A 57,671-nucleotide genomic window follows, 5' to 3' on the forward strand; every position below is an offset into this window, starting at 1 on the left:
CTACCCCCGTGCTTTTTGTTGCACGGGACCCACGGGTGCAACCAGCACCCGGCTTTCCCTGCGCCCTCTGATATCGAAGAGGGTGGAAAGTGAAGCAAGCCTCGGGCGCAAAGCGCCGCGAGAATGCGAACGCATATCCCTCACGCTGTTTGAATCAAACGTAGGATGGGTAGAGCGCAGCGAAACCCATCATTCGCGCCGCTTGCTCCATCGCGATGGGTTTCGCTTCGCTCTACCCATCCGACAGGCTCCGCTGTTTGACATTTGAATCAGAACTTGCGGCGACGCCGTAGGGCGGGCAAAGCAGAGCGTGCCCACCATCACGAGCGGAGTACCTGACTGTGGGCACGGCGCTTACGCACCTTTGCCCACCCTACGGCCTCTCGCGCAAGCCATCACGACATCAGGCTTGCGATCCAGCCCTTCTTCTCGCCTGCTTCCGCCGGAGCCGCATCCGTCGTCCCGCCCGCTGCAGCGGCGAAGCGCGTGAAGAATTCGCCGGCGAGCTTCTTGGCCGTGGAATCGATGAGCCGCGAGCCGAGCTGCGCGAGCTTGCCGCCGATCTGCGCATCGACCTCGTAATGCAGCACCGTGACATCGACGCTTTCCGCCTCCAGCCGCACTGTCGCGCCGCCCTTGGCGAAGCCGGCGACGCCGCCGGAGCCTTCGCCCGAGATGCGATAACTGTTCGGCGGATCGAGATCGGACAGCGTCACCTTGCCGCCGAACGAAGCCTTCACCGGTCCGACCTTGATGACGACGGTCGCGGTCATCTCGGTTGGCGACGTCATCTCAAGGCGCTCGCAGCCGGGAATGCACTGCTTGAGCACCGCGGGATCGTTCAGCATCGCCCACACCCTTTCCTTCGATGCGGGGATACGCTGGCTGTCGTTCATCTGCATGAATAGGTCCTCAATGATATCAGGCGGAAACCGGCGAGCGCTGGCCGCGCCGCCGCTCGATCGTGATCTCGGCCAGGATTGACATCGCGATCTCCTCCGGCGTGATGGCGCCGAGGTCGAGGCCGGCCGGAGCCTTGACGCGGTCAACCAGCGAAGCGTCCACGCCCTCGCCGATCAGCTTGGCGCGCAGCGAAGCCATCTTGCGTCGGCTGCCGACGAAAGCGTGATAGCAGGCATCGATCGCGACCGCCGCGCGCAAGGCGGCTTCATCACCCTTTCCCTGCGTCGACACCACGATGAAGCGCTTCGCGTCATTCAGCTCGCCCAACTGGAAACCGTCGATCCGCTCGTCGGCATCGGGCAACGCGGCAACATCGGCGGCGGGCGCGGCGAGCGTGACGTGATAGCCGAGCGTGCGCGCCTGCGCAGCCAGCGACAGCGCCACCGGGCTCGCGCCAAGGATGATGAGCGAGGGATGCGGCAATACCGGCTCGACGAAAATATCCATCGTACCTTGGCTGGGGCACATGTTGCTGGCGAAGCGGATGCCGCCGCGGCTCTCGCCGGCCTTGACGCCGAGCTCGGCGAGCAGGTCCTGCGGCTGCACCGACACCATCCGCGGCACGCCATCGGCGAGCGCTTCGCGCGCCGCCTTCAGTACAGCGGCTCGCGCGCAACCGCCGCCGATCCACCCCGCAACGATGGTGCCGTCAGGCGCGATGATTGCCTTCGCGCCGGCCTTCGCCGCCGTCACCGAAACCGTGCGCACCACCGTTGCGAGCACGAAGGCCCGCTCGGCCGATTTCATCTGCGCGACCAAATCCATGACTTCGACATGAGCGGTCATCGGATAACTCCCGTAAAGCGTTTTCGAGCGAAGTGGACACCCGGTTCGCGTGAAGAAAACGCGTCAAAACAAAAATCTAGAGCTTCGCCAGATAGGGCTCGAGCGCGCGCAGGCTCTGCAGCGTGTTGGCGGGCGCATAGAGATCGACATGCGGCAGCGCCGCCTTGATGCCGAGCGCCTCCGGCGCATAACCCTCCCAGGCCATCATCGGATTGAGCCAGACGATGCGGCGGCAGCGCCGTGCAAGCGCCGCCATCTCGCGGCCGAGCAGCGCCGCATCGCCGGTCTCGTAGCCGTCGGACACGATCATCACGCAACTGCGCGAATGGATCACGCGCGCGGCGTACCAGCGGTTGAACGTCTGCAGGCTCTCGCCGATCTTTGTGCCGCCGCCCGCGCCCTGCGCCATGATCGAGAGCCGGTCGAGCGCGCGGCCGGCGTCCTTCTCCTTCATGGCGTCGGAGACGTAAGCGAGACGGGTATGAAACAGGAATGCCTCGGCCTCGCGGAATTCATCGAGCACGCCGTGGATGAAGCGCAGGAACACGCTGGTGTACATGCTCATCGAACCCGACGCATCCAAGAGCACGATCAGCCGCAGCGGCTTGTCCTTGCGCTGCCGCTTCACCAGGCTGATCGGCACGCCGCCATGATTGATATTGCGGTGGATGGTGCGGCGCAGATCGAGCCGATAGCCGCGCCGCCGCGCAAGATCCCGCCGCGTCAATCGCGTACGCATGACCTTGGCGAGTTGCGCTGCAGCCTCATGCGCCTGCGCAACCTGGTCGGGATCGGCGAGCTTGCGGAAATCGACCTCGGCGAGATTTTCCGCTCGCGAAGCGCCTTCCATCCGTCCCTCACCGCTGCGTCCTTCGGGCACATCGTCGGACGACGGCACCTGGTCAGTCGCGGATTGGCCACCGCCCGGCGCAGGTTGGCCCTCCTGCAGGCGCTTGAGCGATGGACTGTTCGCCGCCTGCCCCGATGCCATGGTCCGCGATCGCGAACGCGCCCGCTTGCCGAGCCAGAACGCATCGAACAGCCCGTCGAATTTCTCCCAATCCGACTTCCGCGCCGAGAACAGATGCTTGAACGCCGACCGCAACGATCCGGGCCGCGCCGCATAGCCTTCGGCCATCAGCGCCGCGGCATCGCGGCCCTCGGCAAGGCCGATGCGAAAGCCGTTGTCGCGCAGCGTGCGGAGAAAGGCTGCAAGCCGACCCGAGACCAGCCGCGAGACCTCGTCGATCTCCTCAAAGCCCGGATTGGTGCCACAGCAGCTCATCCGACCTTCCCTAGCAGGCGCTGTGTCACCTCAGGTGCGAAGCGGGCGCGATCCTCATGAGTCTTCAGCAGGCAGATCAACGTCTCATGCACCGTCTCCGGCGCATCGTTGAGATCGCGGATATCGAGGCCGACCAGCGCCGCCGCCCAGTCCAGCGTCTCGGCGACGCCGGGGACCTTGCGCAGATCCTCCTTGCGGATCGCCTGCACCATGCGCGCGATCTGCAGCGCCAGCGACGGGCTCGCGTTCTCGATCCGCGCCAGGATGATGCGCGTCTCGCGGTCGACATCGGGGTAGTCGACATAATGGTAGAGACAGCGTCGCCGCAACGCATCCGAAAGCTCGCGCGTGCCGTTGGACGTCAGCACGACATGCGGGATCGTGACGGCGGAGACGGTTCCGAGCTCGGGGATCGAGACCTGGAAGTCCGACAGCAGTTCGAGCAGGAACGCCTCGAACTCGTCATCGGCGCGGTCGATCTCGTCGATCAGCAGCACCGGCGCCTGCGCGCGGCGGATCGCGGCGAGCAGCGGCCGTTCGAGAAGATACTTCTCGGAGAAGATCCGGTCCTCGACCGCATCGGCATCCTCGCCTTGATGCGCCTGGATCGCCAAGAGCTGCCGCTGGTAGTTCCATTCGTAGAGCGCGGCCGACTGGTCGAGCCCCTCATAGCATTGCAGGCGGATCAGCTCGGTCGAATACGCCTGCGCCAGCGCTTTCGCGACCTCGGTCTTGCCGACGCCCGCCTCGCCCTCGAGCAGCAGCGGACGCCGCAGCAATCGCATCAGCGAGATCGCGGTCGCCAGCTCCGCATCGGCGACGTAACCCGATGCGGCCAGCGCTTGCGCGATCTCCTCACGTCCCTTCATCTAGGCAACCGCTCCGAGAGTCTTCGCCGCCTTCCAGTTGCGCCAGAAGTCGTGCGGCATCTGGATGTGGGTCGAGCCGAGGAACGAGAAGGCATCGTTAACGGCGTTGGAGAACGCCGGCACGCCGCCGACATTCGGGCTCTCGCCGACGCCCTTGGCGCCGATCGGATGATGCGGCGACGGCGTCACCGTGAAGTCGGTCTCCCAATGCGGCGTCTCCACCATGGTCGGCATGAAGAAGTCCATGAACGAGCCAGTCACGACGTTGCCAGTGTCGTCGTAGCGGATCTCCTGGCCCATCGCGATCGCGAAGGCTTCGGTGAGCCCGCCATGCACCTGGCCTTCGATGATCATCGGATTTATCCGCGTGCCGCAATCGTCGAGCGCATAGAAGCGCCGGACCTTGTAGACGCCGGTATCGACATCGATGTCCATCACGCAGAGATAAGCACCGAACGGATAGGTCATGTTGGGCGGATCGTAATAGCTCACCGCCTCCAGCCCCGGCTCCATGCCCGGCGGCACGGAATTGTAGGCGGCCCAGCAGATATCCTTCATCGACATGAACTTCTCCGGCAACCCCTTGACGCGGAAGCCGTCGATATCGAACTCGAGATCATCTTCATGGACTTCGAGCTTGTAGGCGGCGATCATCTGCGCCTTCGCCTTGATCTTGCGCGCCGCCATCGCGATCGCAGCGCCTGCGACTGGCGTCGAGCGCGAGCCGTAGGTGCCGAGCCCGTATGGCGCGGTGTCGGTGTTACCCTCCTCGACCTGGATGTTGTCGGCGGGAATACCGATCTCGGTGGCGATGATCTGAGCCCATGTGGTCTCGTGCCCTTGGCCTTGGCTCTTGGTCCCCATCCGCGCGATGCCCGCACCGGTCGGGTGCATGCGGATCTCGCAGGAGTCGAACATCGCGATGCCCAGGATGTCGCAATTCTTCGACGGGCCGGCGCCGACGATTTCGGTGAAGAAGGAGACGCCGAGTCCCATGATCTCGCGGGTCTCGCCGCGCTTGAAGGCCGCGCGCTTGTCCGCCTGCTCCTGGCGGAGTGCGGCGTAGTCGGTCGTCTCCATCATCTTGCGCATGGCGGTGTGATAGTCGCCGGAGTCGTACTCCCAGCCGAGCGCCGAGTGATAAGGAAACTGCTCCGGCTTGATGAAATTCTTCAGCCGCAGCTCAGCAGGGTCCATGCCGAGCTTCTGCGCCAGAATGTTCATCGCGCGCTCGATGCAATAGGCCGCCTCGGTGACGCGGAAGGAGCAGCGATAGGCGACGCCGCCCGGCGCCTTGTTGGTGTAGACGCCGTCGACCGTCAGATGCGCGGTCGGGAAGTCATAGGAGCCGGTGACAATGTTGAAGAAACCGGCGGGCCATTTCGACGGGTCGGCGCAGGCATCGAACGCGCCGTGATCGGCGAGCACATGGACGCGAAGGCCGGTGACCTTGCCCTCCTTCGTCGCCGCGATCTCGGTCGTCATGTGGTAGTCGCGCGCAAAGGATGTCGCGGTCAAATTCTCGATCCGGTCCTCGACCCATTTCACCGGCTTGCCGGTGACGATGGAAGCGACCGCCGCGCAGATATAGCCGGGGTAAGCACCGACCTTGTTGCCGAAGCCGCCGCCGATGTCAGGCGCGATCACGTGGATCTTCTGCTCCGGCAGCTTGGCGATCAGCGACACCACGGTGCGGATCACATGCGGGGCCTGGAAGGTGCCCCAGATCGTCAGCTCGCCCTTGACCTTGTCAAAGGAGCACACGCACTGACAGGTCTCGAGCGGCGACGGATGAGTACGGTGATAGGAGATCATCTCCTTGATCGTGACTTCGGCCTTGCGAAACGCCGCATCGGTCAGGTCCTTGTCGCCGACCGTCCACTCGAAGATGTGGTTGTGATGCTTGCGCGGCCCATGCGCGCCCGTGGTCTTGCCGGCGAGGTCCTCGCGCAGCACCGGCGCATTATGGTCCATCGCCTTGAACGGATCGACCAGCGGCGGGAGCGGCTCGTATTCGACCTCGACCTTGTTGATGCCATCGTCGGCGGCGTAGCGGTCGGTCGCGACCACGAAGGCCACCTCCTGGTTCTGGAACAGCACCTTGCCGTCGGCCAGCACCATCTGCACGTCGCCGGCGAGCGTCGGCATCCAGGCGAGGTTAACGGTCTTCAGCGTCTCGGCGGTGATCACCGCGAGCACGCCCGGTACCTTCAGGGCCTCTTCAGTCTTGATCGCCTTGACGCGCGCATGTGCGTGCGGCGAGCGGACGAAATCGCCATGCAGCATGCCCGGCAGCTTGACGTCGTCGACATAGTTGCCCTTGCCTTGCGTGAAGCGGATGTCCTCGACACGCTTGCGCTTGCAGCCCATGCCTTCGAGCGCGGCGGTGCGTTGTTCCCGCGTGGGAGTCATCTCGTTCATTCCGCGGCCTCCTTGAATTCGACATTGTTGAGCTTGGCGGCGGCATACTGGATCGCCCGAACGATGTTCTGGTACCCGGTGCAGCGGCAGAGATTGCCTGACATGCCCATGCGGATGTCCTGCTCGCTCGGCGACGGATTTTCCTGTAACAGCCGGTGCGCGCGCATGATCATGCCGGGCGTGCAGAAGCCGCATTGCAGGCCGTGCATCATGCGGAAACCTTCCTGCAGCGCCGAGAGCGAGCCGTCGGGGTTGGCCATGCCTTCGACGGTGGTGATCTCGGAGCCGTCGGCCTGCACGGCGAACACCGTGCAGCTCTTCACCGACATGCCGTCGAGATCGACGGTGCAGGCGCCGCAATGGGTGGTCTCGCAGCCGACATGGGTGCCGGTGAGCTGCAGATTCTCGCGAATGAAGTGCACGAGCAGCGTCCGCGGCTCGACCAGCCCTTCGACCTCCGCGCCGTTCACTTTCATGGTCACATGCGTCTTTGCCATCTGTTCTCTCCCTCTATGCCGCACGGCCAGCGGCGCGCTGCAGCGCGCGCATCACCATGATGCCGCCGACATGCTTGCGGTATTCGACCGGACCTCGGGCGTCGGCCGCCGGCGCCATGATCGCTTCCGCAGCGGACGCGGCTTGCTTCAGTGTGGCCGCATCGAGATTGCTGCCGATCGCAGCGTTGGCAGCGTCCGTCGCGAGCAGCGGCGTCTCGTGCAGATTGGTCAGCCCGATCGCGCAGGTCGCGACCTTGCCGCCTGCCATGGTCAGCACGACGGCTGCGGCAGCGGTGGCGTAATCGCCAACCTTGCGCTTCAGCTTCTCGTAGGCATAGCCGTGACCGGCCGGCGGCACCGGAATGGAGATCGATGTCAGGATTTCGCCGGGCTCGAGCGCGGTGAAATAGGCACCCTGATAGAATTCGCTCGCCGCGACCTTGCGCTCACCACCGGGTCCGCTCAGGCGGAAATTTGCGCCGAGCACGATCATCAACGCCGGCATGTCGTTCCCGGGATCGCCATTGGCGACATTGCCGCCGATGGTGCCGAGGTAGCGCACCTGGGGATCGGCGATCAGGGCTGCCGCCTCCTGCAGGATGGGCAGAGATTGGCGGATGTCCCCGGACGCCAGCAGCTCGTGCTGGGTGGTCATTGCCCCGATCACGATCGTGTCGCCGTCGCGGCGCATGCCTTTGAGATCAGCGACGCCGTGAAGATCAACCAGATGAGTGGGCGTGGCGAGCCGCAGCTTCATCATCGGCACCAGGCTGTGCCCGCCGGCCAGTGGCCGGGCGTCGTCGCCCAGATCGGCCAGCAATTTGACCGCGTCGGCCAGGGTTGCCGGCCGGTGATAGCTGAAAGGTCCCGGGATCATCGTTTCCTCCAATCGTCCTTTGGCGCCGGTCGGGCGCGTGGACGTTGGCGGGACGGTCTCTCCGGTTTTTCCCGACCGCAATCGTTCGGGCACGGAATGGGGTTTTTCGCACGAAATGCGGATGGCGGGACACGAATTGCGTCAACCACAGCGACCTATTGGCCGGAGCCGGGCCTAGGCATGGCGACGGCTGAGACCGAGTCGCGCCTTGACCTCGGCGATCTTGGCGCGGCTGACGGGGACGCGATGCGGCGAAGTGCCGTCGAGCTCGATGATCGCGCCATCGCCCTCCCTGCGGACGAAGGCCACATGCGGGATCGCGACGATGTGGCTGCGATGGACCCGCATGAACAGAGCGGGATCGAGCTGCGCCTCGGCCTCGGAGATCGACCACGGACACATCCGCTCCCGAGTCCCGTCATGCACCCGGGTATAATGCGCATCGGCCCGGACGCTGCGCACGTCAGCGATATCTATAAAGTGCGTGCCGTCGGCCCCCTCCACCGGCAGCCGCGGCGCGGGCGCCGAACGGGGCGGCCGGCCGACACCGCCGAGCGGCGCCGCGCTCAGCCGCGGTGCAACAGCGGCAGCCGCGACCGTTTCGGGCACGAGCGCATCGGCAGGCAACACGACCTCGCCGGCCATCGCCGGAACCAGATTCTGGCGGCGCGGATCCGGCACCAGCGACAGCAGGAAGCCAGCCGCGATCACGAAGCAGAGCACGGCAACGATGATCGAAAGGATTTGTTGCGACGCAGCAAGTCCGCCGCCGAGATGCTGATGCGTCCCCGCCGCAAGCGGTGCGAAATGCATCCCCGCCATCGCCGTATAATGCATGCCGGAGACGGCAACACCGAAGGCAATCGAGCTGACAACCAGTCGAAAGCCTTCCTGCTGCGCGAGGAAGGCGCGCAGGCCGCCATAGGCCGTCACCATCGCGACGATCACCGATAACAGGACGAATGCGTCGTCGTGCTCGATCATGAAACGACCGGACAGACCGTGGATGCCGACATAATGCATGCTGGCGATCCCGGCGCCGAGCAACACGGCCGACGAGGCCACGCGTCTGAGCGACGGCTCGCCGATGCTGACGAAGAACAGGGAGATGCCGACCACCAGCGCGCAGATCAGAAAGGAGATGATCGTGGGCAGGACCAGATAGACGGTGTCGGGCGGCAGCGGGGCCGCCAGCATGCCGACGAAATGCATGGTCCAGATGCCAACAGCCAGAAACGCGGCGGCGCCCGCGAGCAGGATGCGGTTGCTGCCTCCCGGCGTGCCGCGAATCCGCGCCGCCAGGCTGAAGCCCGTATATCCACCCAGGATCGCGATCGCCACCGACAGCGCGACGAGATAGGGATCGTGTCCTTCGAACATGATCGTCTCGGCCGCCCGTCTCCACGGGCTGGCCCCTCCCTAGCCTCCCTACATAACCGGACAGTTAGAGACAGTCTACCGCTGCAGCAACGCCCTGTTCCCTTCGCAGATGCGATGTTATCTCGAAAAGCCTATGGTCGCGCGTGCACGTTCAATTGCGAAAGACATCGTCACGAACGTTGTCATTTGGTAACCAAGTAACGGTTGGCCGCACACAAGGAGACGAACCCATGGAAAAGGTCGCGCCGTTCGGGGCCGCCATCCTCATCCTGCTTCTGACGATTCCGCCAAGCCATGCCGGTCCCTGCGAGGACTCGATCGCGCGCGTTCAAGCCCAGGCCGATGCCGCGATCGAGAAACGCGCCGGCGCCGGGGGTTGGCAGAAGGAGAGTCTCGACGCGACGCGCAACTACCAGCCGACGCCGCGATCGATCGCCGCCACCGAAGGCAAATATGGGCGGCGTCTCCAACGCGTGCTCAATGCGCTCAATCTTGCCCGTGCCGCCGATCGCGCAGGGGATGCCGCGCAATGCAACGCCCAACTCGACAAGGCCACACGTGCGCTCGCGGCGGCGCGATGAGCCGTCACAGGTGGCCGCACGGCGTGCGACTGCCGAATGAGCGTAGCCGGAGGCCTAGCCGTTAACGGAGCGCGCGCCACTGAGCCGGCGTGCTTCCCGCGATCCGCTTGAACACCGTGGTGAAATGAGCCTGGGTCTGGAATCCGACGCTCAGGGCAACCTCGACGATCGTCATCGTCGTGTGCCGAAGCAGTTCGTCGGCGCGGCGGATGCGCTGTCGCAGCAGATATTCGTGCGGCCGAAGGCCAGTCGCGATCCGGAATTGCGAAGCAAAATGCATCCGGCTCAATCCCGCAACGACCGCCAGATCCGAGAGCGTGATCTTCTTCGACAGATGGCTGTCGACATATTCGGCGACACGCTTCAGCCGCCACTTCTGCAATCCCCCGACCGGTCGCTCGGCAGGAACCGTCGTGACAGCTCGATCATTGACGAATGACCCGTTCTCGGCCTGCAACCCAAGCAACCTGATGGCCACGGCGAGCCGCAGCGCATCGGCGCGAATTCCGGCATGGCGGTCATAGGCCTGCCCTGTGTCCGCGAGCGCATCCGACAGGCATTTGATGACGGGATCCTTGAGCCGTTCGATCGCGGCCTTGTGCTGGAAGACATCGAGGCTGCTGGCGGCGTTCAGCAGCGCGTCGCGCTCAGCTGCATTCCCTTCCGCATGACCTTGCGCTGCGATCGCGAGCACGAGGTGCAGGCGTTCAAAGGCAAGCGCCATCCTGTCATCGACGACAGGACGGCCGGGCAGCAGCACCGCGGCCTGCGTCGACTTATTGAGACGTTCAGCTGCGGCTGTCTTGCGGTGATATGGTGTTTCATGGACAGTCGCGTGAACCGGCAGACCATCGTTGAAGTGAACGTTGTCATCTCGTCGAAGCTGAATCTGCGGCATGGTACCATCTCTCTGTCGCCATGGTGACCGTACGCCGGAAGGCCTGTACACGTTACCAATCGAGAGATCACTCTTCCTTGAGCGTCTCTCCTCGGAGCGGCCGCATTCCGACTTGTGCCTTGGAGAATATCTAGCACCGCCGCTCGCTCCATTCTACGGGCGTTTTCACGTACGTATATTGTGGGGCTAAGGCGATCATACCTTGGTATCTGCTGCGTGCGTTCGACGGGTAGGGCGTGCGTTCTTGAAATACCGTCGCGGAAGGCGGGAAGTAACTTTTCGGAGAGCTTAACCTCCGGAGAGCCGTCCTATGACAGGTCCGCTTCGGTCGAGGCGAAACCAGCTTTCGCGCACGTCCGGACGACGATCCCTAATCGCCGCACTCGCTGCTTGCATTTCGCTGTGGCTCGCCGTCGAATCGATTTCGCTCGAACCCGCGACCGCGCAGGCAGCGACGCCTGGCGTGCAGCCATTTCCGAACCTCGCCTCGCCGCTCGGTTCGGCAACGGGTTCCGCCATCCGGCCGGCAGGCATTCCGCTGGGCTCCACCGAACTTGCAACACCCGGCACGAGCCCGGTGCTGCCGCAATCCGGCGCCGCCATGAGTTTCGGAAACGAAAACTGTTTCACCGCCAGCAAACCGGGAGCGGTTTTCGATGGCGGCGGGCTGTCGGGACATTCCTCGGCCGGCTGCGGCGCGCACGGGACGACGAGCATCGTGCGTCCCATGACGTCGACATCGTCATCCGTGGGACCGATCGGAGTTCCCTTGGGCTCGACTGAACTGGGCAGTGCGGGTCTCAGTCCGGCGCTGTCGTTCCCGTCACCTGCGTCATCGCCAGTAGGCTCTTCGCCTCCGGCCGAAGCGCTACCTTGTCCGGCCGATGGCACGACAACAACGACGGCGGCACCAGGCGGCTGTTGAGACAAACACATTTACGAGGCATGCCGTGAAGCGAAAGATCGCGATCGCAGTGGCCGTTCTGCTCGTGGTGCTGGCGGGCGGCGGGTTCTGGCACTTCAAGCGCCCGCTGACGTCAGAGCAAGCCGCCGCAGTGCCGGAGCCGGCGCCGATCCCGGTGGTCGCGACGACCGTCGCCAGCAGCAATGTCCCGATCTATCTGACCGGCGTCGGCACGGTGATCGCCTACAATACAGACTTAGTGCGCAGCCAAATCCAGGGACAGATCACGCAAATCACCTTCGTCGAAGGACAAACCGTCAAGGCCGGCGATCTGTTGGCGCAAATCGATCCGCGGCCTTATCAGGCGGAGATCGAGCAACTGACCGCGAACCTCGCCCGCGACAACGCGCAGCTCGAGAACGCACAGGCCAATCTGTCGCGGTACACCCAGCTCGGTAACAAGGGCTATGCCACCCCGCAACTGATCCAGACCCAGCAGGCGCAGGTAGCGCAGTTGCAGAGCGCGGTGAAGGCGGATCAGGCCCAGATCGACGAGGCCAAGATCCAGCTCAGCTACACGCGCTTGACCTCGCCAATTCCCGGCGTGACCGGCGTGCGCCAGATCGACGTCGGCAACATCATTCACCCGACCGATCCGAACGGCCTCGTGGTCGTCACCCAGATCGAACCGATTTCACTGATCTTCACGCTGCCGGAAAGCTATCTGCCGCGAATCCAAGAGGAGATGGCCAAGGGTCCGCTGAAGGTGATCGCCTACAGTCAGGACAACAAGATCAAGCTGGATGAAGGCAAGCTGCTCCTCGTCGACAACGAGATCGTGCAGACGACCGGCAGCATCCAGCTCAAGGCCGAATTCCCGAATGCCGCGCATCGGCTCTGGCCCGGCCAGCTCGTCAACGTCAACCTGCTGCTTGAAACCCGCAAAGACGGGCTGACCATCGCCGCTTCCGCGGTCCAGCAAGGCCAGAACGGCTCCTATGTCTACGTGGTGACGCCGGATGGGACCGCGCAGTTGCGCTCCGTGAAGGTCGGCCAGATCAGCCAGGGGCAGGCACTGATCGATGACGGCCTCAAGGCCAATGAGACCGTCGTGGTCGATGGCCAATACAGATTGCAGCAGGGCAGCCGCGTCAAGGAATTGCACGGCAAGGCCGCAACCGAAGCCGATCTGCAAAGCTCGGTGCAAAAGGCCATTCCATGAACCTCTCGGCGCCTTTCATCGCCCGGCCGATCGCGACCGTCCTCTTGATGGCCGGGCTGTTGCTGTGTGGACTTGCCGCCTATCCGCTGTTGCCGGTCGGCGCACTGCCGAACGTCAACTACCCGACGATCCAGATCTCGGCGCAACTGCCCGGCGCCGATCCGCAGACGATCGCATCTTCTGTCGCGACGCCCCTCGAGCAGCAATTGAGCCAGATCCCCGGCGTCACCCAACTGACGTCATCGAGCGCGCTCGGCGTCGCCCAGGTTGTCGTCCAGTTCGAGCTCTCGCGCACTGTCGACAGCGCCGCCGTCGACGTGCTCTCGGCGATCAATGCCGCAAGCCCCTATCTGCCGCAGAATATTCCCTACCCACCAACGATCCGGAAAGTGAATCCGGCCGAGACGCCGATCATGCTGATCGCGCTGACCTCGGAATCGCTGCCGATGACCACGGTCGATGCCTATGCCGAGAACATCCTGCTGCCGAAGATCTCGCAGATTCCCGGCGTCGGCCTGGTCGGCATCGGCGGTCAGCAGAAGCCCGCCATCCGCATTCAGGTCAATCCGCAGGCGCTCGCCGCAAGGGGAATAAGCCTTGAGGATGTCCGCACCGTCATCGCCGGCGCCAATGTCGATCTGCCGAAGGGAACGCTCAACAGCCCGCGCGTGACCTACACGCTCAACACCAACGATCAGTTACTCAATCCCGCCGCCTATGACGAGTTGATCATCGCCTATCGCAACGGCTCTCCGGTGCGGATTCGGGATATCGGCAAGGCGATCGAGGCTCCGGAAAACGACCTGCTGGCCGGGTGGTATGACAAGCAGCCGGCGATCATCCTCGCGGTCCAGCGCGTGCCCGGCGCCAATGTCATCGAGACCGTGGACCGCATCAAGAAGCTATTGCCAACGCTTCAGGCATCCATTCCGCCCGCGATCAAGGTGACGATCGCGGCCGATCGCACCACCACCATCCGCGCCGCCGTCGCCGACGTCCAGTTCACGCTGATGCTGACGGTAGCTCTGGTGGTGATGGTGATCTTCCTGTTCCTGCGCAATCTCTGGGCAACCGTGATTCCCGCTGTCACCGTTCCGCTATCGCTGATCGGCACCTTCGCGGTCCTCTACGTGCTCGGCTACAGCCTCGACAATTTGTCGCTGATGGCGCTGTCGATCGCGGTCGGCTTCGTCGTCGACGATGCCGTCGTCGTCATTGAGAATATCGTGCGCCATCTCGAGAAGGGCCTTACCCCAATGCAGGCCGCGCTCAAGGGTTCGGCCGAAATCGGATTCACGATCGTCTCCATCACCCTGTCGCTGATCGCGGTGTTCATCCCGCTGTTCCTGATGGGCGGCTATGTCGGCAAGCTGTTCCAGGAGTTCGCGATCACGATCACCGCCGCACTGATACTGTCGCTCGTGATCTCGCTGACGCTGACACCGATGATGTGCTCGCGGCTCCTGAAGGACGACAGCCACAAGAAACATGGCAGGATCTACCTCGCCTTCGAGTGGGGTTTCGATTCCCTGCTCGCGCTTTATGCCCGCGGCCTGAAGGTCGTGCTGCGCCATCGGTTCGTTACGTTGATGGTGATGCTGAGTACGATCGGGCTGACGGGATTTCTCTACGTCGTCATTCCGAAAGGCTTCTTCCCGCAGGAAGACACCGGCCAGATCGTCGGCATCACCGAAGCCGCGCAGGATATCTCGTTCCCGGCGATGTCGGAGCGGCAGCAGGTGCTGGTCGACACGCTGCTGAAGGACCCCGCGATCGATTCGGTGGCGAGCTATATCGGGCCGGGCGGGCCGACCGCGACGCTCAATCAGGGCCGCATCTTCATCATGCTGAAGCCCAAGCCACAGCGCAAGGCGAGCGCGGACGAGATCATCAATCGGCTGAGGCCGCAGCTCGCGCACATCCAGGGCATCACCCTCTACATGCAGGCCGCGCAGGACATCACCATCGGCGCGCGGCTGTCGAAGACCCAATATCAGTACACGTTGACCGACGCGGATTCGAACGAGCTGACGCATTGGTCGGCCATCTTCCTCGAACGGATCAGGAGCCTGCCGTTCGTCACCGACGTCGCCAGCGATCAGGCCAACGCCGGTCCGATGCTGGACGTCACCGTCAATCGTGAAATAGCGTCGAGCTTCGGCATCCTTCCCTCCGCCATCGACAACACGCTGGATGACGCCTTCGGCCAGCGCATCGTCTCGACCATGTTCACCGCGCTGAACCAGTATCACGTCGTGATGGAGGTCTATCCGAGCTTCCAGTACGGGCCCGAGGCGCTGAAGGACATCTACGTGAATTCCGCGAGCGGCCAGCAGGTCCCGCTCAGCCAGCTCGTCAAGAGCGAGATCAAGCCGGCGCCGATCTTGATCAACCATCAGAGCATGTTCCCGTCGGTCACCATCTCGTTTAACCTGAAGCCCAGCGCGTCGCTGGGCGAGGCGGTGAGCGGCATTCAGAACATCGAAAAGGAAACCGGCAAGCCGGCCTCGCTCGCGACGTCGTTCCAGGGCAACGCGCAAGCCTTCCAGTCGTCGCTGTCGGGCACCCCGCTGTTGATCGGCGTGGCGCTGATCGTCATCTACATTATTCTGGGCGTGCTCTATGAGAGCTTCATCCATCCGATCACGATCCTATCGACGCTGCCTTCGGCGGGCATCGGTGCGCTATTGCTGCTGATGGCCGTGCGCATGGATCTCACCGTCATTGCCATTATCGGCATCATCCTCCTGATCGGCATCGTCAAGAAGAACGGCATCATGCTGGTCGACTTCGCGCTCGAGGTCGAGCGCAATGAGGGCTTGAGCCCGGAAGAGGCGATCTATCGGTCCTGCACCATGCGGTTCCGGCCGATCCTGATGACGACGATGGCGGCGCTGCTCGGCGGCGTGCCGCTGATGGTCGGAACCGGCACCGGGTCGGAGCTGCGCCAGCCGCTCGGCTACACCATCGTCGGCGGCCTGTTGCTGTCGCAGGTCCTGACCCTGTACACGACCCCGGTGGTCTATCTCTATCTCGACAGGCTGGGCCAATGGCTCGGCAGTATCGGCAAACGGCCCGCCAAGAAAGTGGTCGCGGCAGCCGCAGAATAAGGAAGTGGATATGGATGCACGTGAATTATTGAAGCTCGACATGACCGCGGAGACGATGATCATCGTGACGCCGGAACTTACGGTCGGACATTTCGTCCCAGGCATGCCGCGGGTCTATGCGACGCCGATGATGATCCTGCACATGGAGATCGCCGCAGGTGCCGCCATCTCAGCGGCGCTGCCGAAGGGATTTGTCAGCGTTGGCATGGAGGTGAACGTCCGCCATCTCGCGGCAACTCCGATCGGCCAGACCGTACGCGCGACCGCCCGCGTCACCGAGCTCGATTCCAGGCACATCCTGTTCGCCGTCGAAGCCTGGAACGAGGAGCGCAAGATCGGCGAAGGCACCCACCGCCGCGGCATCGTCAACGTCGCAGAATTCGAGAAGCGGTTCGGCGTGAATGAGAATGCGGCTGCGTGAGTCCTCTTTAGCGGAGCACGAGACCAGATCTCGGGACCTCCACCTCGCCCCCGCTTGCGGAGAGAGGTCGGAATTCAAGCGAAGCTTGAATTCCGGGTGAGGGGGAGCCTCCGCGAGTGCAACTCGCACCGTATCCGTGGAAGCAGCCCCTCACCCTACCCTCTCCCCGTAAGAACGGGGAGAGGGAGGAGAGAGCGTGCCCGCTTAGTTCTGCTCCCTCACCGAGCGCACGATCCGGATCGGAATCCCCTTGGACGACGGGGTGAAGCTGATGGGATCGTGCGCATAGAGCGGCACCAGCGGGTTGGTTTCGGGATAATAGGCGGCGCAGCAGCCGTTCGGGAAGGAATAGCCGACCACGCGGAAATTGTGCACGCTGCGCTCCATTCCGTCGGTCGAGAGCGTGACGAGATCGACCCGGTCGCCGTCCGCAAGGCCGCGCTTCTTCATTTCCGCCTCGTTCAGGAACACCACGTCGCGCTGACCGTACACGCCGCGATAGCGGTCCGACATCGAATAGAGCGTCGTGTTGTACTGATCATGGCTGCGGATGGTGCTCAGCCAGAGCATCTCCGGATCGCTTTCACAGCTATCTTCGCCCAATCCTTCGAACAGCAGGAAATTGGCTTTTCCCGACGGCGTCATCCAGATGCGCTCGCGCGCCGTCGAGGTGAGATGGAAACCGCCGGGCACGCGGATGCGGGCATTGTAGCCTTGGAAGATCGGGAACACGTCCTCGATTGCATCGCGAATGCGGTCGTAGTCGGCGACCAAGGCCTCCCAATCCACCACGCTGCGGTTGCCGAGGGTGGCGCGCGCGATTCCGGCGATGATCGCCGGCTCGCTCAGGAGATGCTCGGAGGCTGGCTTGTTGCGGCCGCCGGAGGCATGAACCATCGACATCGAATCCTCGACCGTGATCGATTGCGGTCCGGTCGCCTGGATATCGATCTCGGTGCGCCCGAGGCACGGCAGGATCAGCGCATCGCGCCCATGGATCAGATGACTGCGGTTGAGCTTGGTCGAGACATGGACCGTGAGATCCAGATTGCGCAACGCGGCCTGCGTCTGCTGCCAGTCCGGTATCGCCGCGGCGAAATTGCCGCCCATGGCGACGAACACCTTCACCTCGCCGCGCAGCATCGCCTCGAGCGCCGTCACCACGTTGTGGCCGTGCGCGGCTGGCGGCTTGAAGCCGAAGCGATGCTCCAGCCGATCGAGGAATTCCTTGGTCGGCACTTCGGTGATGCCGACGGTGCGATCGCCCTGCACATTCGAGTGGCCGCGCACCGGACAGAGGCCGGCGCCCTCGCGTCCGATGTGGCCGCGCAGGAGCGCGAGATTGGCAAGCTGCTGCACATTGCAGGCGCCGCGCTTGTGCTGGGTGATGCCCATGCCATAGACGATAATCGCGCGCTCGGCCTTCATATAGACGTGCGCGGCATGCTCGAGATCCTCGCGCGAGAGACCGGACTGCCGCTCGATATCAGGCCATTGCGCCGCCTTCAGATCCGCGATGAACGCCTCGATGCCGGCGGTATGGCCACGGATGAAATCCCAATCGAGGATCTCGGGCTTGTCGCTTGCGCGCGCAGCCTCATCTTCCTCGACCATCACCTTCATGATGCCCTTGAGCGCGGCAATGTCGCCGCCGACGCGTACCTGGTAGAGCGGCGAGCTGATCTTGGTGGCCGAGAAGGTCGCCATCTCGATCGGATTCTGCGGATATTGAAAGCGCTCCAGCGCCCGCTCGCGGAACGGATTGAAGGAAATGATCGCTGCACCCCGGCGCGATGCCTTCCACAGGCTCGTCATCATGCGCGGGCTGTTGGTGCCGGGGTTCTGGCCGAAGATGAAGATGCAATCTGCCTTGTCGAAGTCGTCGAGCAGCACGGTGCCCTTGCCCACCCCGAGCGACTGCGGCAGGCCGACGCTGGTCGCCTCATGGCACATGTTCGAACAATCAGGAAAATTGTTGGTGCCGTATTCGCGGGCGAAAAGCTGATAGAGGAACGCGGCTTCGTTCGACGTGCGACCCGAGGTGTAGAACTCCGCCATATTAGGGTCGGGCAGTGCGTTGAGGTGGCGGCCGATGATCGCGAAGGCATCGTCCCAGCTTGCCGGACGGTAATGATCGGACGTCCTGTCATAGACCATCGGATGGGTGAGCCGACCGACCATTTCGAGATCGTAATCGCTCCAGCCGGACAACTCGGTGACGGAGTGCTCGGCGAAGAACTCCGGCGTGCAGCGCTTCGCCGTCGCTTCCCACGCAACTGCCTTGGCGCCGTTCTCGCAGAACTCGAACGACGACGTATGCTTCGGATCAGGCCAGGCGCAGCCCGGACAGTCGAATCCTTCGGGCTGGTTCATCCGGCTCAGCGTCGTCGCGCCCTTGATCGGAACGCGCTGCTCGATCAGATGCTCGCTCAATGCCTTGAGCGCTCCCCATCCGCCGGCCGGCTGATGATAGGGACGGATGGATTTGCGAACGGTCATCGGCAAAGGCCTTTTTTAGAATGCCAGGGTCGGTTGAGTAAAGGAGAGCTGTCCAACCGATGTCTTTCCAAAACGAGGCGGGATTTGCACAATCGCACCGCTCGCCGCGTGAGAAGCTTGCACGTCGTGCTCACGCAACTGCGCGTCATCTGTCATCGCGGCAGTGCGTTCCAGAAAAAGCGTGTCATTACGGAAGCAAAACCAACGACGCCTGCCTAGGTCTTGATGAACGGACCGCTGATGAGCGGATCTGTGCCGGTTCGACCATCTCTTTCTGGAGTATCAGCTCATGTTCTCGCGACGAGATCTTCTGGCAGCGTCGGCTGTCGGAGCCGCAATGACCGCATCCGCGCATGCTGCAAGCTTCGGCAATCCGGACGAGCCGCCTCAGGGCGCCATCAACGCCAAGTCGCCCGGAAGTCTGACCGATCCCGGTCCGCAGAATCCAGCCATCGCAAAACAGTTTCCATCCGCATTCACTCCGCCCGCGACCGACGTTGGCGGCCTGCCCACGACCTGGGCATCCTTCAACAATGCACCGAGACGCATTCAGAACGGCGGCTGGGCGCGGCAGGTCACGGTCGACGATTTCGCGATCTCGAAGGAAATATCCGGCGTGAACATGCGCCTCGCCGCCGGCGGCATTCGCGAGCTGCATTGGCATCAGGCCGCCGAGTGGGCCATTATGACCTATGGCACCTGCCGCGTGACCGTTCTCGATGCAGAGGGGCGTCCTTATGTCGGCGACCTCAAGGCGGGCGACCTCTGGTATTTTCCGGCCGGCACGCCACACTCGCTGCAGGGCCTCGGACCCGACGGCTGCGAGTTCGTGATCTGCTTCGATGACGGCCACGCCGACGAGTTCAATACGCTGCTGCTGTCGGATTGGATGGCCCACACGCCGCCCGAAGTGCTCGCCAAGAACTTCGGAGTTCCGGTCGAAAGCTTCGCGAACATTCCGCTGCACAACCTCTGGATATTCCAGGGCACCGTGCCAGGCGACCTCGCCGCCGACCGCGCCGCGATGAGCAGGAACGCAGAGATGCCGCCGCATCCCTTCATCTTCTCGCTCGAAGGCTCGCGCCCGCTCAAGCAGTCCGAGGCCGGCACCATTCACGTTGCCGACAGCACCAACTTCAATGTCGCAACGACCGTGGCCTCGGCGCTGGTCACCCTCAAGCCGGGCGCGGTCCGCGAGATGCACTGGCATCCGAACGCCGACGAGTGGCAATACTACATCAAGGGCAAGGCCCGGATGACGGTGTTCAACACCGGCCCCAATGCGCTGACAATGGACTTCAACGCGGGCGACATCGGTTACGTCAAGAAGAACTACGGGCACTATGTCGAGAACGTCGGTGATACCGACCTGCAATTCGTCGGCGTGTTCCGCGCCCCTCGCTACGAGGAAGTCTCGCTGACGAACTGGCTCACGCATACGCCGCCCAAGCTGGTAGCGCAGCATCTCAACATCGACGAAGCGATGATTGCCAAGTGGCCCGACAACAGTCCGGGTATCATGCCGAAGGCATGAACCTGGGTATCATGCCGAAGGCATGAACCTGGGTATCATGCCCAAGGCATGAACCTGGGTATCTTGCCGAAGGCATGATCGCAGTCGGGTGGACTCATTGCGCCCGTCCGACATCCTCATGGAGCGGCAGGGTGAACTGGAAGGTCGCGCCCGGCCCGGCATTGCGGGATGCAGACAGCTTTCCGCCATGGGCCTCGACGATCGAGCGGCAGATCGATAATCCCAAGCCAAGGCCGGCCGACTTGGTGGTGAAGAACGCATTGAACAGCCGCTCGGCGTTCTCGTCGGAAAAGCCGACGCCGCAGTCCGCCATGATCAGGATGGCCTGATCGGCATCGAAACTGCGCTGCGATCGGATCAGCAATTCGCGCGGCCGATCCGTAACAGGCTGCATCGCCTCGATGCCGTTCATCACCAGGTTCATGACGACCTGCTGCAATTGAACCCGGTCGGCGCGGACGATCAGCGGATCGGTCGCAAGCTCCGTACGCAGCGTGATCTGCTTGCTCGTGAGCTCGCGCCGCATCAGCGCCCGGGCCTCGTTGACGACCTCGTTGATGTCAAGAAGCGCCCGCTCCGTATCGGTCTTGCGTGCCAGCGCCCTAACGCGCCCGATCACGTCGGCCGCGCGGCTGACATCCTTGACGATCCATTCCACCGAGCGCCGCGCATGCTCCATGCCTGACGCGCCGCGGTCGAGCCAGCGCAGGCAGGCTTCGCCGTTCGACATGATCGCGGCCAGCGGCTGGTTCACCTCGTGGGCGATCGAGGACGTCAACTCGCCGAGCGTGATCACGCGCGTGGCGTGCGCGAGGTCCGCCTGCGCGTCGTTGAGCGCGGCCTCGGCCTGCTTGGCGGCGGTGACGTCGGTTACCGCGCCGATGTACTCGATGCCATCAGGACCGTCCTTCATGGCATGGGCCAAAGTGCGAATATGCTTTAGCGCGCCATTCGGCATCACCAGCCTGGCTTCGTGACAGAAATCCACGCCATTCTGCGAGGCCTCGTCGAGCAATTGCTGCACGAAATCCCGATCTTCGGGATGCATGCGCTGCAGCACGAACTCCAGTGTCGGCGTTGTGGCCGGATCGCATTCGAAGATCCGAAACGTCTCCTCCGACCAGCTGATCTCGCCGGTCGCCACCTTCCAGCCAAAGCTGCCGGTGCGGCTCAGCCGCTGCGCTTCGGCCAGGTACATTTCGCTCCGCAGCAGCCGGGCCTCGGTCCGCTTCTGCGCTTCGAGCGCAGCCAACAGATCGCGGCGAGAAAGCTCCAGCGATCTCGTCGCCTTTCGCTGCGCCGCAGCGATCCAGTTAACGAACAGCGCCGTGATCAAGAACAAACTCACGCGCGGGATCTGATGAACATCGATCTCGAACGAATTGATGGGAGAGGCCACGAAATACTCGAACGCCAAACCTGCAAGCGCAGTCGACACCAAGCCGGGGCCGAGGCCGCCGAACCAGGCCGCAAACATGATCGCGCAAAGAAATAGCGAGACGTACGGTTCGATGTTCAGGTACTCGACCGCGGCCTTGGAGGCGATTAGAGCTGCAGCGACCGACAAGATCGCAACCGCATAACGGGAGAACGTCGCCCAGGGCGTCTGATCGAAATCGGTCAGTCCCAAGCGCCAATCTGAAGATGGCCGCGGGGCATCGACGGACAAAGCGGGCGCACCTGTTTCGCTGCTACGCTGGCCCGGATACATGCCAAATGCTCCTTGTGCCGCCCGATCATGAAATCCCTGCTTACGGTCGCGCAAGAGCTCTTCCAACTCAAGACTCGTTCTTCCAACTCAAGAGCCGTTGAATTTCCGTGTGGCAGGAGTGGACGAGCCGTGAACGGCGGCCGCGATGCGGTTTTGGTGATCGTCGGGACCCGTCCCGTCTGGCGACCGACTGGGTCGGAAAAACCCGCCTGCCGAAGAATTCAGATCTTGACAGTCGGACCTTGCCCATCACGCCCCTGCAGGGCCTGTTCAAGGTTTTGAATGAGATTGTCGGTCTCGAACGGCTTGGTCAAGAGACAGACTGCACCGGCGCTTGCGGCGTGGGCGGACACGGCCGCCTCGGGAAAAGCCGTGATAAAGATGAAAGGTATCTCGTTGCCGCGGGCGCGCAGGCGAAGCAGGAGCTCGACGCCGTTAGTGCCGGGCATATTGACGTCGGCGATCACGCAGGAGGTCTGGTCGAGCACGCCGGACTGCAGAAATTCGTCAGCCGACCCAAACGTGAGAACGCCATAACCAAAAGACCTCAGCAGATTGTCGGTCGCGGTACGGACGGACGCATCGTCGTCGATGATGGAGATCATCGGTGTTGTCGGCAAGATCGCTGTCCTTTTGGGGAAACGGGGAATAAGGATCCGCTAGCGCGCGATGACTTTTCCTCGAATCGTCAGCCCGCCTAGATTCTTGTCCGGCACACGATCTGCCGCGCAAACGTTCCCCATTTGTCGCGCGGAAAAGCCGGCACCGCTTCCCCGGATCGCACGCTCGTAACGTTAAAATGCGCTCTATCAAGGTACCGGGGAATCATACTTAGGTTTCTCGCCCACAGCTATCGGCGGCGAATTCCGATCATTTCGGCCATCCTGACCAGATCGGCGAGCGATTTTGCGCCCATCTTCTTCATGACGCGCCCGCGATGGATTTTGACGGTGATCTCGGCAACCCCGATCTGCGCCGCAATCTGCTTGTTCATGAGACCCGCAGCCACCAAAGCCAGTACTTCGCGTTCACGGTCGGTCAGGGTCTCGAAATGTTCTCGCAAGCCCGTAACGGCTTTCTCAGCCTCGCGCCTTTCGCGATCGCGCTTGATCGCGGTCATCACGGAATCGAGCATATCCTGATCGCGGAACGGCTTGGTCAGGAAGTCGATCGCCCCGCCCTTCATGGCGCGGACGCTCATCGGAATGTCGCCGTGACCGGTCATGAAGATGATGGGAATGTGGACGTCGGCCCTGGCCAATTCGAGCTGGAGGTCGAGCCCACTCAACCCGGGCAGCCGGATGTCCAGCACCAGGCAACTCGCGACATCAGGCAACTTGCTGTGCAGCAATTCCGCGGCGGAGCCGAACTCCTGCACCTCCAGGCCCACCGATTGGAACAGGTTGGCAAGCGCCCGTCGTACGCTCTCGTCATCGTCGACGACGAAGACAACTGACTCCTGGCCCGTCGTCAGGTCGTGAGGCGACGCAAACGGATTCATGCGCCATCTCCGCATGCAATGGCCGAATGAGAACTCCAGCGGACGGCAGCAGACGGATGTTTCGGATTCAAAACTGATTTTCCGGGTATCCCTGACCTCTGACGTTAGAACACATCAGCGGAACCTCCGCAATTCTACGGGGGTGCCGGGAACAGGACGCAACCATGCTCCCGCGGCGCTGCTGCTATGCCTGCGACAAAATAGCCAACCGGGATCGAAGGCCTAGCGGCCGACTTCCACACTGGCAGTGGTGCCGGCAACGAGGCGCACCCCGTCAGGCACATGATCGATGTGAATATGCACCGGGATCCGCTGCGCCAGCCGCACCCAGGTGAAGATCGGATTGACCGACGCGAGCCCGCCCTGCCCCGGCTGCGCGTTGGTGACAGTGATGCCGCGCGAGACCCCGCCGACATGGCCACGGATGAGCTGGCTGTAGCCCATCAAGCGGACTGTCGCCGGATCATTGTCGCGAATCCTTCCAAGGCTCGTCTCCTCAAAATAGCCGTCGACCCAGAAGGAATCGGCGTCGACCAGCGAGACCAGGTTTTGGCCGATATTGGCGTAGTCGCCGCGCTGGGCCAGCAGATTCGTCACATAGCCATTGACGGGCGAGCGAACGGTGACACGGCTGAGATTGAGCTCCGCCTTGGAGACCATGGCCTGACCCGCGGCGACAGCGGCTTGCAGTTGATGCAGCGAGCTTGCCGATTGCTGAAAGACGTCCGTCGACACCCAGCCTTCTCCGCGCAGCTTCGCCTGCCGTCCTTCGTTGGCGCGCGCGTAGTCGAGCGCGGCCTGGTCGCGCGCAACCTGGGCGCGGGCAGCGTCCAACGCGATCTGGTAGTCGTTCGGTTCGATCTCGAACAGCACGTCGCCCTTGCGCACCATCTGGTTGTCGGCGACCGGCAGGTTGACGATCCGCCCGGCAATCTCCGGCGCGACGGTCACGACATAGGCCCGCACCATGCCGTCGCGCGTCCACGGCCGCCCCATATAGACGTCCCACGCGAACCATCCCAACAACGCCGCCACCACGACAGCGCCCAGCGTGAGCAGTGCCGGGATCACGGAACTGAGCGATATCCTGCGGCTCGCCCCGCCTGCCGAAGAGCGCAGCAGAGCTTTCCCGTCGCCCGCCAATCGCGTCTGAACTTCAGACATCGCTATACCTCAGCTACCACCAAAACCACGCATGAAAGCAGAATGATATAAATCGCGAGCACGAACAGCGCCGGATGCCAGACATGGCGCAGCAAGCCGAAGCCCGCCACCATCCGTCGCAACACGACCAGGATAAGCCAGGCCGCCACCATCAGCAACGAAAGCGGGGCGACGTAGACGCCAAACAGGTTGACTTCCGAAAAGCTCATGGCGGCGATGTTTCGAAATAGGTCTTATGTTGTGCGAGCGTTTCCGATAGCACGAGGATGCTGCCGCGCGCCCGCTCCCTGACGGGCAATCCCGGCGTCGTGGGCGCGACCGCGGCAAGCTTCGCATCGAAGTCTCCGAGGCGCTCGATCGCAGCCGCGATATCGGCTTGCGCGACCGCATCCAGTGCAACGGAGAACTCCTGATCAAGGTCGAAGCGACCGGCGACGGGACGAAGCCGGATGATGGCATTGCCCACCACCAGGGCCGACAGGAGATCAGAACGTGCCGTCGGCTCGGTCTTTTCAGGGAGCGCCTGCAGGTAGTTGTAGATCCGTCCTTCCCACGCCTCCGATGTCAGTTGCAGCCGGTCGGTGGCAAGCCGCCGTAGTTCCCGCAGTGTCCGCCGCAGCAGACGGCGGACACGGAGCTCCGCCGACAGCGGCGGCACCATGCGGAACGCAAGCGCGGCCGCGCCGAGTCCCACGAAGATCGCCAGCGCGACATTGTAAAAGGCGAGCGTATTGTAGGTCATCTGGTTCGCCGGCCCGAGCAGCGGAATGAAAGTCGCGACCAGCGCGATGAAGACCGGCGGCAGCCAGGGTTGGGTCATCAGCGCACCGGCCGGAATGAGAACAAGCCCGATCACAAGGCAGAGGCCGGCGAAGCATGTCATCTGCGGCAGAAGCGCGAAGTTGGCGATAGCCGCGAGCACAGTGGTGATGGCGGCGCCGACCATGAACAGCATGGTGATGCCATAGGCCTGATCGGGCCGCGCCGAGAACAGGGTGAGCGCGATCGCCGCAAAGGCGACGGCAAGCGCGCCATTCGGCCACGCCGTCACGACCCAGAACAATTCGACCGCGGCGATCGCGGTGAATGCCCGTGCCGCATTGAGAAGCGAAGGAGCATAGTCCGGAACCGGAAACCTCTCATGCCGCCGCGCCCGAACGGGCTGCGCGGGATCAGTCAGCACGAGCAAGCCGCCAAACGCCCTTCGAAGCGCAAGCAGCGACCGCGCCGCCTCATCGACGATCAGCTTGATCGACGGCGTCGCACATCGCATCGTCAGCAATTCACGCACGGCTGCAGCACATGACCTGCGCAAACGCGCCGGATCGGTTTGTGCGATCATCGCAACGCCGGCGGATTGCGCCGTCAACTCCGTTGGAAAGCTGCGGGCGATCTGGCCGATTTCATGCCGCCCCTCTTCGCTTGGCAGCAGATCGAGATGGACGGCCACCCTTCGCCATGCGGACATTGCGCGGAGAAGACCAGTCGATGCCGACTCTAATTCCAGCATGTGATAGCGAACGTCATAGGACTCGCCGCCTGCCTCATCCATGAGGGGATCGAGAGCACCGATCCGCTGCGCCAGACCGAAGCCGATCCGGCGGGATCCCTCTCGCCTTTCCGACAACGTCGCGACGAGCTGAGCCAGGATTTCCGTCGCCAGCGCAGCCATCTCCTTCGCCAGCCGCCTTGGCGCATCGCCGAAATCCGTCATCGCCATCACCAGGCCCGAACACACGATGCCGACGCAGATCTCGCTGGCGCGGTTCACCGCAAGCGTGAAGACCTCGCCATTGGCGCCACCGGTGGCGCCAAGCAGGTCGCTTGCGACGATTGCAGCGGTAAAGCCCGCGAGCGCTGCCGAATAGGACGCAAAATTGCGCAGCAGCGTCGCCACGAAAGCGCAGCCCGCGCTCCAAAGCGCCAGTCCAAGCAGGAATCCGACCCGCTGTTGCGGAAAGAGTGCTGCCAGCACCACGATCGCCACAGCGCCGATCGTCGTCCCGATCAGGCGAAACCAGCCCTTGCGCAGCGCAGCGCCGAGGTGCGACTGGCTGGCGATCGCGGCCGATGCACCGGCCCAGGACGGAATCTCGAGCTGAAGCCAGAAGCTGAGATAGAGGGCGAGGCAAACGCTTGCCCACAAGCGCAACCCAAACATCAGCGCCGACGCCGGAACGCGCAGCCGGTCGGCAAGCCGTCTTGCTTCGGGAAGCCGGCCCGCAGTCCAATCAAGCAGAAGCGACGCCGCCCTGGTCATCTGCCTCACCTATGCACATCGGGCAGACTGCGCGCTGATCTCAATCGAGCTCATGCCGCATCAGTAATGATCGGTCATGGGACCGACCTTACCACGGAACACGCGGTAGCCGATCACGATGTAGAGCAGCATGAGCGGGAACACGAACAAGCCCTCGCCCCAGAACATGAAGGCGAGGCTGGAATGCGGCGCGGCCGCCTCCTCTATGGTGATGACAGAGGGGATCATATAGGGCCAGAACGACAGCGCCAGTGTCCCGAAGGCGGTAACGAAGATCGTCGCCACCATGTGGAACGGCCAGTAATCGTTATGGCGCAGGATGCTGGTGGCAAGCACCAGCGCCGCAGTGGCACCGATCGCCGGGAACGCGAACAGATAGGGCCTGTCGGTCCACCGCTGCAGGATCGGAAGATTCTCGATGAGCGCATGGGCGAAGACGACGATCAGGAACACCAGCACGGCGATCGCAAGGACCGGGATCTGGCGGCGCGCGGTGGCGCGAACCGCCCCCTCGCTCTTCCGCACCAGCCAGCAGGCGCCGAGCAGCGCGTATCCGAGGCAAAGGCCGATACCGCACAATACGGCAAAGCCGGTCAGCCAGCCGAGCGCGCCGCCGGAATATTCGCCATTGGTGAACTCAAGTCCCTCGACCAGCGCGCCGACCATCGCGCCCTGCATGAAGCTCGCAACAAGCGAGCCACCGGAGAAGGCGACATCCCAGACCCAGCGCGAGGCCAGCGCCTTGTTGCGGAACTCGAATGCCACGCCGCGCAGGATCAATCCCAGCAGCATGACGATGACGGGGATATAGAAGGCCGACAACAGGATCGCGTAGGCAGCGGAAAACGCACCCCACAGGATCACGCCAGCCACGACCAGCCAGGTCTCGTTGCCATCCCAGACCGGCGCGACCGTGTGCAGCATTTCGGCCCGATCCTTCTCGTTCTTGGCCAGGCCGAACAGCAGGCCGACGCCGAGGTCAAACCCGTCGAGCAGGAGATAGATCAGGATACTGATTGCGAGCAGCGCTACCCAGAACATCACCATGTCTATTCTCCTGCACTGATGTAGCTGCGTGCGCCGACCGGGGGCTGATCGGCCATCGACATGGGCCGGTTCGGTGCCGCTTCGCGCGGCTCCGTGGTCGGAATTCCGGCCGGGCCGGCGCGCAGCAGGCGATAGATGTAGTAGGTGCCAAACGAAAAGATGAAGGCGTAGACCAGGACGAACAGGATCAGCGTGGTCAAGGCGGCGGACGCGGTGAGGAACGGCGTCATCGCATCAGCCGTGCGCAGCACGCCATAGACGGCCCAGGGCTGACGGCCGACTTCCGCGGTGTACCAGCCGGTGAGGATCGCGATCCACGGCAGCGGAAAGCTGAGAAAGATACCCCAGAGCAGCATGCGGTTCCGCTCGAGCCGATGCTTGAGGCTGAGATAGGTCCCGAGCCAGGCCAGCCCCAGCATCGCGAGACCGCAGCCGACCATGATGCGGAAGGTGAAGAACGGGATGATCACCGGCGGCCGGTCCTGCGGCGGGAATGTCGTCAGACCGACTTCCTTTGAGGTCAAGCTCATGCTGCCGATGATGCTGCCGAGCACGGGAATGCTGATCGCGTATTTGTTGGACTCCGTGCTCGAATCGGGAACCGCGATCAGCACTTCGGAGGCGGGCTGCTCGTCGTGCCAACGGGCCTCGATCGCGGCGAATTTGGCCGGCTGATAATCGTGGACATAGTCGCCGACGAGATGTCCGATGAAGAGCTGGATCGGAAGCAGCACCGCCGCAAGCGAAAGGCCCATGCGCAGCATCACCCGCGCCTCTACGTAATAGGTCCGCCGCAGCAGGTACCACGCGCCGGTCGCCGCCACGCAGAACGCACCGGTCAGGTAAGAGGCGATCAGCATGTGCGGAAAGCGCACCCAGACCACGCGATTGAAGAGGATCGCCACCCAGTCGTCAGGCGCGAACTGTCCCTTCTCCAGGACATAGCCGACCGGCGCCTGCATCCAGCTGTTGTTGACCATGATCCAAAACGCCGAAAGCGTCGTTCCCAGCGCCACCATGGCAGTGGAGAACAGATAGAACCATGGCGGCACGCGGTTGCGGCCGAAGATCAGGATGCCGAAGAAGCTCGCCTCCAGCATGAAGGCGGTGAACGTCTCGTACGACAATAGCGGCCCCTGGATCGGTCCCGACATCTTGGCCAGCACGCTCCAGTTGGTGCCGAACTGGAATCCCATGACCACGCCCGACACCACGCCCATGCCGAAGGCAACGCCGAAGATCTTGAGCCAGAACTCGAACAGTGTCCGGTACACCGGCTTGCCGGTACGCATGTGCATCGCTTCGAGCACGGTCAGCCACGCGGCCAGGCCGATCGTGAACGAGGGGAAGATGATGTGAAAGGAGATGGTGAAGGCAAACTGCAATCGTGACAGGAGAAGTGCTGTGGCATCCATCGGAAGTCTCCTGCCTTCTCAAGCCCGTTGCGCTGCCGACGTCGGTGTGGCGGCCGGCGGTGGAATGTTGTCGACCTTCAGAATTTTGGCGGTGGTCGCACGGATGCGCCGGCAGAAATCCGCATCATCGATCAGCGATATGCCGTAGGATGGGATGATTTCTTTCAGCTTGGGCAGCCAGGCATTCGCCGTGAGCTGGCCGGCAAAGCACTTCTCCAGCACGCTGATGGCGATGAAGGCCGCGGTCGAGGCGCCCGGCGACGCGCCAAGCAGCGCGACCAGCGAATGATCAGCAGCGCCGACCAGTTCAGTGCCGAATTCAAGCAGTCCGCCGCGCTTGACGTCCGGCTTGATGATCTGGACGCGCTGGCCTGCGACCTGCAGCCGCCAGTCCTTGGGATCAGCGTTCGGATAATACTGGTCGAGCGTCGCCAGCCGATGGCTCTCGGACTGCAGCACCTGCCCGATCAGATATTCGGTCAGGTCGAAATTGTCGCGCGCCACCGCAAGTAGCGGTTCGACGTTGGCGGGCCGGATCGACTCGAATAAATCGAGCCGCGAGCCGTGCTTGAGGAACTTGCTGGAGAAGCCGGCATAAGGCCCGAACAACAGCGAGTGCTGCCCGCCGATGACGCGGGTGTCGAGATGCGGCACCGACATCGGCGGCGAGCCGACCGCAGCCTTGCCATAGACCTTGGCGTGGTGACGCTTATTGACCGCGGCATCGTCGCAGCGCAGCCAGATGCCCGAGACGGGGAAGCCGCCATAGCCGTTCCCTTCCGGGATGCCGGATTTCTGCAAGAGCGGCAGCGCGCCGCCGCCGGCGCCGATGAACACGAACTTTGTCTTGACTGTCCGTTTCTCGCCGGTGTCGGTATCGTGAACCTCGATCCGCCAGCGACCATCCTGATCGCGAACGAGATCAGTGACGACGCTCTTGTAATGGACGGCGCAGCCGGGCTGGCTGACGAGATGATGAACCAGATGATGGGTCAGCGAGCCGTAGTCGACATCGGTGCCGGTGATGATCCGCGTTGCAGCGACCGGATCGTCGCCACTACGGCCTTCCATCACCAGCGGCACCCAGTCGGCGATCTGCTTCGGATCCTCGGTGTACTCCATGCCCTCATAGCAATGATGGGCCGACATCGCCTTGAACCGCTTCCTGAGGAACTCGACATTGTCGGCGCCGGACACGAAGCTCATATGCGGCACCGGATGGATGAAGGTGCGCGGATCCGAGATCGCGCCCTTGCCGACAAGAAAGGACCAGAACTGCCGCGACAGATCGAATTCGACATTGACCTGCAGCGCTTTGGAAATGTCGACGCTGCCGTCGGGCCGCTCCGGCGTGTAGTTCATCTCGCAATTGGCGGCGTGCCCGGTGCCGGCATTGTTCCAGGCATCCGAGCTTTCCAGCCCGCAATCCTCCAAGACCTCGAACATCGAGATGGTGAGTTGCGGCTCCAGCTCCTTGAGGAAAACGCCTACCGTAGCGCTCATGATGCCTGCGCCGATGAGGACGACGTCCGGCTCGCCAGTGGGGATGCTCTGCATGGATGTCTCCTTCCGGGTTGATATCGCTGTCCTGAACGACTCACGCCGAGGCGGACTGTTTCTCCTTGGCCCGGAACGGCACATGCGCACCGGGCCGCAGCACCACATAGCCGCGGCGCCAGGATGAATTGTCGGTCAGTTTCCAGCTATGTCCGGAGCCGGCAGTGTCTTCCGCCAGCAGGATGTCGCCGGGATGCAGCAGGAAGTGCTCGCCGTCGCGGGTCTGGAAATCCAGCGTCCCGGAGAGCGTGATCACCAATTGGCGGATCGGCGCGGTGTGCCAGGCGAACGCACCGCCCGATGCCGTCTCCTGGAAGGAGATGGTGACGGCGTCGGCCTTGCTGCTGAGCCAATCGCCGCGCTGGCCCGGCTCAAGCTCGATGAACCCATCCTCGAAATGCGAATTGTTGTCTTCACCGGTCCATAACCTGACGCATCTGATCATGCTGCGCTCCTTCAGCTTGTCGGTGTGCCGGCTTTGACCGGCGCGTTGCCTTGGGCCACATAGGGCTTGACCATCTTGGCGGGATCGACGACACGGTCGAATTCCGGCTCGCTGACGAAGCCGAGCTTCAGCGCCGCCGCCTTCAGCGTGAGATCGTTGTCCATCGCGTGGTGCGCGATCGCCGACGCCTTGTCGTAGCCGATCACGGGCGCGAGCGCGGTGACCAGCATCAGCGAGCGTTCGACATATTCCTTGATCTTTTTCTCGTTGGGCTTGGTGCCCTCGACCAGGAACTTGCGGAAATTCGTGCAGCCGTCGGTCAGGATCGTGATCGACTGGGCGATGTTGTGGATCATCAGCGGCTTGTAGACGTTCATCTCCAGATAGCCGCTGGCGCCGCCGAAGCCGACCGCGACATCGTTCGCCATCACCTGCACCGCGATCATCGTCAGCGCTTCGGCCTGGGTCGGGTTGACCTTGCCCGGCATGATCGAGGAGCCTGGTTCATTCTCCGGGATCATCAGTTCGGCAAAGCCGGCGCGCGGGCCGCAGGACATCAGGCGGATGTCGTTGCCGATCTTGTAGAGCGAGACCGCAAGCGTGCGCAGCGTGCCGGAAAGCTGCACCAGCGCATCATGCGCGCCCTGCACGGTGAACTTGTTGGGCGCACTGACGAACGGCAACCCGCTCAGGCGCGCGATCTCGGCGGCGACAGCCTCGGCAAAGCCCGGCGCCGCATTGATGCCGGTGCCCACGGCGGTGCCGCCAAGCGCCAGCCGGAACACGCCCTTGAGCGCGTCCTCGATCCGCGCAAGGTCATCGGCGAGCATGCCGGCATAGCCCGACCATTCCTGGCCGAGCGTCAGCGGCGTCGCATCCTGCATGTGGGTGCGGCCGATCTTGACCACGTCGTCCCACTGTTTGGCTTTGGCATCGATCGCGTCGTGCAGGGCCTTCACCGCCGGAACAAGGCGTTGCGTCACGTTGACGGCGGCCGCGATATACATGGCGGAAGGAAAACTGTCGTTCGAGGATTGCGACATGTTGACGTGATCGTTCGGATGAACCGGATGCTTGCTGCCGAGCGGCGTGCCTGCGAGCTGGCAGCATCGGTTCGAGATCACCTCGTTGACGTTCATGTTGAATTGCGTGCCGCTGCCGGTCATCCAGACGTGCAGCGGAAACATGTCGTGATGCTGGCCCTGCAGGATTTCGTCGCAGACATGGACGATCAGCTTGTGCACCTTGGCATCCAGCCGCTTGCCCGCATGGTTGGCGTTCGCGGCCGCCTTCTTCAGGATCGCGTAGGAATGGATCATCTCGCGCGGCATCAGGTCCTTGCCGATGCTGAAGTGCTCGAGCGAACGCTGGGTCTGGGCGCCCCAGAGCTTATCGGCGGGGACTTCGACTTCACCAAGACTGTCGGTTTCCTTGCGGAAGTCACTCATGGTCGCCTCTCTTTACGCGCGGTTCGAAAAGCAAGCATCGGCGTTGCGGCAAGGCTACGTGCGGGGTCGCGTACAGGCTTCCTGAAACGAACGTCTTTTACGGAATTGCATGTCAGCACTGCGCTGCGACAATTTTCGCGAATTTCCGTCGTCACAAGCAAGAACGACGCGCCAGCGCGGAAGGCCGCGCGCAAGCACATCAGTACAAACGGCTACGATTGCCGCTATCGCCGATAGTGTTCACTTTGGCCGAGGCCGCGAAAGCATTCACGCCGTCGCAAAGCCATCGCCTGTCTCAACGGAACGGCGACGCATTCCCGGCGCGAAGACAACACGGTCGGGATGCGTGAACACTTCGTAGCCGTCGTCGCGCGCAATGGCGATCAAGGTGATCCCCGCTTCGTCAGCGGTCTTGATCGCGAGCGTCGTCGGTGCGGAAACGGCGACGATGATGGGCGCGCCGATCATGGCGGTCTTCTGCACCATCTCGACCGAGATGCGGCTGGTGAGCAGAATTGCACCGTTCGAGACCGACCTGTTGTGACGGATTAGCGCGCCGGCGAGCTTGTCGAGTGCGTTGTGGCGACCGACATCCTCGCGCACCGGGCCGACGCCGCCATCGGCCTGCCAGAAAGCGGCCGCATGCACAGCGCGGGTTTTCTGGTTCAGGTCCTGCAGCGAGGGAAGCGCACGCATGGCTTCCAGAAGATCGCGGGCATCGAACGTCGCGCCCTTCTTCACCCTGGGAACCGCGCGCCTCGCCTCCACCAGGCTTTCGATGCCGCAAAGACCGCAACCGACGGGGCCCACCGAGGCACGGCGCCGCGCGAACAAGGCCGCGGTCCGATTTTCTGCAAGCCAGATCCGGACCTCGATGCCGAGATCAGTCTCGATCAGATCGAGACTCCTGATCTCCTCGGTGCGGGCAACGATGCCCTCCGTCATGGCGAAGCCGACGCCGAAATCCTTCAGATCGGCAGGCGTCGCCATCATCACGGCATAGGTCGATCCGTCGAAGGTCAGCGCGATGGCGGTCTCTTCCGCCACCGCTCGTGACGAAGAGCTCGCGCGGCCGCCCCGCCAGTTCAGGCCGGTTCGTTCGATGAAAGCACCATCGGCGGCCATGATCACCTCAGCTCGGGTTCGGCGTCGAATGCGCGGCGGGCTACACGGCTCAGGTCAGGAGTTCCTGTTCCGCGTCGCCTCGTAGAGGAACCAGGTCCGGCGCTCGGTCTCGTCGATCCAGTTTTCCAGCAGGCTCGCGGTGGCGACGTCGCCATATTCGTCACAGACATTGTGAACCTGGCGCATCTCCCGCGTGAGCTGTTGGTTGTCGCTGCCCAGTTCAGCCAGCATGTCCTGCGGATCGACATAGTCGGCGTCGTTGTCGAGGATGCGCTGCTGGCGTGCGATCTGACCGATCGAGCGGATCGTGGTGCCGCCGATCTTGCGCGCGCGCTCGGCGATCGGATCGGTCATCGCGAAGATCTGGTCGGATTGCTCGTCGAGCAGAAGATGGTAGTCGCGGAAGTGCCTGCCCGACATATGCCAATGGAAGTTCTTGGTCTTGACGTAGAGCGCAAACACGTCGGCCAGCAGGCCGCTGAGCGCCGCTGAGATGTCGCGAGTCGCTTCGGCTTTCAGGTCGGTCGGGCTCTGCAATTCGGGGCGCGTGGACTTGAGCATTCGTGCCATCCTTGTTTCTTGGTCGGCGGCCGCAGCGTTTCCGGGCCGTCCTCGACGGTTGCGATACCGTGCATCTCAGAGCGTATCTTTCCGAAGCCTGCGGACTCTTTCGGATTCGCACGGATTTCGGGACATTCTTCCGAATTGGCTGCGAAACCCGCGCAGAACGGGGCGGGTCAGACTTTGCGAAAGCTTGCGCGGTACTGGCTCGGCGTGATCCCGAGGCGCTTGACGAACACGACGCGCATATGCTCGGCGCTGCCAAAGCCGCTTTCATGCGCGACCACTTTCAGCGCAAAGTCGGTGCCTTCGAGGCGGTTGCGCGCGGCATCGACGCGCGCGCTTTCGACGAATTCGGCCGGCGTCACATTGGTCTCGCGCTTGAACGCGCGCGCAAAACTGCGTGCGCTCATTCCGGCGACCTGCGCCAGCACCTCAACACCGTTCCGCTCACGCAAATGCGCCATCACATGGGTATGAACGCGCGCGATCGGCGAATCCTTCTCGGCCGGCGGCACGAGATAGGGACTGAACTGGGATTGCCCGCCCTGCCGCTGCGCCACCACGACGAGCCGCTTGGCGACCGCGAGAGCGACTTCTGGCCCGTGATCATCCTGCACGATCGCGAGCGCGAGATCGATTCCTGCCGTGACGCCGGCCGAGGTGAGCAGCGGCCCGTCGCGGAGATAGATGCGATCGAACTCGACCTTCGCCTTCGGGAACTGGCGGGCAAGACTAGGCGCATTCTGCCAATGCGTCGTTACCGTCTTGCCGTCGATCAGGCCGGCATGGCCGAGCGCGAACGCGCCGGTGCAGATTGAGCCATATTGCTGACAGCGCGAGGCCCTCTCGCCAAGCCAGTCGACAAGCCGCGGATCCGGCGGCGTGGTCGGAAGCGCCGGTCCGCCGGCGACCAGCGCGAGATCGAACGCCTGCTCCGCATCGGCAAATGTCATCTCCGGCGTGATCGACATCCCGTTCGACGCGCGGTACGGCTGCCGTTCGGCACCGATCAGCGTGAGGACGTAGCCGCGATCCGTTCCGACGAACGCGTTAGTCTCGGCGAACACGTCAAGCGGGCCAGCGACATCGAGCGCCTGCACTTCCGGAAAGATCGCCAGCGCGACCGCCTTCATCGACCAACAATCCAGTTGCTGCGCGTGGATGCGCGCCATGACTATGCATGGAATCCTGCCAGCCGGCCATGCATTTCAGCCAGCGGCTTCTTGCACGAACGCCATCGGCAGAAAAGCATGGTGTTTTGACGGTTTCGCAGGGATCGGCGGCGTTGTTCGCGCCAACGTAAAGCGTCAATTGTGAGGTGAGCTATTCACAAAGACCATAAGGACATCAGATCATGACCAGGATCATTGCCGGCATCACCGTTCCCGACAGCAAGCTGGCGCGCGAGGTCGACGAACTGGTTCGCGACACCGAATCCGAACTGCTCTACCACCATTCCAATCGCGTCTTCCTGTTCGGCGCGCTGGCCGGGCAGCGCCGCGGGCTGAAGGTCGATCATGAACTGCTCTATGTCGGTGCGATGTTCCACGACATGGGCTTGCAGGCACCCTATGCCAGCACCAGCGAGCGTTTCGAGGTCGATGGCGCCAATGCCGCCGCAAGCTTCCTCCGCGCCCATCGCATCAATGAGCGCGACGTCGAGGACGTCTGGGACGCGATCGCGCTGCACACCACGCCAGGCATCCCGCAGCACAAGCGGCCGGTGGTGGCGCTGGTGACGGCCGGCGTCGAGATGGATGTGCTGGGGCTGGATTTTGACTCCTTCACGGCCGCACAGCGCCATGAGGTCTGCGCCCATCATCCACGCGGCCACGACTTCAAAAACGGCATCATCGATGCGTTTGCCGCCGGTACGATCAAGAAGCCGCAGACGACCTTCGGCAACGTCAAGGCGGATGTGCTGGCGCTGCGCGACCCGACCTACCACCGGATCAATTTCTGCGACGTCATCCTGAACTCGAAATGGCCGGAATAACGAAGGCTTGCATCAACGCATGGCGAACGGCGTCGAAACAACCACCGCGAGCGGAGCGGCGCCGATGACCGGCTTCGCTCCGCATCCAAAGAGAGCCAGGAGATTGCCGGCGGAGATATTCACTAGCTCATCACCCGACGATCCGAATCCGTCGCGGCCGAACGACACTATTTACCGCAAACCGCCGCGTCGACATCCAATTCGTTTGTCCCCCCTCGAAATCCATTCGCCCAAATGGGAGCCAAGCTACCTTGGCGCTCCTCTTGTCGTATGATCTGGATCCAGCTTCAGTTTGGAGCCGCGCGATCGCTCGGATCTTCAATCCTCTCCAAGACCATAGATTTCAGAGAAGAAATAGCAGACTGAATCGTTCGCGTTTCCTCTTCGTTGAACGATGTCTTACCAACGTCTAACGCATATGCTCGAGAGTCCTCCAAGACTCCCCAAAAGCTGAGAAATGTTTCCTTCCATGAAGCCCGCACATTTTCCAGTGCATTAAGCAAGCCCTCGAGGTCAGCTATCAGGGCATCGAGAGGGACTGTCCGCTGCTCAAACGCGGTCAGCCGACCTAGCATAAGGCCATATTGCCGCTGATTAAACTCGCTCATCACCCGTCTCCGCTCAACGCCGATCCGATAGGCTCAACTGAGACAATCACAAGATCTCCGTCAAAAAGATCTCGAATACATGCAGTTATTTCGTCCGAAAATTCTATCCATGTGGCAAGTCCGTTCTTGTCGAAATCGTTCTCGACAGAGAGGTGCAACGATGCTCCGTCCCATGTGCACTCGGCATTCCGATGCCAGGCGCGATTCGTCCGGAAATCCGATGTAATGCATTTGGTTCCTCCCTCGCCCTGATCGACGGGAACGCCATCACACCGAAGCCTAGTTCTATACTGAACCATTGTGACCCTCTGCGCACTTATCAATGAACGGTTCGAATGAACGGCTCCGCCAACGCGTTAGAGATGCCGAGCCGCTTAAGCAGATCAAGCGCGCGCTCCGAAACGACCGTCTGCCGCTACGCCGAAATCACCTTCACTCGCTTGCCCGGGTTTCAACCACGCGAACGTCGGTATCGTCCGCCCCGGATAGAGCTCTCGAAATAGGTCGGACAGCGTTACTTCGACTTCGTCGAAGGCCATGCCGCTGAGGCCGGACTCAAGCAGGGCATTCTTGGCGTCCTCGGTGACGATGAAAACCGGAAAAGTCTCCAAGATCGCATCGCCTGACCACACTTCCATTTAATGAAGTCGCCTCACGATGGGGGGACGAACGCTGGTATCCAGCACCGAAATGCTCACCGAGCCCGCCGGCGACTTCTGGTCGTACGAAAAAAACTTCATCCGGCTACCAAGCATAAGCAGCTCTGTTTGCGTTCAGCAAAGGAAGGCGGCAAGCGATGGACGGCATCAACTAGGTTTATTCATTGCCTTTGCTGCGTCGTGGGAGCTTGCATATCCTGTTTGATATATCCACACCCCGTCGTCGTGTCCGCTTCTTAGAATTTCAATGACTTCATTCAAATCAGCGGTTGGCGGAACGTCCACTGAGAAGAGCAACCGCATTCCAATACTCAGTTCAATTTGGCCGCTTTCGTATGTGCAGCCGGCATCCTCCAGCCTCTTCCAATACTGGCCCCTTCGACTCTCGGTGGGGTCGATTAGAATCATGTAGGTGGAATGATGGCTCCGCTCGACAACCGATTCAAAATCAAACTGCATTGGATCGTCGCTGGGTGACGCCTTTACGATATCGCAATAGCTAATTCCTTGTTTGAAGAATGGACTATTATTGATTTCGAAAAGGCCAGTATCGAGCCTTGCAGCCCACAGCTTTTCGCCCGCATGGCCATGCCAGTCCTCAGGGTCCAACCGAAACCGAACTTTTACGAGCTGATTGCTCATTGCCAGATTGACCCCTACCACTTAGGCGGGGCCATGCCGCACGCCTTCTTCATAGTCGGAAATCAGTTTTCCAGCAACTCGATCTCTTCAGGAGTCTTCTGAGTCGGATCGTTCTGTACGTTGCGGAGGAGATAATACTCTGTCTCATCCTTTATGTCGCCGCGCTTTATGATCTTTGCGTAGTTCTTCGAATATCGTCTCCGCAATTCAGAGAGCGTGACAATGCCGCGGCTTCGAAGCTCGGAGTCGAATTTCTCGACCTCCGCAGGGGCAAAATGTGCCGACCCTTCCACGCAATCATTGATTGCCTGGCGGAGCCCTTTGAAGGCCAGCTTCATGCTCTTTTTCTCGGTTGCTTCAAGGCTGGCCATGGGCCGTTTGTCCGGCGCCATATCCTCAACAGCCTTGAGATATCTCTCAATGTAAAATGAAAAAAATTCTTTTAGCTGCGCATATTCCAATTCAGGCTCGTCTTGCATCCCAACCATCCGTCGCGGCCCATGAGCCCTAGGCGAGTTGTCTGGCAAAGCTCTAAATAGGGTAGTCGATTGTCGTATGCATGTCGATCCGATTGGTTGAAATCCAGACATGTCACCACCTATGCGGATTCGGCCTGAACCTCCGATCTGGCGGCTGGTTGCCTAACCCTGCGGTGCCCGGCATGCTAGGCCTCCTCGATCCCTCCCTGCGAAGGCCTGAACACCGCAATGTCCGACCAGTTCTCCAACACCCAGCAGATCCGCAAACCGGCCGTCATCTCCAAGGGCGGCATCGTCGCCGCGCAATCGCGAAGGGCTGCCGAGGTCGGCGCGGCCGTGCTGGCGGCGGGCGGCGATTGCGTCGATGCCGTGGTCGCGACCACCTTCGCGCTCGGCGTGGTGGAGCCCTGGATGAGCGGGATCGGCGGCGGCGGCGCCATGGTGCTCTATCGCGCCCGCGAAAACCGCTATGAGGTGATCGATTACGGCATGCGCGCGCCGAACAGCCTTCGCATCGAGGACTATCCGCTGACCGGCGACGGCACCGCTTCCGACCTGTTTCCCTGGCCGCGGGTGAAGGACGACCGCAACCTGCATGGCCCCGGCTCGGTCGCGGTGCCCGGCGTGGCGGCAGGCATGGAGGAGGCGCATCGCCGCCATGCCAAATTGCCGTGGAAGGACTTGCTCAAGCCGAGCGTCGATCTCGCCAGCGAAGGCCTGCTGGTCGACTGGTGGACCACGCTGATGATCGCAAGCTCAGCCGCCGATCTCCGCCGCTATCCGGCGAGCGCGGCTGCCTATCTGCAGGACGGCCTGCCGCCGAATGCGCAATGGGGCATCAAGTCCGTGCTGCGACTGCCGCAGGACCGGCTCAAGGCAACCATGGCGCAGCTCGCGGCCGAAGGACCGCGCGACTTCTATGAGGGCGGCCTCGCGCGCAGCATCGCCGCCGACATCCGTGAGAATGGCGGCGCACTGTCGGTCGAGGATCTGGCTGCGTTCCGCGCGCATGTGCGCGAGCCGCTGCGCATCCCCTATCGCGGCGGCTACGTCTATGCGACGCCCGAACTGACCGCAGGGCCGACGCTCGCGCATACGCTGCGCCTGCTGCAGCAGAGCGTCCAACCCTCGCCCTCCCCGGAGGCCGCCGCCTACACGGCTTACGCACAGGCGCTGCAGACCGCCTATCGCGAACGCCTGCAAGGCATGGGCGATGCCGATGGCCGCCGCTCGCTCGGCGCGGAAGCGGTCGCGCCCGCCTGCACCACGCATTTCTCCGTCGTCGACCGCGATGGCAACATGGCGGCGGTGACGCAAACGCTGCTGTCGACCTTCGGCTCCAAATTCGTGACGCCACAGACCGGCATCACCATGAACAACGGCATCATGTGGTTCGATCCGACGCCGGGCACGCCGAATTCGCTGGCGCCGGGCAAGCGCTGCCTGACCAACTATACGCCGGCCGTGGCGCAGGCTGCTGACGGCCGGCGCCTCGCCGTCGGCGCCTCAGGTGGCCGGCGGATTCTTCCGGCGGTGACGCAGCTTCTCTCCTTCGTGATGGATTTCGGCATGGACCTCGATGCCGCGATCCATCAGCCGAGGATCGACGCCAGCGAAGGCGCAATCGTGATCGGCGATGCGCGGCTGCCACCAGCGGCGCGCGAGGCGCTGCGCGCACGGTTCGACTATGAAGAAGCGCGGATGCAGACGATGCCGCTGAAATTCGCTTGCCCCAGCGTCGTGCTGCGCGACGGCGCCAGCAACAGCGGCGCCGCGGAGCCGTTCCACGTCTGGAGCGAAGCGGTGGCGGAAGGTTGATGTCTCTCTCTTCACCTCTCCCATCGGGAGAGGTCGGCGCGCAGCGCCGGGTGAGGGGTTACGGTTTCTCATGGGCACTCGAGCCCCTCACCCGATTCGCATCTTGCGATGCGATCCGACCTCTCCCCGATGGGGAGAGGTTTTGCACCTCCCGCATAGCACCAACTCGATCTCATCTCATCGCGCTCAATTCAACCCGATATCGCCGCCGACAGTACCGCTTCGAGTTCCTGCCTGACATCGTCGAGCGGCTGCGCGTTGCGCGCGGCGCGGCACAGCGCGAGCGCGCCCTCGATCGAGGCGACGACCAGCGCGGCCAGCCGCCGCGCGCGGGCCGGCGTCACGCCGTCGCGGCGCAGCGCGGCGATCATGATCTGCTGCCAGTCCGCGAACACGCCATCGGCGAGATCGAGCAAGTGGCGCTGCGCGGCTTCGTCCGGCGCTCCCGCATTGTCCATGGCGTCGGAGACATATCGCTCGACCGCCACGGCGAGCACCGGGCAACCGGCCTGAAACCTGCTGCGCTCGAGAATTTTTCGCCACAATGCGATGAAGGCGCGCAAGCCATCGATCGTGCCGCGCTCGCGCGTGAACTGCTCCAGCGGCTTGCTCACCTGTGCGCCGGCATAGACGATCGCATCTTCGATCAATTGCTGCTTGCCGCGCGGAAAATGATGGCTGATCGAGCCGCGCGGCGTGCCGGTATGGCGGACCACCTCGCGCATGCTGGTGGCGTTGACGCCACGGCGGCTCAAGAGGTCGGCCGCTCCCGCCACCATCTTTGCTCTCGTACTGGAAATCATCCTTGCCTCGTGGATTCGTCGATCCAGACTAGACTATGACACTTGACATAGCCAGCCCGATATGCGGCTATGTCAAATGTCATAGCTGGCCGGGCGAGAGTGGCGCGATGACGAATGCTGACAACGAAAGGGAGGAACTATGACCACGCCAGGCAGCATCCGGACTGAAGCACACGACCACATCTTCAAGATCGTCATCGACAACCCGGCCAAGAAGAACGCCTTCTCGCCCGCGATGATGGAGCAGCTCTCCGACGCGCTGACCGAGCTGCACAACAACGATGCCTGTTGGGTCGGCGTCATCTGCGCCGAAGGCAAGGATTTCACCGCCGGTCTCGACATGCCGAAATTCTTCGGCCCCACTGCCGAGAAACGCAACATCAAGGAGGGCAATGTCGACGCGTTCGGCCTTTCCAAGCGTTGCAGGAAACCGATCGTCACGGCGGTACAAGGCATCGTGTTCACGATCGGCATCGAGCTGATGCTGGCCGGCGACATTGTCGTTGCCGCTGATGACAGCCGGTTCTGCCAGATGGAGGCCAAGCGCGGTATCGCGCCCCTCGGCGGCGCGCATTTCCGCTTCCTGTCGCGCACCGGATGGGGCAATGCGATGTATCACCTGTTCCTGTGCGACGAATTCACGGCGCAGCGCGCCCGCGAGATCGGCCTGGTGCAGGAGGTGGTGCCAGCGGGCCAGCAGGTCGCCCGCGCGATGGAGCTTGCCGCCGCGATCGCGCGCAACGCGCCGCTCGGCATCCAGGCGACCAAGGAAGCAGCCGCGAAATATATCGACGGCGGCGAGGCCGCTGCGATCGCCTTTATCCCGTCGATCCGCGAACGCGTCCTGAACAGCGCAGACGCCCGCGAAGGCATTCAGTCCTTCATCGAACGGCGGGCTGCGGTGTTCCAGGGACGCTGACGCGGCTGAACCTAAAGCTGCGTCAGGAGATCATCGATCCGGATCGGGAAGCGGCGCACGCGAACGCCTGTGGCGTGCCAGACCGCATTGGCGACCGCACCGGCGCTGCCGGTGACGCCGATCTCGCCGACGCCCTTGATGCCGAGCGCATTCACATGCGGATCGTGCTCGTCGACGGTCAGCACATCGAGCGACGGCACATCGGCATTCACAGGGATATGGTACTCGGCGAGGTTCGCGTTCAGGATGCGGCCGGAACGGTGGTCCATGACGGCTTCCTCGTGCAGCGCGAACGATACGCCCCAGATCATGCCGCCGAAGAGCTGGCTCTGCACCAGCCTGGGATTGATAATGCGGCCGGCTGCAAAGGCGCCAACCAGGCGCGTGACGCGGATCTGGCCGAGTTCGGGATCGACCTTCACCTCCGCGAAAACAGCGCCATGGGCGTGCATGGCATAGTTCGACTGCGCCGCAGGATCTGCCGCGCCGCCGCCGCTGGCTTCGATCTCGGTGACGCCGGCACGCGTGAGGATGTCGGCATAGCTTTCGCTGCGCGCTTCGTCGTCGCGGCGGAACAACCGCCCTTCCCGCGCGATCACGCCGGCATTGCCGGCGCCGAACAGCGGCGAGCGCTGGTCATTGGTCGCGAGATCGGCGAGCTTTGCGATCACGGCCGCACCGGCATTGTGGATCGCAGCACCGGCGGTCGCGGTATGGGCCGAGCCACCGGCAATGCCCGCGTCCGGCAGATCCGACGTGCCCGACCTGAATTCGACCTGGTCGATGCCGAGCCCGAGTCCGTCGGCCGCGATCTGGGCGAGCGCGGTCCACGCGCCCTGCCCCATGTCATGCGCGCCGGTCTCCATCACGCCGGAGCCGTCGCTGCGGATCACCGCGCGCGCCTGCGCCTGGAACATCAGCGCCGGAAAGGTCGCGGTGCCCATGCCCCACCCGACCAGGAAACCATCATCGTCGCGCATCTGCCGCGGCGCGAGCGGACGCCCTGCCCAACCGAAGCGTTCGGCACCCTTGGCATAACACTGCCGCAGCGCCTTCGAGGAAAACGGCTTTCCGGAGATCGGCTCGACTTCGGCGTAGTTCTTCAGGCGAAAATCGAGCGGGTCCATTCCGCACGCCACCGCGATCTCGTCGATGGCACTCTCCAGCGCGATCGAGCCGGTCGCCTCTCCCGGCGCGCGCATGAACAGTGGCGTGCCGGTATTGACGCGCACCGCTTCATGCGAGGTCTTGATCGCGGGGCTTGCATAGAGCGTGTGCGAGGCGTCGGCGGCCGGCTCGTAGAAATCATCGAACGTGCTGGTCGTGACCTTGGCGTGATGATCGATCGCGGTCAGGCGACCTTCGCCGTCGGCGCCGATGCGCAGCGTCTGCCGGGTCGGCGGACGATGGCCGACCGGGCCGTACATCTGGTCACGGCGCAGCACGAGCTTGACCGGACGTCCCACCAGCTTGGCCGCCATGATGCCCAGCACTTGCGGCCCGGAGACCAGTCCCTTCGAGCCGAAACCACCGCCGAGGAACGGGCTGCGGATATGAATATTGCCGGGCGGAATTCCGAGCAATCCGCCGAGCCGCATCTGTGCCATCGCCATGCCCTGGCTCGGCGTATCGATCGAGAGCTTGTCGCCGTCCCAGGCCGCGACCATCGCGTGCGGCTCCATCGCATTGTGATACTGCGCCGGCGTTTCATACGTCGCCTCGATGCGGTTCGATGCACCGGCGAGCGCAGCATCGACATCGCCATGCCGGACCTCGGCCGGATTGCCGATACCGACCACCGGCGGCACATAGCTCTCGGCACCATCAAGGCCGACCCGCGCGGACTCGATGTGATATTGCGGCGACAGCAGCGCCGCGCCTTCGGTCGCGGCTTCCAGCGTCTCGGCGATCACGACCGCGATCGCCTGGTTCGCATAGCGCACCTCGTCGTTCTGCAGGAGCTCCATCTTGAATGCGAAAGGATTGGGCTTGCCGTCCGGATCTTCGGCAAGCGGCGGCTTGTGCGAGGGCGTCATCACGTCGACGACGCCGGGATAGCGCTTGGCGGCATCGACATCGAGGGAGGTCACGCGGCCGCGCGCGATGGTGGAGACGGCGATCACGGCATAGAGCATGCCCGCCGGGTGATTGTCGGCGGCATAGCGGGCCTGGCCCTTGACCTTCAGGACGCCGTCGCGGCGGGTCAGCGGCTGGCCAATATTCGAGCCGTGCCTGAGATGGGCAGGATCACGGGTGAGCTCAAGCGACATGGCGCACTCCTGATGAGAAGGGAGAGCCGGGAAGCGCGGGAATGCGCGCCGGCGTGCCCGCGGTGGCGAGCGTCAGCGCCCGGACCACGATACGCTCTGCGAGTTCGATCTTGAACGCGTTGTCGCCAGACGGCTTTGCATCGGCAAGCGCGATGCGCGCAGCCTCGCGGAAGCCCGCAGCATCGGGCGTAACGCCGGCAAGACTCTGCTCCGCGGCCCGCGCGCGCCAGGGCTTTGCCGCGAGGCCGCCGAGCGCGAGCCGTGCCTCGCGGATCAGACCTTGCTCCAGCTGCAGGCTCGCGGCGGCCGATACGACCGCGAATGCATAGGAGGTGCGTTCGCGAACCTTGATATAGCGTGCATGCGCGGCAAAGCCGCGTGCCTCGGCCGGCAACCGCAGCGCGACGATCAGATCACCGCGTTCCAGCAAGGTCTCCCGCTGCGGCGTGTCGCCGGGCAGGCGATGCAGCGCCTCGAGCGCGACCTCGCGCCGCCCGCTCTTGCCTTCGATCTCGACGACCGCATCGAGCGCAACCAGCGGAACGCAGAAATCAGAAGGATGCGTGGCGATGCAAGCCTCGCTCCAGCCGAGCACGGCATGCAGGCGGTTTTCGCCATGGCGTGCGTCGCAGCCAGCACCGGGCCAGCGTTTGTTGCAGGCGCTGGGGGCGTCGTAGAAATAGGCACAGCGCGTCCGCTGCAGCACGTTGCCGCCGACAGTCGCTGCGTTGCGAAGCTGCGCGGACGCGCCCGACAGCAGCGCCTCGGCCACTGACGGAAAGGCGCGGGCGAACTCCGCATCATGCGCGAGATCGGCATTGCGGACCAGCGTGCCGATCCGGACGCCGCCGTCGGCAAGATATTCGACGCGGTCGAGTCCCGGCAGGCGCGTGACGTCGACCAGCCGGCTCGGATGGCAGACGCCGCCCTTCATGAGGTCGAGCAGATTGGTGCCGGAAGCAAGATAAGTGGCGCCCTTCTCGGACGCGGCCGCGACCGCCTCGGCGATGGTGGCGGGCCTGACGTAATCGAACTTCATCATGCGGAGCGCCTCTGTTCGGAGTTCGCGAGAGTTTGTTGGGCCTCAAGCACGGCTTCGGTGATGCCGGCATAGGCACCGCAACGGCACAGATTGCCACTCATGCCTTCGCGCACGCGCTCGGGATCATCGCCGGCCTGGCCTTCGGTGATCAGTCCGATTCCGCTCATGACCTGGCCAGGGGTGCAGAAGCCGCATTGAAAGGCGTCATGCGCGATGAAGGCGGCCTGCACCGGATGGAGCTGGTCGCCATGCGCGACACCTTCGATGGTGAGGATGTCGGCGCCGTCCTGGCTCACCGCCAAGGCGAGGCAGGAATTGATGCGCCGCCCGTTGACCAGGACAGTGCAGGCGCCGCACTGGCCGCGGTCGCACCCCTTCTTGGCGCCGGTCAGATCAAGACGTTCGCGCAACAGATCGAGCAGGGTGACGCGGGGGTCGTCGAGCTCGATCTCCCGCCGCACACCGTTCACGGTGAGGCTGATGGAGAAATTCATGCAGGGCTCCGATCAGTGCTATGGTGGAACTGTTACAGTGGTAATGCACCGCCGGCGTCCGCCAATGTGTTGATCGGCGGACCTTTGCAGGCCGGGTACTCATCGCATATACGGAGGCATCCTCCGTTTTACAAGGGAGGGGAAATCACAAATCTGATGGCCAGTCAGTTCGCAGGAATAGTTCGCAAGCCACGCGCAGATGCCGTGCGCAACCGGGAGCGCGTGCTGGAAGCAGCGAAAGCGGTGTTCAGCGCTGGTGGTCCCGAGGCCAGCCTGGAGGCTGTGGCACGGCACGCCGGCGTCGGCATCGGAACGCTCTACCGTCACTTTCCGACGCGCGAAGCACTGTACGAAGCGGTGTATCGGCGCGAGGTGGATCAGCTCGGCGATCTCGCGGAGCAGTTGCACGAGGAGACCGATCCGGTCGAAGCGCTGCGGCATTGGCTGCACGCCAACGTGCAATTCGTCGCCACCAAGAAGGGCATGGCGGCGGCGCTGGCGCTGGTCGCGCACGGCTCGCCTGAGCTTCACGCCTACTCGCTCGACCGACTGACCAAGGCGATCGCCGCGCTGCTCGCCCGCGCCGTCGCCGCCGGCGAGATCCGGGCCGATATCAGCGCCGAGGACGTCCTGCGCGCGCTGATCGGCCTCTGCTACATGCACGACCAGGCAGGCTGGCAATCGACCGTGCTGCGACTGCTGGATGTGTTCATCGACGGGCTGCGCCTGCAACCGGCGCGGCAGGCGACGGTGGCGGCGCCGAAGCCGGCGAAGAATGCGGTAAAGCGAAAGCGCTAGCTCCAAGCACCGTCATTGCGAGCGCAGCGAAGCAATCCATGTCGCCGCAAGCCGAGATATGGATTGCTTCGTCGCTTTCGCTCCTCGCAATGACGAGAGTGCAACTCACCCAAATCTATGATCGTAGCGCGCGATCGACAGCTCGCTCACATCGATCTCCGGCTTGCGTCCGGACAAGAGGTCGGCCAGCACCCTGCCCGAGCCGCAGGCCATGGTCCAGCCAAGCGTGCCATGGCCGCTGTTGAGATGGAGATTGCCGTATTTTGTCGCGCCGATCACCGGAGGTCCATCCGGCGTCATCGGGCGCAGGCCGCTCCAGAACGTCGCCTTGGCAAGATCGCCGCCACGCGGAAACAGATCCGTGAGCGAATGATCGAGCGTCGCCCGACGCGCCGCATAAAGCTTGTCGGAATAGCCTGAAAGCTCCGCGGTGCCGCCGACGCGGATGCGGTCGCCGAGCCGCGTGATCGCAACCTTGTAGCTCTCGTCCATGACGGTCGATTCCGGCGCGCCGCTGGCATCTACGATCGGCACCGTGATCGAATAGCCTTTCACCGGATACACCGGCAGCGAAATGCCGAGCGGCCTGAGCAGTCGCGGCGACCAGCTTCCGAGCGCGACGACATAGGCGTCGGCCTGCAGCACGCCCTTGCTGGTCGCAACGCCAGTGACGCGCGAGGCGTCGGCGATCAAGCCATCGATGGCGACGTTGAATTCGAAGCGCACGCCGAGCTTTTCGGCATCGAGCGCCAGAGCCTGCGTAAACATGTGGCAATCGCCGGTCTCGTCCTGCGGCAGCCGCAGTCCGCCGGCGACCTTCTCCTTCACCGCGGCGAGCGCCGGCTCGGCGGCAATGCAGCCCTCGCGATCGAGCACCTCGAACGGAACGCCATATTGCTTGAGCACCGCAATGTCATCGGCGGTGTGGTCGAGCTGGGCGGCGTAGCGGAACAATTGCAGCGTGCCGCGGGAACGCTCGTCATAGTGGATGCCGATCTCGCTGCGCAACGCGCGCAGGCAGTCGCGGCTATATTCCGCGATCGGGATCATCCGGCTCTTGTTGACCGCGTACCGCTCCGCGGTGCAGTTGCGCAGCATCTTGAGCAGCCAGATCCACATCGCGGGATCGGGCTTCGGGCGAACCACCAGCGGACCGTGCTTCATCAACAGCCATTTGATGGCCTTGATCGGCACGCCGGGACCGGCCCATGGCGAAGAGTAGCCGGGCGAGACTTCGCCGGCATTGGCAAAAGAGGTTTCCAGCGCGGGCTTGGGCTGGCGGTCGACAACCGTCACCTCATGACCGGCGCGCGCGAGATAATAGGCTGACGTGACGCCGATGACGCCGCTGCCGAGGATGATGACTTTCACGCTTTTCAGGCTCCCGCCGCGGCATGACTTGCCGCTGCAAATAATCTCCGCAACGGCTGGAGCAAGGTCAGGCTACGCGCTTGATGACGTCGCCGAGGATCGACACCATCTCGTCGATATGGCTGCGCTCGACGATCAAAGGCGGCGACATCGCCAAGGAGTCGCCGCTCTGGCGAAGGTAGAGGCCGTGATTGAAACAATCGACCATCATGTCATAGCCGCGTGCGCCGACCCCCTCCTTGCGCGGTGCGACTTCGACAGCGCCCATCAGGCCGACATTACGAATGTCGATCACATTCGGCAGACCCTTGAGCTGATGCAGCGCATCGCGCCAGTATTCGGCGAGCGAAGCGCCGCGCGTCAGCAAGCCTTCGTCCTTGTAGATGTCGAGCGTCGCAAGGCCGGCGGCGCAGGCCACCGGATGCGCCGAATAGGTGTAGCCGTGGAACAGCTCGATCTGGCTTTCCGGCCCGGTCATCAGTCCGTCGTAGATCTTGCGGCTGGCGAACACGGCGCCGCAGGGAACGGTGCCGTTGGTGATGCCCTTGGCGGTCGTCATCAGATCGGGCGTCACGCCGAAGAACTGCGACGCGAACGGCGTGCCGAGCCGGCCGAACCCGGTGATGACTTCGTCGAAGATCAGGAGAATGCCGTGCTTGTCGCACAATTCGCGCAGCCGCTGCAGATAGCCCTTCGGCGGCGGCAGCACCGCGGTCGAACCCGGCACCGGCTCGACAATGACGGCTGCGATGGTCTCGGCACCGTGCAGCGCCACCAGCCGCTCGACGTCGTCGGCGAGTTCGGCGCCGTGCTCCGGCTGATCCTTTGCAAACGCGTTGCGGGCGAGATCATAGGTGTGGCGGATATGGTCGACACCGGGCAGATGAGTCGCGAAGGCGCGGCGGTTGGCCACCATGCCGCCGACCGACATGCCGCCAAAACCGACGCCGTGATAGCCGCGCTCGCGGCCAATCAGGCGCGTGCGGGTCGGCTGGCCGGCGGCGCGGTGATAGGCGAGCGCGATTTTCAGCGCGGTATCGACCGATTCCGATCCCGAATTGGTGAAGAAGACGCGGTCCAATCCCGTGGGCGCCAGCGCGGCGAGGCGTTCGGCGAAATCGAATGCGATCGGATGGCCCATCTGGAACGACGGCGCGAAGTCCAGCGTCATCAATTGCCGCTCGACCGCTGCAGCAATCTGCTTGCGGCCGTGGCCGGCATTGACGCACCAGAGCCCGGCCGAGCCGTCGATCACCTTCCGCCCATCGACGCTGGTGTAATACATGCCCTCGGCGGAGGCGAACAGCCGCGGCGTCTCCTTGAACTGCCGGTTGGCCGTGAACGGCATCCAGAACGAATCGAGCTTGATGGTGTTCGGAATCTGATGAACGGTCACGGCGTCGCTCCACTGCTGACGCAGCAGCCGAACATGCTCCCAAACGCGCAACAAGCCCTTTTCTGCCGTGCTGCAACCCATTGATCTCATTGGGGCGGACGCGGCATATTTGCGCGATCCGCAACACCTGCAACAGGATTGTCCCATGAGCGTCGATATCGGTGGCCGGCTGCGATTCATTCGCGCGCAGCAGAAGCTGTCGCAGCGCGAACTCGCCAAGCGGTCCGGCGTCACCAATTCGACCATCTCGCTGATCGAGTCCAACCAGATGAACCCGTCCGTCGGGGCACTGAAGCGCATCCTCGATGGAATTCCGATGGGACTGGCGGAATTCTTCGCGCTCGAGCCGGAGCGGCGCCGCAAGGTGTTCTATCGTTCCGACGAACTGACCGAGATCGGCAAGAAGCCGATCTCCTATCGCCAGGTCGGCGACAATCTGTTCGGCCGGAGCCTGCAGATCCTGAAAGAGCGCTACGAGCCCGGCAGCGATACCGGCCGCGTGCCGCTGGTGCACGACGGCGAGGAAGGCGGCATCGTGGTCTCGGGCAAGCTCGAGGTCACTGTCGATGACGAGCGCCGCATCCTCAATCCCGGCGACGCCTATTATTTCGAAAGCCGCCGCCCGCATCGCTTTCGCTGCGTCGGCGGCAAGCCCTGCGAGGTGATCAGCGCCTGCACCCCGCCGACGTTCTGAACGTGGCAGGCGCCGCGCGGCGCCTCACAGATTCCGGGTCTGCTTGTCGCCCCAGGCGATGGCCGCAGCGATCGTCACGAATATCGCCGTCACGCCAATAACGACCAGGATGGTATCGAGGGTCATGGCTTCTCTCCGTGGCTGATGGAGAAAAGCTAGCGGATTGCCGCCACAGCGCTTTGCGCTCGATCAAATCCGAAAGGATGGTAGGCCTAGGCCATCGCCAGCCGCTGCCGCGAGCGGATCAGCAGCATCAGCATGATGGTGACGTTGAGAGCGTTCCAGGCGAGCCCGTTGGCGAAGGCGGCGGCGTAGGAGCCGGTGGCATCGAAGATCACGCCGGAAATATAACCGCCCAGCGACATGCCGATCACCGAGGCGAAGATCACGATGCCCACCCGGGTGGCGGCCTCCGCGGCCGGCATCGCCTCGCGGATGATGATGGCGTAGCTCGGCACGATGCCGCCCTGGAACAGGCCGAACATCGCCGAGATGATGTAGAGCGAGGTCAGGCTGTCGAAGAACAAATAGAACAGCAGCGCCGTGCCCTGCGCGACCGAGCCGATCAGGAGCGTGCGGATGCCGCCGATCCGGTCGGCGAGAAAGCCGGAGCCGATGCGGCTGATGATGCCGAAGCCGAGCATCAGGGACAGCATCTCGGCGCCGCGCGCCACGCCATAGCCAAGGTCGCCACAATAGGCGACGATATGCACCTGCGGCATCGCCATCGCCACGCAGCAGGCAATCGCGGCCAGCGAGAGGATCGCCGTCAGCGCGTTGGTGGAGAGCCGCACTTTGACGCGCGGCGGCGCCGCGTTGAGATGGCTGCGCCGGCTCGCCGCGCCCGTCAGGCGCCGCAGCACCAACAGCGCGACCGTCATCGCCACCGCGGTGAAGATGCCAATCGCGACATGCGTGGTGCGCCAGCCGAACTGCTGCATGCCGAGGTTGACCAGCGGCGGCCAGATCGTGCCGCCGATATAGTTGCCGCTGGCGGCGATCGCGACCGCGAGTCCGCGGTAGCGCTCGAACCAATGCGAGGCTTCCGCCATCAACGGCCCGAAGGTCGCCGACGACGACAGCCCGATCGCGAAATGAAACAGGATGAACGACCAGATCGACGGCGAGTAGCCGGCGCCAATATAGCCGAGCCCGAGGATGCCGATCCCGAGCCCGATCGCGGTGACGATGCCGTAGCGATCGGTGATCTTGCCGGTCAAAACCCCGCCCGAGCCGAAGCCGATCATGACGAGGGTGAATGCGAGCGAGGCGGTCCCTCGCGTGGCGGCGAAATCCCCCTGCACCACCGGCAGCGCCACCACCACGGACCACATACCCACGCTGCCGAGCGCGCCGATCACCACGGCGACAGCGAGCCGCAGCCATGCCCGGCGCGAATCGGGAATGAACTGGTCCGAATTTGGGCTGATCTGAGAAGGAATTTCCACGGCGAGGCCAAACTTCGTCGCGAATTGCCTCCTGGTCAAGCGCTTTGGCGAAATATTGGGCATGCGGAAATGCCCTCCGCCACTCCCGTCATTCCGGGGCTCGCGCAGCGAGAACCCGGAATCCACTTCACCACCGTGCCTGCGGCCCAATGGATTCCGGGCCTGCGCCTCACGGCGCATCCCGGAATGACGGCATTCTCACGCTGCCACCAACTTCGTGAGCAATAGGGCTCTTCCAGCAACCATCCAACTATGCGAAACTCGCACCGTGGATATCCGCCAACTGCTCAAGCTCCTGGTCGCGCTGCTGGTGACGGCAAGCCTGACCCTGGCGCCGCTCGCCACCCCGGCCGCGGCGGAGCATATGCTGTCGTCCGCTGGCATGCAGATGGCGGACGATCAGGACATGGCGGACATGCCCTGCTGCCCGGACAAAGAGAAGAGTCCGGCTTGCCGGGATTGTCCGCTGGTTGCGATCTGCATGATGCAGGTCATGCTGGCCGGCCCATCGACCAGCATGGTGGACGTGATCCGACGGCCGGGCGAACAGCTCCGTCCGCTCAACGACATCATCGCTGACGGGCTGGCGCGCCCACCTCCCGACCACCCCCCTCGAACTTTGGCCTGACCGGCGTCACGGCGCCGAGCGCTGCCGCGTGGCTTGAGACGCCGCGCGGATGACACGTGCTGCGCGAGCAGCAGACCAAAGCAATCGAGGAATGGAAAAATGAAATCGTTCAACACCACGCGCGCCGTTTCGGCGGCGCTCATCGGCATGGCCATGCTGGGCCCGATCGGCACCGCGCGGGCCGAGATCAAGGACTACGAATTCCAACTGGTCGATCAGACCGTCCAGGCGGGAGCGGACAAGATCATCACGGTTCGGCTGGTCAACAAGAAGACCGGCAAGCCGGTGCCGGATGCCGTGATCTTCGCCACGCGGCTGGATATGGCGCCCGACGACATGCAGGAGATGGCGACCAAGGTCACCGCCGTGCCCGGCGGCGAGCCAGGACTGTACAAGTTCAAGGCCACCCTGGGCATGGCCGGGCGCTGGCAGCTTTCGCTCGGCGCCAAGGTGCAGGGCGAAACCGGCGCGGTCGAAAACAAGCTCGTCGTCACGGCGCAGAAATGACCCGCGCCATCGTGATCGGCGCCGCCGCTGCGACCTTCGCAGCGGCGGGTCTCGCCATTTTCGCCGGCGGACTTCCGTCGAAGCTCGCGGGTTACACCGTCTCACACGCGGTCGCCGCCGAAAGCGGCGCGCCTGCGAACGCCCGCAAGATCAAATACTACCGCAACCCGATGGGGCTGCCGGATACCTCGCCGACGCCGAAGAAGGACTCGATGGGGATGGACTACATCCCCGTCTACGACGGCGAGGAGACCGACGACGGCTCGATCAGGCTGTCGCCGGGCCGGATCCAGCGCACCGGCGTCAAGTCCGAGCCGGTGATGCTCCATATCGTCAGCACACTGGTGCGCGCACCGGGGACGATCCAGCTCGACGAGCGCCGCGTCTCCGTCATCGCCATGCGCGCCGAAAGCTATGTGCAGAAGGTCGCCAATGTGACCACCGGCAGCCGGGTGACAAAAGGCCAGCCGCTGATGGAGATCTACAGTCCTGCGGTCTCATCGGCCGCCGCCGAATATCTCGCGACCATCACCTCGAAGACCACGGCGACGATCGAAAGCTATGGCCGCGGCTCGCGGCAGCGGCTGATGAATCTCGACGTGCCGGAAGCCGCCATCGCGACGATGGAAAAGACCAAGGCCGTCCCGATCGTGATCGAATGGTCGGCGCCGCGCGACGGCATCGTGCTGGAGCGCAATGCGATCGAGGGCATGCGTGCGCAGCCCGGCGACGTGCTGTTTCGTGTTGCCGACACCTCGCTGGTCTGGGCGGTGGTCGACGTGGCGGAACGCGATGTCGGCGGCGTGGCTGTCGGCCAGCCCGTCACCGTGCGCGCCCGTAGCTTTCCGGGCCGCACTTTCGCCGGCAAGGTCAGCGTGATCTATCCGCAGGTCAACCGGGAGACGCGCACCGTCCGCCTCCGGATCGAACTCGATAATGCCGACCTCGCGCTGCTTCCCGACATGTATGTCGATGCTGAGATCGAAGTCGGCAGCCAGAACCCCGTGATCGCCGTACCCGACAGCTCCGTGCTCGATACCGGCAGCCGGCAGACCGTCATCATCGACAAGGGCGGCGGCCGGTTCGAGCCGCGCGAGGTCAAGGTCGGACATCGCGGCGGCGGCTATGTCGAGATCACGGAGGGTGTCAGCGAAGACGACATCGTCGTGACCTCGGCCAATTTCCTGATCGACGCCGAGAGCAATCTCAAGGCGGCACTGAAGGGCTTTTCCGATGCACGCAGTGTGCATGAGACATCCTCGACCAGCGGCATGGGAGGACAGCCATGATCGCCCGCCTCATCGCCTGGTCGGCACGTAACCTCGTGCTGGTGCTGTTCGGCACCGGCTTCGCCGCGGCGGCCGGGCTCTATGCGCTCCTTCATCTGCCGCTCGATGCCATCCCTGACCTCTCCGACACCCAGGTGATCGTCTACACGGAATATCCGGGCCAGGCGCCGCAGGTGATCGAGGACCAGGTCACCTATCCCTTGACATCAGCGATGCTGACGGTGCCGAAGTCGAAGGTCGTGCGCGGCTTCTCGTTCTTCGGCGTCTCCTTCGTCTATGTGATCTTCGAAGACGGCACCGACATCTATTGGGCGCGCTCGCGCGTGCTCGAATTCCTCAATGGCGCATCCTCGCGCCTGCCGGCCGGCGTAACGCCGACGATCGGGCCCGACGCGACGGGCGTCGGCTGGGTTTACCAATACGCCGTGATCTCGAAAGAGCTGAACCTCGCCGACACCCGCACGATCCAGGACTGGAATCTGAAATTCGCGCTCGCCAAGGCCGAGGGCGTCGCGGAGGTCGCCAGCATCGGCGGCTTCGTGAAGCAGTACAACGTGATCCTCGATCCACAGCGGATGCGCGACCGCGGCATCACCATGCAAAGGATGCGCGAGGCGATCCGCGCCAGCAACGCCGATGTCGGCGGCCGCACCGTCGAATTGTCCGAATTCGAATACGTCATCCGCGGCAAGGGCTACATCAAGGATGTCAACGACCTCGGCAATATCGTGCTCAAGGCCACCAACGGCACGCCGGTGCTGCTGCGCGATGTCGCCCGCGTCGAGCTCGGCCCCGACGAGCGGCGCGGCATCGCCGAGCTCAATGGCGAAGGCGAGGTCGCCAGCGGCATCGTACTGCAGCGCTTCGGCGTCAACGCGCTCGACGTCATCGAGAACGTCAAGAAGCGTTTCCAGGAGATCGCGACCAGTCTGCCGAAATCGGTCGAGATCGTGCCGGTCTACGACCGCTCGAACCTGATCAATGCCGCCATCGATACCTTGAAGCACACGCTGGTCGAGGAGAGCATCGTCGTCGCCGTCGTCTGCATCGTGTTCCTGCTCCATGTCCGCAGCGCGCTGGTCGCGATCCTGATGCTGCCGGTCGGCGTGCTGATGGCATTCGGCGCGATGAAGCTGCTCGGCATCGGCTCCAACATCATGAGCCTCGGCGGCATCGCCATTGCGATCGGCGCCATGGTGGATGCCGCCATCGTCATGATCGAGAACGCCCACAAGCATCTCGAGCGAGCGAAGCCCGGACAATCGCGCATCGCCATCCTGATCGATGCCGCCGCCGAAGTGGGTCCGGCGCTGTTCTTCAGCCTGTTGATCATCACCGTCTCCTTCATGCCGATCTTCACATTGGAATCGCAGGAGGGCCGGCTGTTCAGCCCGCTCGCCTTCACCAAGACTTTCGCGATGGCGGCCGCCGCGCTGCTGTCGGTCACGCTGGTGCCGGCGCTGATGGTGATCTTCGTCCGCGGCAAGATCGTTCCGGAGCACAAGAATCCGACCAACCGCTTCCTGATCTGGATCTATCGGCCCATCATCAAGGGAGTATTGCGTGCCAAGACGCTGGTCGTGCTGCTCGCGCTCGCCGTCCTCACTGTGACGGTCTGGCCGGCGCGCCAGCTCGGCACCGAATTCATGCCGAACCTGAATGAAGGCACCCTGCTCTACATGCCGACCACGCTGCCCGGCATCTCCGTGACAAAAGCCGCCGAGCTGATGCAGATGCAGGATCGCATCATCCGCTCGTTCCCCGAAGTTGCCTCGGTCTACGGCAAGGCCGGACGCGCGGCGACCGCGACCGATCCGGCGCCGACCGAGATGTTCGAGACCATCGTCAACCTCAAGCCCAAGGAGCAATGGCGGGCGGGAGTCACCGTAGACAGCCTGATCGCGGAGATGGACAAGGCGCTGCAGTTCCCAGGTGTCTCCAACGCCTGGACCATGCCGATCAAGGCGCGCATCGACATGCTTTCGACCGGCATCCGCACGCCGATCGGCGTGAAAGTCGTTGGTACCGACCTGGTCGAGATCGATCGTCTCGCCAAGCAGATCGAGCAGGTTCTGAAGGCAGTCCCGGGAACATCATCGGCTTATGCCGAGCGCGGCATCGGCGGCTATTATCTCGAGATCACGCCGGACCGCACGGCGCTCGCGCGCTACGGCATGTCGGTCCAGGACGTACAGGATACGATCGCAACCGCGCTCGGCGGACAGACGGTGACGACGACAGTCGAAGGCCGGCAGCGCTTCACCGTCAATATGCGCTATCCGCGCGATCTCCGTGACAATCCGAAGGCGATCGGGAGCGACGTCCTGGTGCCGATGCCGGCGGGAGGCGCGGTGCCGCTCGGCGAGGTCGCGACCATCCAGCCGGCACGCGGGCCGACCTCGATCCGCACCGAGAACGGGCAGCTTGCGACCTACATCTATGTCGACATCCGCGACCGCGACCTCGGCGGCTACGTCACTGAGGCGCAGCATGCGGTGCAGGCAAGCGTCCAGTTTCCGCCGGGCTATTATGTGATCTGGAGCGGCCAGTACGAATATCTCGAACGCGCGATGGCCCGCCTGAAGATCGTCGTGCCGGCAACGCTCCTGATCATCTTCCTCCTGCTCTACCTCAACTTCCGCTCGGTCACCGAGACGGGCGTTGTCATGCTGTCGCTGCCTTTCGCGCTGGTCGGCGGTCTCTGGCTGATGTGGTGGCTCGGCTTCAACCTTTCGGTTGCCGTCGCGGTCGGCTTCATTGCGCTCGCGGGCGTTGCCGCCGAGACCGGCGTCGTGATGCTGATCTATCTCAACCAGGCGCTGGCCGAGATCAGGGAGCGTCGCGCCGTCGAGGGACGCGCGTTGACTAGGGCCGACCTGCGCGATGCCATCATGGAAGGCGCGGTCGAGCGCGTGCGGCCGAAGATGATGACCGTGGTTGCGATCATGGCCGGACTGCTGCCGATCATGTGGAGCACCGGCACGGGCTCGGAGATCATGCAGCGGATCGCGGTGCCCATGATCGGTGGCATGGTCTCCTCGACGCTGCTGACTCTGATCGTGATCCCCGCGATCTTCGGCATCATCAAAGGCTTCGGCCTGCCTTCCGACGATCAGGATCAATCACTGCCGCTGGCCGCAGCACCGGCAACGGCGAGCAAGGCGCGCGTTCCGGAGCCGGCCGAATGATGCGAGCCGAAGCGCGCGCCTGACCTCATCTTGCCAGCGGCTTCCCCGCCGTCTCGGGCGCCATCGCGATGAAGGGCAGGCCGACCACGTAGATCAGCGACAGCAGCGAGATCGCGAGCGGATAGCTCCCGGTCTTTG

50 protein-coding genes (1 of these 50 running past the window's edge) are annotated in these 57,671 nt (G+C 63.4%); 14 read left to right on the plus strand and 36 right to left on the minus strand.

Translation table 11 applies throughout. The features are described from left to right. Positions 1-395: 395 nt before the first annotated feature. The 8 genes from AC5ZGW_RS00005 to AC5ZGW_RS00040 all read right to left on the minus strand — a co-directional run bounded on the left by AC5ZGW_RS00005 (position 396) and on the right by AC5ZGW_RS00040 (position 9,078). Complete coding sequence (locus AC5ZGW_RS00005; RefSeq protein WP_130230932.1) at positions 396-902, minus strand: SRPBCC family protein; 507 nt, start codon at positions 900-902, stop codon at positions 396-398. Between the two features lie 19 nt (positions 903-921). Further along, on the minus strand, positions 922-1,749 hold the full coding sequence (locus tag AC5ZGW_RS00010; protein ID WP_130230930.1) for an XdhC family protein: 828 nt from the start codon (positions 1,747-1,749) through the stop codon (positions 922-924). Between the two features lie 76 nt (positions 1,750-1,825). Then, positions 1,826-3,034 (minus strand): vWA domain-containing protein, encoded by a 1,209-nt coding sequence (locus AC5ZGW_RS00015; protein WP_130230928.1) that lies wholly within the window; start codon positions 3,032-3,034, stop codon positions 1,826-1,828. Further along, the gene (locus tag AC5ZGW_RS00020) at positions 3,031-3,903 is read right to left on the minus strand and encodes an AAA family ATPase (RefSeq protein WP_130230926.1); all 873 of its coding nucleotides are present in this window, start codon (positions 3,901-3,903) and stop codon (positions 3,031-3,033) included. Before AC5ZGW_RS00020 ends, AC5ZGW_RS00015 begins: the two co-directional genes overlap by 4 nt. Beyond that, the gene (locus tag AC5ZGW_RS00025; protein WP_130230924.1) at positions 3,904-6,324 is read right to left on the minus strand and encodes an aerobic carbon-monoxide dehydrogenase large subunit; all 2,421 of its coding nucleotides are present in this window, start codon (positions 6,322-6,324) and stop codon (positions 3,904-3,906) included. Next, positions 6,321-6,821: a (2Fe-2S)-binding protein gene (locus AC5ZGW_RS00030; protein ID WP_028162161.1), complete on the minus strand. Its 501-nt coding sequence runs from the start codon at positions 6,819-6,821 to the stop codon at positions 6,321-6,323. Before AC5ZGW_RS00030 ends, AC5ZGW_RS00025 begins: the two co-directional genes overlap by 4 nt. A 13-nt stretch (positions 6,822-6,834) precedes the next feature. Beyond that, entirely contained in the window at positions 6,835-7,698 is an 864-nt protein-coding gene (locus AC5ZGW_RS00035; RefSeq protein ID WP_130230922.1) for an FAD binding domain-containing protein, read from the minus strand. Between the two features lie 174 nt (positions 7,699-7,872). Then, complete coding sequence (locus tag AC5ZGW_RS00040; RefSeq protein ID WP_496113845.1) at positions 7,873-9,078, minus strand: MHYT domain-containing protein; 1,206 nt, start codon at positions 9,076-9,078, stop codon at positions 7,873-7,875. A 230-nt stretch (positions 9,079-9,308) separates the two neighbouring features. Between AC5ZGW_RS00040 and AC5ZGW_RS00045 the strand changes: the two genes are divergently transcribed. Then, positions 9,309-9,659 (plus strand): hypothetical protein, encoded by a 351-nt coding sequence (locus AC5ZGW_RS00045; protein ID WP_130227869.1) that lies wholly within the window; start codon positions 9,309-9,311, stop codon positions 9,657-9,659. A gap of 61 nt (positions 9,660-9,720) precedes the next feature. On the opposite strand, the gene AC5ZGW_RS00050 is transcribed toward AC5ZGW_RS00045, so the two are convergent. Continuing rightward, on the minus strand, positions 9,721-10,557 hold the full coding sequence (locus AC5ZGW_RS00050) for a helix-turn-helix transcriptional regulator (protein WP_245474884.1): 837 nt from the start codon (positions 10,555-10,557) through the stop codon (positions 9,721-9,723). 950 nt (positions 10,558-11,507) lie between these two features. Here AC5ZGW_RS00050 and AC5ZGW_RS00055 point away from each other — a divergent pair. The 3 genes from AC5ZGW_RS00055 to AC5ZGW_RS00065 are packed head-to-tail and all read left to right on the plus strand — an operon-like array spanning position 11,508 to position 16,214. Then, complete coding sequence (locus tag AC5ZGW_RS00055) at positions 11,508-12,683, plus strand: efflux RND transporter periplasmic adaptor subunit (RefSeq protein WP_165435367.1); 1,176 nt, start codon at positions 11,508-11,510, stop codon at positions 12,681-12,683. After that, complete coding sequence (locus tag AC5ZGW_RS00060; RefSeq protein WP_130227867.1) at positions 12,680-15,793, plus strand: efflux RND transporter permease subunit; 3,114 nt, start codon at positions 12,680-12,682, stop codon at positions 15,791-15,793. The genes AC5ZGW_RS00055 and AC5ZGW_RS00060 overlap by 4 nt, the downstream gene beginning before the upstream one ends. Positions 15,794-15,803: 10 nt before the next feature. Beyond that, a complete protein-coding gene (locus AC5ZGW_RS00065) occupies positions 15,804-16,214 on the plus strand; it encodes a thioesterase family protein (protein WP_028162156.1) in 411 nt (136 codons plus the stop codon). Between the two features lie 204 nt (positions 16,215-16,418). Here the strand turns inward: AC5ZGW_RS00065 and AC5ZGW_RS00070 are convergent, their stop codons facing one another. Next, positions 16,419-18,713 carry an FdhF/YdeP family oxidoreductase gene (locus tag AC5ZGW_RS00070; protein WP_130227866.1) on the minus strand — a complete coding sequence of 765 codons (2,295 nt, stop codon included), beginning with the start codon at positions 18,711-18,713 and terminating at the stop codon, positions 16,419-16,421. 289 nt (positions 18,714-19,002) lie between these two features. Between AC5ZGW_RS00070 and AC5ZGW_RS00075 the strand changes: the two genes are divergently transcribed. Further along, the gene (locus AC5ZGW_RS00075; protein ID WP_130227865.1) at positions 19,003-20,247 is read left to right on the plus strand and encodes an oxalate decarboxylase family bicupin; all 1,245 of its coding nucleotides are present in this window, start codon (positions 19,003-19,005) and stop codon (positions 20,245-20,247) included. Positions 20,248-20,341: 94 nt separating this feature from the next. Here the strand turns inward: AC5ZGW_RS00075 and AC5ZGW_RS00080 are convergent, their stop codons facing one another. The 14 genes from AC5ZGW_RS00080 to AC5ZGW_RS00145 all read right to left on the minus strand — a co-directional run bounded on the left by AC5ZGW_RS00080 (position 20,342) and on the right by AC5ZGW_RS00145 (position 35,656). Further along, positions 20,342-21,877 (minus strand): ATP-binding protein, encoded by a 1,536-nt coding sequence (locus AC5ZGW_RS00080; RefSeq protein ID WP_165435366.1) that lies wholly within the window; start codon positions 21,875-21,877, stop codon positions 20,342-20,344. A gap of 302 nt (positions 21,878-22,179) precedes the next feature. Continuing rightward, on the minus strand, positions 22,180-22,578 hold the full coding sequence (locus AC5ZGW_RS00085; protein WP_130227863.1) for a response regulator transcription factor: 399 nt from the start codon (positions 22,576-22,578) through the stop codon (positions 22,180-22,182). Positions 22,579-22,808: 230 nt separating this feature from the next. Then, entirely contained in the window at positions 22,809-23,459 is a 651-nt protein-coding gene (locus AC5ZGW_RS00090) for a response regulator transcription factor (protein ID WP_028162152.1), read from the minus strand. A 222-nt stretch (positions 23,460-23,681) separates the two neighbouring features. Further along, positions 23,682-24,623 carry an efflux RND transporter periplasmic adaptor subunit gene (locus tag AC5ZGW_RS00095; protein WP_130227862.1) on the minus strand — a complete coding sequence of 314 codons (942 nt, stop codon included), beginning with the start codon at positions 24,621-24,623 and terminating at the stop codon, positions 23,682-23,684. 2 nt (positions 24,624-24,625) lie between these two features. After that, entirely contained in the window at positions 24,626-24,832 is a 207-nt protein-coding gene (locus tag AC5ZGW_RS00100; RefSeq protein ID WP_028162150.1) for a DUF1656 domain-containing protein, read from the minus strand. Then, positions 24,829-26,883, minus strand: a complete 2,055-nt coding sequence (locus tag AC5ZGW_RS00105; RefSeq protein WP_130227861.1) for an FUSC family protein — start codon at positions 26,881-26,883, stop codon at positions 24,829-24,831. The genes AC5ZGW_RS00100 and AC5ZGW_RS00105 overlap by 4 nt, the downstream gene beginning before the upstream one ends. A gap of 60 nt (positions 26,884-26,943) precedes the next feature. Beyond that, the gene (gene cydB / locus AC5ZGW_RS00110; protein ID WP_130227860.1) at positions 26,944-27,930 is read right to left on the minus strand and encodes a cytochrome d ubiquinol oxidase subunit II; all 987 of its coding nucleotides are present in this window, start codon (positions 27,928-27,930) and stop codon (positions 26,944-26,946) included. Positions 27,931-27,932: 2 nt separating this feature from the next. Next, entirely contained in the window at positions 27,933-29,345 is a 1,413-nt protein-coding gene (locus tag AC5ZGW_RS00115) for a cytochrome ubiquinol oxidase subunit I (protein ID WP_130227859.1), read from the minus strand. An 18-nt stretch (positions 29,346-29,363) separates the two neighbouring features. Next, a complete protein-coding gene (mqo, locus tag AC5ZGW_RS00120; protein WP_130227858.1) occupies positions 29,364-30,902 on the minus strand; it encodes a malate dehydrogenase (quinone) in 1,539 nt (512 codons plus the stop codon). Between the two features lie 40 nt (positions 30,903-30,942). Further along, positions 30,943-31,347, minus strand: coding sequence for a cupin domain-containing protein (locus AC5ZGW_RS00125; RefSeq protein ID WP_130227857.1), 405 nt, complete (start codon positions 31,345-31,347; stop codon positions 30,943-30,945). A gap of 11 nt (positions 31,348-31,358) precedes the next feature. After that, a complete protein-coding gene (fumC, locus tag AC5ZGW_RS00130) occupies positions 31,359-32,795 on the minus strand; it encodes a class II fumarate hydratase (protein ID WP_130227856.1) in 1,437 nt (478 codons plus the stop codon). 267 nt (positions 32,796-33,062) lie between these two features. Next, complete coding sequence (gene fdhD / locus AC5ZGW_RS00135; RefSeq protein ID WP_130227855.1) at positions 33,063-33,920, minus strand: formate dehydrogenase accessory sulfurtransferase FdhD; 858 nt, start codon at positions 33,918-33,920, stop codon at positions 33,063-33,065. A gap of 54 nt (positions 33,921-33,974) precedes the next feature. After that, the gene (locus AC5ZGW_RS00140; RefSeq protein WP_130227854.1) at positions 33,975-34,481 is read right to left on the minus strand and encodes a Dps family protein; all 507 of its coding nucleotides are present in this window, start codon (positions 34,479-34,481) and stop codon (positions 33,975-33,977) included. A 176-nt stretch (positions 34,482-34,657) separates the two neighbouring features. Continuing rightward, positions 34,658-35,656 (minus strand): GlxA family transcriptional regulator, encoded by a 999-nt coding sequence (locus tag AC5ZGW_RS00145; protein ID WP_207231080.1) that lies wholly within the window; start codon positions 35,654-35,656, stop codon positions 34,658-34,660. A gap of 182 nt (positions 35,657-35,838) precedes the next feature. On the opposite strand from AC5ZGW_RS00145, the gene AC5ZGW_RS00150 reads away from it, so the two are divergent. Further along, the gene (locus AC5ZGW_RS00150) at positions 35,839-36,480 is read left to right on the plus strand and encodes an HD domain-containing protein (protein ID WP_130227853.1); all 642 of its coding nucleotides are present in this window, start codon (positions 35,839-35,841) and stop codon (positions 36,478-36,480) included. 287 nt (positions 36,481-36,767) lie between these two features. On the opposite strand, the gene AC5ZGW_RS00155 is transcribed toward AC5ZGW_RS00150, so the two are convergent. The 4 genes from AC5ZGW_RS00155 to AC5ZGW_RS00170 all read right to left on the minus strand — a co-directional run bounded on the left by AC5ZGW_RS00155 (position 36,768) and on the right by AC5ZGW_RS00170 (position 38,868). Next, entirely contained in the window at positions 36,768-37,088 is a 321-nt protein-coding gene (locus AC5ZGW_RS00155; protein ID WP_130227852.1) for a hypothetical protein, read from the minus strand. A 383-nt stretch (positions 37,089-37,471) separates the two neighbouring features. Continuing rightward, positions 37,472-37,699, minus strand: a complete 228-nt coding sequence (locus AC5ZGW_RS00160) for a hypothetical protein (RefSeq protein ID WP_207231079.1) — start codon at positions 37,697-37,699, stop codon at positions 37,472-37,474. Between the two features lie 195 nt (positions 37,700-37,894). Then, positions 37,895-38,389 carry a DUF4265 domain-containing protein gene (locus AC5ZGW_RS00165; RefSeq protein ID WP_130227851.1) on the minus strand — a complete coding sequence of 165 codons (495 nt, stop codon included), beginning with the start codon at positions 38,387-38,389 and terminating at the stop codon, positions 37,895-37,897. A gap of 62 nt (positions 38,390-38,451) precedes the next feature. Beyond that, positions 38,452-38,868 (minus strand): hypothetical protein, encoded by a 417-nt coding sequence (locus AC5ZGW_RS00170; protein ID WP_130227850.1) that lies wholly within the window; start codon positions 38,866-38,868, stop codon positions 38,452-38,454. A 228-nt stretch (positions 38,869-39,096) separates the two neighbouring features. On the opposite strand from AC5ZGW_RS00170, the gene AC5ZGW_RS00175 reads away from it, so the two are divergent. Further along, complete coding sequence (locus AC5ZGW_RS00175; protein ID WP_130227849.1) at positions 39,097-40,686, plus strand: gamma-glutamyltransferase family protein; 1,590 nt, start codon at positions 39,097-39,099, stop codon at positions 40,684-40,686. A gap of 191 nt (positions 40,687-40,877) precedes the next feature. Here the strand turns inward: AC5ZGW_RS00175 and AC5ZGW_RS00180 are convergent, their stop codons facing one another. Beyond that, positions 40,878-41,465: a TetR/AcrR family transcriptional regulator gene (locus tag AC5ZGW_RS00180; protein WP_496113846.1), complete on the minus strand. Its 588-nt coding sequence runs from the start codon at positions 41,463-41,465 to the stop codon at positions 40,878-40,880. 163 nt (positions 41,466-41,628) lie between these two features. Here AC5ZGW_RS00180 and AC5ZGW_RS00185 point away from each other — a divergent pair, with 163 nt between their 5' ends. Beyond that, on the plus strand, positions 41,629-42,408 hold the full coding sequence (locus AC5ZGW_RS00185; RefSeq protein ID WP_130227441.1) for a crotonase/enoyl-CoA hydratase family protein: 780 nt from the start codon (positions 41,629-41,631) through the stop codon (positions 42,406-42,408). A gap of 11 nt (positions 42,409-42,419) precedes the next feature. Here the strand turns inward: AC5ZGW_RS00185 and AC5ZGW_RS00190 are convergent, their stop codons facing one another. The 3 genes from AC5ZGW_RS00190 to AC5ZGW_RS00200 are packed head-to-tail and all read right to left on the minus strand — an operon-like array spanning position 42,420 to position 46,214. Continuing rightward, positions 42,420-44,678: a xanthine dehydrogenase family protein molybdopterin-binding subunit gene (locus AC5ZGW_RS00190; protein ID WP_130227442.1), complete on the minus strand. Its 2,259-nt coding sequence runs from the start codon at positions 44,676-44,678 to the stop codon at positions 42,420-42,422. Next, complete coding sequence (locus AC5ZGW_RS00195; protein ID WP_130227443.1) at positions 44,668-45,720, minus strand: FAD binding domain-containing protein; 1,053 nt, start codon at positions 45,718-45,720, stop codon at positions 44,668-44,670. Before AC5ZGW_RS00195 ends, AC5ZGW_RS00190 begins: the two co-directional genes overlap by 11 nt. Beyond that, a complete protein-coding gene (locus tag AC5ZGW_RS00200) occupies positions 45,717-46,214 on the minus strand; it encodes a (2Fe-2S)-binding protein (RefSeq protein WP_130227444.1) in 498 nt (165 codons plus the stop codon). Before AC5ZGW_RS00200 ends, AC5ZGW_RS00195 begins: the two co-directional genes overlap by 4 nt. Before the next feature lie 156 nt (positions 46,215-46,370). On the opposite strand from AC5ZGW_RS00200, the gene AC5ZGW_RS00205 reads away from it, so the two are divergent. Continuing rightward, entirely contained in the window at positions 46,371-47,012 is a 642-nt protein-coding gene (locus AC5ZGW_RS00205; protein WP_130227445.1) for a TetR/AcrR family transcriptional regulator, read from the plus strand. 105 nt (positions 47,013-47,117) lie between these two features. On the opposite strand, the gene AC5ZGW_RS00210 is transcribed toward AC5ZGW_RS00205, so the two are convergent. Further along, the gene (locus tag AC5ZGW_RS00210) at positions 47,118-48,383 is read right to left on the minus strand and encodes a D-amino acid dehydrogenase (RefSeq protein ID WP_130227446.1); all 1,266 of its coding nucleotides are present in this window, start codon (positions 48,381-48,383) and stop codon (positions 47,118-47,120) included. Positions 48,384-48,450: 67 nt separating this feature from the next. Continuing rightward, positions 48,451-49,779 carry an omega-aminotransferase AptA gene (aptA, locus tag AC5ZGW_RS00215; RefSeq protein ID WP_165435330.1) on the minus strand — a complete coding sequence of 443 codons (1,329 nt, stop codon included), beginning with the start codon at positions 49,777-49,779 and terminating at the stop codon, positions 48,451-48,453. A 145-nt stretch (positions 49,780-49,924) separates the two neighbouring features. Between aptA and AC5ZGW_RS00220 the strand changes: the two genes are divergently transcribed. Next, positions 49,925-50,473, plus strand: coding sequence for a cupin domain-containing protein (locus AC5ZGW_RS00220; RefSeq protein ID WP_130227448.1), 549 nt, complete (start codon positions 49,925-49,927; stop codon positions 50,471-50,473). A gap of 212 nt (positions 50,474-50,685) precedes the next feature. Here AC5ZGW_RS00220 and AC5ZGW_RS00225 read toward each other — a convergent pair whose 3' ends face one another. Beyond that, positions 50,686-51,984: an MFS transporter gene (locus tag AC5ZGW_RS00225; protein WP_130227449.1), complete on the minus strand. Its 1,299-nt coding sequence runs from the start codon at positions 51,982-51,984 to the stop codon at positions 50,686-50,688. Between the two features lie 205 nt (positions 51,985-52,189). On the opposite strand from AC5ZGW_RS00225, the gene AC5ZGW_RS00230 reads away from it, so the two are divergent. From AC5ZGW_RS00230 to AC5ZGW_RS00245, 4 genes are all read left to right on the plus strand, one after another. Then, on the plus strand, positions 52,190-52,549 hold the full coding sequence (locus tag AC5ZGW_RS00230) for a hypothetical protein (RefSeq protein WP_130227450.1): 360 nt from the start codon (positions 52,190-52,192) through the stop codon (positions 52,547-52,549). Between the two features lie 99 nt (positions 52,550-52,648). Continuing rightward, positions 52,649-53,056, plus strand: coding sequence for a FixH family protein (locus tag AC5ZGW_RS00235; protein WP_130227451.1), 408 nt, complete (start codon positions 52,649-52,651; stop codon positions 53,054-53,056). Continuing rightward, positions 53,053-54,345: an efflux RND transporter periplasmic adaptor subunit gene (locus AC5ZGW_RS00240; protein ID WP_130227452.1), complete on the plus strand. Its 1,293-nt coding sequence runs from the start codon at positions 53,053-53,055 to the stop codon at positions 54,343-54,345. Before AC5ZGW_RS00235 ends, AC5ZGW_RS00240 begins: the two co-directional genes overlap by 4 nt. Further along, positions 54,342-57,533 carry an efflux RND transporter permease subunit gene (locus tag AC5ZGW_RS00245; protein ID WP_245474833.1) on the plus strand — a complete coding sequence of 1,064 codons (3,192 nt, stop codon included), beginning with the start codon at positions 54,342-54,344 and terminating at the stop codon, positions 57,531-57,533. The genes AC5ZGW_RS00240 and AC5ZGW_RS00245 overlap by 4 nt, the downstream gene beginning before the upstream one ends. A gap of 25 nt (positions 57,534-57,558) precedes the next feature. Here the strand turns inward: AC5ZGW_RS00245 and AC5ZGW_RS00250 are convergent, their stop codons facing one another. Further along, positions 57,559-57,671: the 3' end of an MFS transporter gene (locus AC5ZGW_RS00250; RefSeq protein WP_130227453.1), read on the minus strand. 1,180 nt of this gene lie beyond the right edge of the window; 113 of the gene's 1,293 nt are visible here — the last part of the coding sequence; the start codon falls outside the window, past its right edge — the gene reads right to left on this strand; its stop codon occupies positions 57,559-57,561.

The organism is Bradyrhizobium sp. Crot121 (genome assembly GCF_059512385.1).

Bases quoted from the DNA above. Each gene is read 5' to 3' on its own strand.
- AC5ZGW_RS00005 (WP_130230932.1), bottom strand. From the start codon at position 902: ATGCAGATGAACGACAGCCAGCGTATCCCCGCATCGAAGGAAAGGGTG.
- AC5ZGW_RS00010 (WP_130230930.1), bottom strand. From the start codon at position 1,749: ATGACCGCTCATGTCGAAGTCATGGATTTGGTCGCGCAGATGAAATCG.
- AC5ZGW_RS00015 (WP_130230928.1), bottom strand. From the start codon at position 3,034: ATGAGCTGCTGTGGCACCAATCCGGGCTTTGAGGAGATCGACGAGGTC.
- AC5ZGW_RS00020 (WP_130230926.1), bottom strand. From the start codon at position 3,903: ATGAAGGGACGTGAGGAGATCGCGCAAGCGCTGGCCGCATCGGGTTAC.
- AC5ZGW_RS00025 (WP_130230924.1), bottom strand. From the start codon at position 6,324: ATGAACGAGATGACTCCCACGCGGGAACAACGCACCGCCGCGCTCGAA.
- AC5ZGW_RS00030 (WP_028162161.1), bottom strand. From the start codon at position 6,821: ATGGCAAAGACGCATGTGACCATGAAAGTGAACGGCGCGGAGGTCGAA.
- AC5ZGW_RS00035 (WP_130230922.1), bottom strand. From the start codon at position 7,698: ATGATCCCGGGACCTTTCAGCTATCACCGGCCGGCAACCCTGGCCGAC.
- AC5ZGW_RS00040 (WP_496113845.1), bottom strand. From the start codon at position 9,078: ATGTTCGAAGGACACGATCCCTATCTCGTCGCGCTGTCGGTGGCGATC.
- AC5ZGW_RS00045 (WP_130227869.1), top strand. From the start codon at position 9,309: ATGGAAAAGGTCGCGCCGTTCGGGGCCGCCATCCTCATCCTGCTTCTG.
- AC5ZGW_RS00050 (WP_245474884.1), bottom strand. From the start codon at position 10,557: ATGCCGCAGATTCAGCTTCGACGAGATGACAACGTTCACTTCAACGAT.
- AC5ZGW_RS00060 (WP_130227867.1), top strand. From the start codon at position 12,680: ATGAACCTCTCGGCGCCTTTCATCGCCCGGCCGATCGCGACCGTCCTC.
- AC5ZGW_RS00065 (WP_028162156.1), top strand. From the start codon at position 15,804: ATGGATGCACGTGAATTATTGAAGCTCGACATGACCGCGGAGACGATG.
- AC5ZGW_RS00070 (WP_130227866.1), bottom strand. From the start codon at position 18,713: ATGACCGTTCGCAAATCCATCCGTCCCTATCATCAGCCGGCCGGCGGA.
- AC5ZGW_RS00075 (WP_130227865.1), top strand. From the start codon at position 19,003: ATGTTCTCGCGACGAGATCTTCTGGCAGCGTCGGCTGTCGGAGCCGCA.
- AC5ZGW_RS00090 (WP_028162152.1), bottom strand. From the start codon at position 23,459: ATGAATCCGTTTGCGTCGCCTCACGACCTGACGACGGGCCAGGAGTCA.
- AC5ZGW_RS00095 (WP_130227862.1), bottom strand. From the start codon at position 24,623: ATGTCTGAAGTTCAGACGCGATTGGCGGGCGACGGGAAAGCTCTGCTG.
- AC5ZGW_RS00100 (WP_028162150.1), bottom strand. From the start codon at position 24,832: ATGAGCTTTTCGGAAGTCAACCTGTTTGGCGTCTACGTCGCCCCGCTT.
- AC5ZGW_RS00105 (WP_130227861.1), bottom strand. From the start codon at position 26,883: ATGACCAGGGCGGCGTCGCTTCTGCTTGATTGGACTGCGGGCCGGCTT.
- cydB (WP_130227860.1), bottom strand. From the start codon at position 27,930: ATGGTGATGTTCTGGGTAGCGCTGCTCGCAATCAGTATCCTGATCTAT.
- AC5ZGW_RS00115 (WP_130227859.1), bottom strand. From the start codon at position 29,345: ATGGATGCCACAGCACTTCTCCTGTCACGATTGCAGTTTGCCTTCACC.
- mqo (WP_130227858.1), bottom strand. From the start codon at position 30,902: ATGCAGAGCATCCCCACTGGCGAGCCGGACGTCGTCCTCATCGGCGCA.
- AC5ZGW_RS00125 (WP_130227857.1), bottom strand. From the start codon at position 31,347: ATGATCAGATGCGTCAGGTTATGGACCGGTGAAGACAACAATTCGCAT.
- fumC (WP_130227856.1), bottom strand. From the start codon at position 32,795: ATGAGTGACTTCCGCAAGGAAACCGACAGTCTTGGTGAAGTCGAAGTC.
- fdhD (WP_130227855.1), bottom strand. From the start codon at position 33,920: ATGGCCGCCGATGGTGCTTTCATCGAACGAACCGGCCTGAACTGGCGG.
- AC5ZGW_RS00140 (WP_130227854.1), bottom strand. From the start codon at position 34,481: ATGCTCAAGTCCACGCGCCCCGAATTGCAGAGCCCGACCGACCTGAAA.
- AC5ZGW_RS00145 (WP_207231080.1), bottom strand. From the start codon at position 35,656: ATGGCGCGCATCCACGCGCAGCAACTGGATTGTTGGTCGATGAAGGCG.
- AC5ZGW_RS00150 (WP_130227853.1), top strand. From the start codon at position 35,839: ATGACCAGGATCATTGCCGGCATCACCGTTCCCGACAGCAAGCTGGCG.
- AC5ZGW_RS00155 (WP_130227852.1), bottom strand. From the start codon at position 37,088: ATGAGCGAGTTTAATCAGCGGCAATATGGCCTTATGCTAGGTCGGCTG.
- AC5ZGW_RS00165 (WP_130227851.1), bottom strand. From the start codon at position 38,389: ATGAGCAATCAGCTCGTAAAAGTTCGGTTTCGGTTGGACCCTGAGGAC.
- AC5ZGW_RS00170 (WP_130227850.1), bottom strand. From the start codon at position 38,868: ATGCAAGACGAGCCTGAATTGGAATATGCGCAGCTAAAAGAATTTTTT.
- AC5ZGW_RS00175 (WP_130227849.1), top strand. From the start codon at position 39,097: ATGTCCGACCAGTTCTCCAACACCCAGCAGATCCGCAAACCGGCCGTC.
- AC5ZGW_RS00180 (WP_496113846.1), bottom strand. From the start codon at position 41,465: ATGGTGGCGGGAGCGGCCGACCTCTTGAGCCGCCGTGGCGTCAACGCC.
- AC5ZGW_RS00185 (WP_130227441.1), top strand. From the start codon at position 41,629: ATGACCACGCCAGGCAGCATCCGGACTGAAGCACACGACCACATCTTC.
- AC5ZGW_RS00190 (WP_130227442.1), bottom strand. From the start codon at position 44,678: ATGTCGCTTGAGCTCACCCGTGATCCTGCCCATCTCAGGCACGGCTCG.
- AC5ZGW_RS00195 (WP_130227443.1), bottom strand. From the start codon at position 45,720: ATGATGAAGTTCGATTACGTCAGGCCCGCCACCATCGCCGAGGCGGTC.
- AC5ZGW_RS00200 (WP_130227444.1), bottom strand. From the start codon at position 46,214: ATGAATTTCTCCATCAGCCTCACCGTGAACGGTGTGCGGCGGGAGATC.
- AC5ZGW_RS00205 (WP_130227445.1), top strand. From the start codon at position 46,371: ATGGCCAGTCAGTTCGCAGGAATAGTTCGCAAGCCACGCGCAGATGCC.
- AC5ZGW_RS00220 (WP_130227448.1), top strand. From the start codon at position 49,925: ATGAGCGTCGATATCGGTGGCCGGCTGCGATTCATTCGCGCGCAGCAG.
- AC5ZGW_RS00225 (WP_130227449.1), bottom strand. From the start codon at position 51,984: ATGCCCAATATTTCGCCAAAGCGCTTGACCAGGAGGCAATTCGCGACG.
- AC5ZGW_RS00235 (WP_130227451.1), top strand. From the start codon at position 52,649: ATGAAATCGTTCAACACCACGCGCGCCGTTTCGGCGGCGCTCATCGGC.
- AC5ZGW_RS00240 (WP_130227452.1), top strand. From the start codon at position 53,053: ATGACCCGCGCCATCGTGATCGGCGCCGCCGCTGCGACCTTCGCAGCG.
- AC5ZGW_RS00245 (WP_245474833.1), top strand. From the start codon at position 54,342: ATGATCGCCCGCCTCATCGCCTGGTCGGCACGTAACCTCGTGCTGGTG.